The following is a 57,671-nucleotide window of genomic DNA, read 5'->3' as shown; positions in this document are numbered from 1 at the left end:
CTCAAAGAGTTCGGGAGACCAGGTAATTTTACCCGTAATCACGTCCCATTCCCAGTTACCGATGTGGGCAAGCCCCTGGGCTTCTGACAACCGGGTTTGACTCTTTTGCAGGGCTGTTTCTGTCTGCTGGCGGTCGGTAATGTCCTTTTCGTTCACGAGCAACATCGGGTTGCCTGTTACCGGATCGTTGGTACATCGCACGTCCATCCGGTGCCAGCGAATTCCCGCCAGAGTAATCACTTGAGCCTCCGTGCTAAATACCTCACCGGACTTAAGAACTGCCATTGCTCGCTCTCCTACCTGAGAGTCAACAAAGCGGCTCAGAAAAGCATTGTCTGTCGCAGAGTGAGGCGGCTGCATATCCCCATAACAGCACAAGGCCGCCGGGTTTTGCAGCAGCGGCACCCCTTCGAGGGTATATAGCGAAACTATGAACGTCGTGTGTCGGAGTGCCTCGATCGATCGCAGGGTTTCCGGTTCGATTTGATGAGCGGTTTCAACCTTACCCTCGACCAGGATTGCCAAACGCCCGCTATCAATCCTGATGCCAGAGCACCGACAGCCGACAGAAACACGCTCACCGCCCGGATAAAAAGTCCACTGCTCGGACAAGGTTTGACCTTGCTCAAACTGCTGCAGATAGCTCTGCAAGCGAATCCGAGTAAACTCTGACAACATATCCCTAAAGTTGTGGCTCGCGAGTTGCTGCCACGTCGAAGCATTCCACAGGTACAATGAGGCTTGATTAGCCCACCGGATTTGCCAATCCTCAATATCCAATATCCAGATCGGGTTTTGCAACAAGTCAAAGGCTTTGAGGTGCACAATATCCCCGCTCAGGGAACAGGCAAAGTCTGGTTGCAGGCAATTTTGATGATTGACTCTTGACGCGCTTTCTGTATTGGGATCAGTTTGATTCGGTTCTGTTTGGAGTTCCGGCGGTTGATTTGGCGACAGCACTGGGTGGTTAGATTCCAGATGCCGCATCCTTAAGCCGAGCTGCAATGCAACGTGTTGCACGATCTGAACGTCGAGAGGTTCCCACTGACGCGGACTTTGGCATTGATGAGCAATCAACAGCCCCCAAAGCTTTGGAGATGGCTGTTGTTTAATGCTGAGCAAAATTGGCACAACTAAATTTGCCTGAACTTGGATGCGATCGAGCAATTCGACATCACAAGCTTGAAGAGAACCGCTGTGAATATCAGAAATGCTGCTCGTTTGTCCCTGGCTGTAACGCTCTACCCAGGTAGCTTCACAGCAAGGATCGTAAATCTGTTTTCCTAGGATTTGCGGCCACTGGGCATCAACCGATTCAGAAAATACTACGCCATCTCTATGCGGTAGGAAGCGATAAATAATCACGCGATCGCTTTGCAGCAGCACCCTGGTTTCTTCTACCGCACATTGTAAAATTGTCTCTAGCTCCGCGAACTCGTTGAGTTGAAGTGCAATTTCTGAAATTTTTTCTAGAATTTTCTCTAACGACAAAGAGGAAGTCTGTTTTCTAAACATCTCCGTGTTCCTTTTTTTTAAAAGCTATTTTTTACTATTCTAACCCGCGCCAAATAAATATAAAAATTTGTTTCAACTCTTACCAACTGGTTGTTTGCTTGATAAAAAAACCAAAGTTTTATGTTTAAAATACAATTTTTATGCAATAATACAACTTTTAGTTTTTATGTGATTTAGCCAAAGATTTATCTTTTTCCCTCTCTATTTGGCTGATTGTACGGCGCTTTTTTATCCAAATGATCCCCAATCTCCTGCACCTACTCGGACAAACTGTGATTTATTTAGCGATTTTATAGAAAAATTTTAAAAAAATAAGCCTGTAAAATTCTTAAAGTTTAAAAATTATGTTTTTGAGATTAGTAAGCTCTATGAAATTAAATTTACTCCCAAACCAGGTGTTTTTTAGCAAAATAATTAGTTGCATTATTTTATAATAGTTATAACACGTTTTTTTGAGTGTATTTTTTTTGGAAATGGGTATAAAATTTATTACTCTTAGTCTGGGACGGAGCAAGGGGCTTTTTTAACCCCCTTACTTCGTTCAAACCCTTAATAAGAGTGAAAAACCCCCGTTGATGAGAGTTGGAGTGCGTGCAGGACGGATTGTCAAGTTGAGATTTTGCCCGGAATGAGAAAAAAACTCAGCAAAACCTGGTAGCAACGGGAGTCCAAACCCAAATATCGCATTCCCAGGCTGTTGCTGGAATCAAGACCGCATCTACAAACTTTAGAGTTAATGATCGTAAACTGGATTGTCTTTAGGACTAATTAAATTCAGCAATTTTTGCTTAATCTGAGCATCGAATACTTCCCATTTTAGCCTTGCATAATCGCTGTTCTCATTCCCGGCGGAAAGAAAGCCCACCGGAATTTCAAAACCTCCTGCTTGACTTCTGCCACCGCCAAAAAAGCGTCCTTGAGCATCTTGGCCGAAGGCTTCTTTAATAAATTCGTCGGGGTCAAGAGTAAGTTTATTAGTTCGCAGCGAGCCAATTACTACTTCAATTTCTTCGTCTTTGTCGTGAACAATTGCGTAGACAACTGCTGTGTGTACGTTCTCTTCTGTTACTAAAAAGTCCGCCGCTTGGGGAATAGAATCCCGATCGTCATAGCGGAGGTAGCCGATGCCGGCGATCGAAAAATTGTTCTGGACGGTGCGGTGTTTGAGCGATCGCTCGATCGCGTCCATCACCCATTTAGAACGAGACGACTGCAACACCGCATTCAGCAACTGCGGGTCGTAAAACCGGCTCAAATAAGCCGCAGCTAAAAAGTCCTCTTCCTGAGCTTGTCTGAGGGCGTTTGTATCCGATCGCAAACCGTGCATCAAAGCTGTAGCGCACTTGATGTGCAGACTGACGCTGCCGTCGAGAGTTAGGAGTCCAGCCTGTAAATACTCCGCAAAAATCGTGGCTGTAGCGCGGATTTGAGGACGCAAATCTGTAAATTCTGCGTTCATTTCTCCCTGCAAATTGTGATGATCGATGACGGCGGCGATCGGAACTCCAGCCGCTAAAATATACTCGGTTAAGTTACAAGTCGTCCCTTGATTGTCGATGAAAGCGCAGCCCTTAAACACCGACAAATCCTTAGTTTTTACTGTTTCCAGCGTCCACCGCTGCAACGGCAACCCTGTCAATTTAACTAAGGCAATATTTTCTTGGTGGCTGAGGGCGCCGGCGTAGATCATCTCGCATTGGATATCGTACTGTTCGGCGATTAATTTGTAAGTCCAAGCGCTTGAAAGTGCGTCGGGGTCGGGAAAATCTTGCAGTAATATTAATTGGCGAGTGCCTTTGTGTCGATCGAACATTTGGCGCAATTGCTCTACTTTGCGATCGTGCAATTCCTCGCGGAGACGGCCACGATTCTCTTGGGAAGCAAGTTCGGCTTTGGTGCGCCGTTTCCCAGGCGCACTCACTTCGGGTACAACCGGGCTGCTGGCCTCAAGTTCACCTTCGCGGTTGCCAGATGTTTCATCGGAATTGGTAGGGGAATGGTCTTTCATCGTTAAAGATTAACAATTTAACTCTTTCAGGATTTGCACGACATTCACTCTTAAACCCGGTTTCTTTGTAGATGCCTTGTTGTCAAAGCCCATACTTCTTACGAGAAACCTGATTTAAGAGTGTAAATTCTCTCTTTAACTGTTTAACTTTTTAACTCATGCAGAGAGTGTGCGTTCCCAGGAACGAAGCAATCTCAGGACTCAGAACTTCCGCAAAAAACCCCCGCGCTTGCGCTGACAGGGGTTTTAAAGGCCAATTACATATTTTTGCCATTCTTTGTGCATACCGCTCTTAACGTGTTTAGTCACTTCAAAATAAAGACCGCTGTGAGGTTTCCGAGGCGGATGGCGCAGCGGCATTCCCGCTTCTTTGGGCGTGCGGCTGCCTTTATTGACATTGCAGCGCACGCAGGCGGTGACGAGGTTTTCCCAAGTGTCGCCTCCTCCGCGCGATCGGGGAATCACATGATCGAGGGTTAAATCGTCCCCCGTATAACTACAGTATTGACAAGAGTGTGCGTCCCGGTGCAAGATGTTCCGGCGGGTCAGCGGAATATCCTTATAGGGAACTCGGACATAATGCCGCAGTCGGATCACAGTTGGTAGCGGGAAGTTTGGCGCAATAAATTTCCCGTTGTGTTCAACCTGTTCTGCTTTTCCTTTCAGCAACAAAACTACCGCCCTTCGCCAATTGGTGATGTTAAGGGGTTCGTAGGAGGCGTTCAGCACCAGAACATTGCCCATTGTTGATTATTAAAGAGAATATTTTTTTCGATGTTAACACAGGTTCCACTTTAGGTGGGACGGCATCAGGAACAGCGAGGCGAGCGCAAAAAACGGTGCAAAACCACTCCTTTACCCTATACCTTCGCGCCTGCGCCCCCTCTGGCTGCACGTATTTTCTGCCGTCCGTGTTTGTCAGCGAGCTTTTTCCCCGGAGTTTTAGCCCAGATGAGGCCAGTGTGTGCGATCGCAAAAATTGGCAGAATAAATTTTATTTTTTTCTCTAAATGCCTAATCTTCCCGGCACCAAACAGTTTAACTTTTTAGACTATTAGTAACCTTAAAATGAAAAAGCTTATTACTGCTCATGAAATTTCGGCTCTTAAAGTCAGCTTTTAGCGCGTCAATTATTGCCCTTGCTGCTCCGATTTTAGCAAACAGTCCAGCCTTTGCCCAAACGCCTTCATTCTTCTGCGGCGCTGCTGGCGGCCGCCCAGCTACAATTGCTGTCCAACAAGGCAAAAATATTCCCGTTATTTTGTGGCTAGCTGATAACTATTTCAATGAATCAGGAGAAGACGCGATTACTCGGTGCACTAGAGTATCGGGAATTCTCAACAACTCACAACCGCAAGGAACTTGGGAGAATATTGTCACAGCAGGTGCATCGCCCACCGGTCAACTAATTATTTGTGCAGCTAATCCTCAAGACGGTTCCTGTAGATTATTATATCAAGTACCCAAAGGCCAAAATCCAGAACAAGCCCGACAAGAACTCTTAAAAAGAGTCACAAATCCTAATTTAAGTGTTTCGCCTGTTAAAGTAAATTGATAGTAATCATTAGGGACATGGCACTGCCGTGTCCTACTTGCAGAGAGTTGAAACTCTTGTAAAATACTTCGGTTGAGTGGTGAAAAAATTGCAGCTTTGCTTGAGCAATTCTTCTAACCCTTCAACCTGCCTCAGCCAGACAGTGCCGTTGCTTCCAGCTACAGCAATTTGCTTTCCGTCTCGACTCCAACTGACACTAACAACATTTTCCTCAAACTCAAATTGAGCAACCTGCCGCCCCGCTAAATTCCACAGCCGTACAGTCTTGTCAATTCCCACGGTAGCAAGCCGTTCTCCGTCGGGACTAAAACTAATTGACTTCGCATCAAAATGCAACGTTTGAAATTCCTTAACTAATTCTTTTTCTGACAGATTCCACAGCCCAACTTTGCCATTCAATGTTACTGTAGCAAAGTGAGACTGGTGTGGAGCGGGAGTGAAACTGAGCCCAATTACCTGAAGGGGAAGTGTTTTTTTCAGTTTTCCCAACAAATTCCAAATTCGCACTGTAGAGTTGCCATCTAAAGTCGTTATAAAATCTCCGTTTGGGCTAAAATTTACGCTTCTCACTAAGCCGTTGTGACCGGGGAGTTTGACGGGAGACGATATTGATTTTGGCAGGTTTGACAATTTCCAAATTGCAGCATTGCTGTCTATTCCTGCGGCCGCCAACAACTTTCCTTCGGGACTAAAACTGATGCTAGTAACGGAGCCTTGAATCCCTTTGAAGTTAGAAATATTTTTTCCTGATAAATTCCATATTTTAACTGTGCTGTCCCTTCCTGCAGTCGCTAAAAAATTACCGTTTGGGCTAAAGCTTACCATATTAACTGACTGTTGTAAAGCTTTCCATTCAACAATTTTTTTCCCGGAAAAGTTCCAAATCCGAACTCTATCGTCTATTCCGGCGGTTGCTAAAATTTGCCTTTGGGGACTAAAACTGACGCTGGTAACTGCACCTTTATGAGCCGGCCATTTTATCTTTCGTTGCGGAAATAATGATGTTTTTATCTGCTGTGTTTCGCTAATTTTATCGAGAATTATTTGTAAAGCTAACAGGGGTCTAGTTGCCGGATATTCTTCTAGCTTATGTTTGTTTTCAACCAAGGCTTTTAATTTTTTGCCAGAGGCGATCGCCCTCAGTAAAGCTTCTGATAAAGCTTCGGTGTTTTCGGTCTTTTGAGAAACAGCCAACAATAAAGCATCGCTGCCATTTTGTTCGATTTCGATACTTGCTTGTGCGAGTTTAAAGCGCTGGTAAGCGAGAGTTGAAAAGCCGATCGCCGCCAGTAACGATGCTGCCAGTACCGCAGAACCGATGCCGATCCACTGTTTGGCTTTTTGTTTGGCAGAGTCAGCTTCACTCAGAGCTTTTTCGGCATCGCAGACAGCTTTTTTAGTTTCTAGTGTAGCTGAATGCAGCAGTTGATTTTGGTCGCTCAAAATAACTTTCTGGCTGGCGGTCAAAAACTGAAAATCTTCATTTCTCAAACTTTTTCCTGCCGCCCAAACTAATGCTGACTGCAACTCAGATCCTCGCAAGAGTTGGGAATCATCTTCACAGCTAGAATTTAGCCAGAGTTTGATCGCTTTCGAGTAAGGCGATAGTTTTTCTAATTTTTCTTCAATTAATTTTTGGTTAAATACAGATTCATAAATAGGATTAGAAATTGTTAATTTTTCCCCGCGCTTAACAATTAATCCGCTTAATCGCAACTCCATTTGTTCGGTACTACCATCGGGGACAATTTCAGTTTGTTCTAAAATTTGCTGATACAATCCCAGTCTCCTGACAATGCGCTGGTTTTCTTTGAAAAGCCGATCGCGAATTGTGGACAAATGTTCGGGCACATCTTGAGTTTCCCAATTCTCCACGATTTTCAAGCGCACTACTTTCTCCACCCACTCTTTAGAAGTGTTAATTTTATCTTTCTCCCCCCCTTGGCGAGGGGGGGGTAAATTCGGCATTAATTGTGGGTTTTCCAGCAGGAGTTTGCACAGCTTTTGAGTCAGGAACGGCTGCCCGCCCGTCCAATACAATACTTCTCTCAAAACTTCCTCAGAGGTGTCTGTCAGCTCTGCCAAACCCGCTGCGAGCGGTTGAGCTTCTGTTTCGTCAAAGCCAGTTAATTCGATAGCCTTGCCAATATTAAAAGGGGTATTGCTGCTGGCATTTTTCTCGCGGCACAAATCCGTCGGCGATGCTACGCCTAAGAGGGCCCAAGTTAGGCGATCGAACTCTGAATTGTTGGCGCGCTTGTTGTAGCACGAGCGAATTAAGGCTAAAAAATCGTCGGCGGGAAAATCTAGGGCGAGAATACTGTCGATTTCGTCAATAAAAATGACAAGATTGCTGGAAATGTTGGGTAAGAGTACGGTTTCGATGAATTCGCTCAATCTTTGAACCGGAGTTAAAAAATTGCGATCGCGCCACCAAGTCCGCACGTTGACCATATCCGACAGGTTAAAGTTATTTTCGAGAATGCGGAGTAAACCAGCATACCACTGTTCGGGAGTGACGCCGCGGTTGCCAATTTCCGAAATGTCGATCGCAGCACAAGCAATTCCTTCATTTCTCAGCCGTTGAATTGTCCGCACCTGCAAGCTAGATTTGCCCATTTGCCGGGAATTCAAAACATAGCAAAATTCCCCGGCTTTTAATCCGTTATAAAGGTCATCGTCGGCTTGCCGCTTCACATAATTTGGAGCGTTATTTGTCAAACTCCCACCGACTTGATAGTAACTGGGTTTTGTGGTAAAATTCATACAATAAAAAAGAACATTAGGCTGTTGAAACCGCGCCTTGCCAGAAGAAGTCCCCGCAATGCGAGACTAAAGAATCGAGGGCTTATTAGAATTTTGTATGACTCATTCTACCACATTTAATTAATTTCCTGAATTAAATGTAAGATAGCAAGGGCTAAAAAAAATGCTAGATGAGCATTATTACTTCTTCCTTCTTACTTCTTACTTCTTCCTTCTTTTTACAGTATGAAAACTGCTTGGACTGGATATAACGACGATAAAGACAAGTTAAGAGCTGAAATTTGGTCTTTGCTGAAGCACCAAGCCGCATCTATTGGCGATCCGTTCGGCCATATTCCCAACTTTGTCGGTGTTGAGTTGGCAGCCGAAAAATTGGCAAATTTACCCATATGGCAACAAGCAAAAACGATTAAGTGCAATCCAGATTCGGCGCAAATTCCGGTGCGGATGCAAGCTTTGCAAGATGGAAAACGTCTGTATATGGCAGTACCGCGCTTGACAAGCACGCGCTGTTTTGTTGAGTTAACTGCTGAGGATTTGCAGAGGCAAAATATATCAATTGCAGAAAGTGCGATCGCCCGTAAAGCACTCGCTTGCGGAAAATTGGTAAGTTTTGCAGAAATGGAGCCGATTGATTTAGTAATAGTCGGCTGCGTAGCCGCAGGCCCCAACGGTGGAAGAACCGGGAAAGGTGCAGGATTTGCCGATTTAGAATTGGCTATGTTGCAAGAATTTGGGTTAGTACAAATCGATACGCCAATTGTAACAACAGTGCATCCTTTGCAAATAGTCGCCGATTCGCGTTTACCAATGCAAGCTCACGATTGGGCGCTGAATTGGATTGTTACTGCTGAGGAGGTAATTGAGACTAATACAAGTTATCCGCGTCCTATTGGGTTAAACTGGGATAGTATACGGCAGGAACAGTTGCAACAAATTCCGATTTTGCAAAAGTTGAGAGCGCAAGACTAGATAACGAGTTTCTTTGCTAAACTTGTCTACAGTTTACTATTGTATAATATGAAAGTTATTTTGGGCGACATCACAAAACTCAAAGTTGATGCGATAGTGAATGCTGCAAATAGCAGCTTACTTGGTGGTGGTGGAGTAGATGGAGCAATACACAGAGCAGCAGGATCAGAACTTTTTGAAGAATGCCGATTACTTGGAGGATGTAAGACTGGAAATGCTAAACTAACTAAAAGATATAACTTGCCGGCGCGCTTCATCATCCATACAGTAGGGCCAGTATGGCGGGGAGGTAATCATGGAGAACCTGAACTCCTGGCCGAGTGTTACCGCAAGTGTATGCAAATCGCCGCAGATCAAGAGTTAGAGAGTTTGGCATTTCCTTGCATTAGTACCGGCATTTACAAATATCCTAAAGCTCTAGCAGGTGAGATTGCAGTGAAGATATGCTCAGAACAAATACAAAAGAATGGTGGTTCTCAAAGAGTAATTTTTTGCTGCTTCGATCGAGAGAATTATGAAATTTATGAGAGGATTCTATCTAACTACAGTCTGAGATAGTGAATGGAGTTAGGGTTTTACCCTAGTCTTAATGTCTACATTTTTTACTATTTATTTAACAAACCGCGAAGGCGCGTTAGCGCTAGGACGCGAGCAAGACAGAAGAATACTGTAAGTTGATGATATATCTACTTTGTGGTGAACACGCGCCATGCAATGAAAGCTGTAAAACCTAGATAACCAAACACGGTTATCCAATCTAGCCAATTATCTGATGTTATCAAAAAAATATCGTTCATGGGTATCATTCACCTGATTATTACTTACCGCAGTTACGCACCAAATTTTACACGATCGCGCTCAAGTGCGATCGAAAATATTGTCGATACAGTTCGCACCTCGGCACGCACTCGTTACCATGCAATTTTACCAACCCCAAACTATCTAATTTAAACGCCTGCATCGCCTTTAATTGCACCGGAGAATCCGCCGCCACAATCTCTCTCATCCCCTGCGCCAACTCTGGATATTCTTCTAAATTCCACAACTGCCGGCGCAAATGGTCGCTGTAAATTCCCGCATCTGCGATCGCAGTTTCTTTTAATTCATCGAGTGTCAAATCCGAGCGCGAAATGTGATATAATGCAACTCGCACTAAATACGGATGACCGCCGACAATGGCCATCAATTCCTCCACTTCTGCCTCCGACCAATTCAAGTTATGGCGCGCTGCTAAATCTTGTATTTGCTGAGAGTTGAATTCGGGCAAATCTACGGGCAGTCCGACGTTGAAAGGCGATTGATTGATGTTCATCGGGATGTAAACTTCGGTGGAGTGAACTACAATTAATCGCAGTTTTTTCCAGATGTCGCGCCGCTTTGATTCTTCATGCCACGCCCGCAGCAGTCCTAAAAAGTCTTCGGCAATGTCGGGATATTGGAAAACGCGATCGATCTCGTCTAATCCTAAAATTAGAGGACTGTCGATTTGCGGTAAAATGTATTTTTCAAAGTAATCTTTGCAGTTGACTTTGCTGCCAAAAATTTCGTCCCAATAATCTTCTAATTGATTTGGCAAGTGCAACTCGCGGCCGACGTAAGCGCAAAACCACTTTAAGAATTTATCTAAATTTGCGAATACGGCTTTATCTACTAACTGAAAAGTTAGTGGCACGGTGCAATAGCCTTGACGGGTTCCGTGATGCAAAATTCGGGCCATCAAGGAAGTTTTGCCCATTTGTCTCGGTGCTTTGATTCTAATTAACGCGCTGGGCTGCACAATAGTTTGATAGCAGCGTTCTTCGATGGGCGGGCGTTCTACATAAAATTGAGAAGCCACATCGACTTGTCCTCCCGGTAATTCCGGTTCAGCGGCGGGTAGAGGTATTTCGTCGCTGCTAATTTCTAATAGCTGTTTTTGTGTTAAATCTTCCGTTTCTTCTATGACGGGTGCGGGTTGTTCTGCTAGTAAATTCAGAACCTCTTCGATAATAATTGGAGTGTCGGCGGTGGTTTTCCATTCCCTCTGTTTGATGCGGTACAGATAGCCCCGCAAGTCGTGATTTAGAGGCGCGTTCAGGGGAAAACCGACGCGGATGGGGAGAATTATTGGTTTTCTATCAGGGCGGGAGTCTTGCAGTTCTTTGGCTTGCTGAACTTGATATGTTAGTAGTTCGCTTTGGTTTCCTGTTGGCGGCAAGAGTATTAGCAAATAATCGCATTCTTGGAGGAACAAATTAATGCGATCGAACCAATTATCTCCTAATCTAATGTTATTTTCTGCTGTGAAAACTGTATGACCGATCGCGCTTAAGGCTATTTCCAACTGTTTTCCCAACTCTCGATCTGGTTCGGCGCTGCGATAACTGACAAATACTTTAACAATTCTGCTGCTAGTGGCTGTTTCCCCCGCCAAATTGTGCAGATCGTCTAAATTTTCCGGTTCCTCAAGTTTAGCCGATCGATGGTCGCCATTTGCCAGAGTCATTTCAAAAGCCGCGAACAACTGGCGAATTTTACTCAAATCCGCACCTTCTCTACCCTGCTTAATTTTGCTGACTGTATCGGCACCGACGCCAGACTCGGCCTCGATTTCAGTCAGAGTACCTCTAATGTTATGTCGGTCAGACCATTCTTGGAGCGCCTCGTTAAGTTTCTTTAAGCCAGAGGCAGTGAGAATGCGACCGCGATCGCGTGTTGACTTGAGCACTTCGCTTGCAGTGAAAGGGGAACGAATCTAGAAAGTTTAACGCCTTAAGTACCCATTTTAGGCGATTTTAAGGAAGATAATCAGCCAGCCGGAATTTAAGGGATTTTACTTGGGGAGGTTTTTTTGGCGATCGACTCCTCAAACTCTGTCCTGATAACGGCTTCAACAGTTGAATCTATTTTAGAATCAAAAGTTTTTCTTAACTCCCCAATCTCCGCCGCTAATGACCACTGAACTTTTTAGAGTAGATACACCAAGCAAAAAAGGAGCAGCCAAATGAGCAAAATCTTACACAGACTGGCAATGGCCGCTTTGGGAACCGCCGCCATTTTCACCATTAATACACTTAATAATTTAACAGAAGCATCAGCCGCTGGTAAATTTGACCAACCAGAAATTTATCAAAACACAGTTTTTCCACTTGGCGTACCGGGTCAGTTCCATAAATAGGGCAATTCATTGATTGATTGATTTAATTGAATTAAGGAGAAATTATGAAGTCTACACTGTGCTCACCACAACCTATAGCTACCAAATCTGACTCCGTTGACGCTGAGGCTATCGATGCCTGCACTGCACTTGCATGGGTGGAATTGGTAGCATTAGATGCCAGCGCTCTCACGGGGGATGATTGGCTGGCTTTGTGCGATGATATAGATAGCGGAGAAATCTACCGCTGCTGGTTTTTGTGGCGTGATCGCGAAGTTAGCGGTAATTGGGAAGCTTACGATCCTTTGAGCGATCGCCGATTTGTTGCTAAAGGAAAAGTTTTTCTCAAAGCCGCGATTGACTCGCTAGAAGATGCTAGAAATCGAGAAGTCGCCTAACTTGAATTCATCTCAGGTGAATAAAATTTGTGCCTACAAAACAAGAATTCTGCCAAGAGAATCCGCCCGTGTACAAAGTTTTGTCGGCCTGCGCGAGACTGGAAGAAAAAGGGGTAATAGAACCGGATTTGATAGCAGTCCCGGAAACGGAATACTCTCAAAGAAAATAAAAAAATTACGGCTGCGGGCAAGAGTTGACTGTATGATGCTAGGTGCTTCGTCTCGAAAGCGGTTGCAAACGTTTTTCCAGCCGCTTTCTCGTTGCAGCCCTTAAACTCTTTCTCTTCAAACATGACTCCTAAACTGCGATGGCTGTTGCCGGCCGCCCTTAGTCTTTTCTCGATCGCCCTGCCCGCAAAAGCTGATACACTAACATCTTGGCACTTTGATGCCCGCGAAAACCAACTCAATTTAACCACGGATTCAGGAGTTCAGCCGGAAGTCAAACTAATCGCCAATCCCACCCGCTTAGTAATTGACTTACCGGGAATAGTCTTGGAGTATCCCGAAAGTCCTCAAAGCTACAACTCAGCTATTCAACAAATTAGAGTCGGGCAGTTTGACACCGAAACTACCAGGTTAGTGATACAATTAACTCCCGGTTATAAGTTAGACCCGCAAAAAGTTCGAGTCATTAGAGAATCTGCCACGCGCTGGTCATTTCAGTTGCCAAATCCCGAGCAAATAGCCGGCAACGAGTCTTTTATACCCACAGCTATTACCAGCGTAGAACAAGCACCAGGTCAAGTTACTCCCACTGTTTCGCTGGGAAATCAGAGAAACTATTCCACTGATTTGGCGGTGTCAACAGGCTCGGAAATGACAGCCATCAAGCCTCAAATCGAAAGTGCGATCGAACAGTATAGATCCCTGAGCGCCGGAATGTTTTTTCTGGATTTAGATACAGGAAACTATTTGGATATCAAGGGCGATCGAGTATTTCCGGCCGCGAGTACCATCAAATTACCAATTCTGATTGCTTTTTATCAAGATGTAGACGCAGGCAAAGTTAGCCTCGACGAAACATTAGTTATGAAGTCCGACTTAGTTGCCAGCGGCTCCGGAACTATGCAAGACGAACCTGATGGAACTCGGTTTAGCATCAGAGAAACCGTAGATAAAATGATTACCATCAGCGACAATACAGCCACCAACATGATTATTGAACGTTTGGGGGGAATTGCTAAACTCAACGAGCGTTTTCGCAGTTGGGGATTAACTGATACCAGAATTCGCAATTGGCTCGGCGATTTTCAAGGAACAAATACCACAAGTTCTGTGGATATGGTAAAGTTGCTGGCGATGCTGTCTCGCGATAAATTAGTTTCTGAATCGAGTCGAGAACAGGCTTTAGAATTACTGCGACATACAACAACTAGAACGCTGCTTCCTTCGGGTTTAGGGGCGGGAGCCGTGATTGCTGACAAAACCGGAGATATCGGCTTTGTGGTTGGCGATGCAGGAATTATAGATATGCCGAATGGGAAGCGTTATTTAGCGGCAATTTTTGTCAAACGTCCTTACAACGACCCGATTGTGAGAGATTTTGTCCGTCGAATTTCGCGGATTGTTTACAATTATTTAGAGCAACCTGCGGCGAAAGTACCGGAGAATTTGCGTTGATCAGACCATTCGGTGATTGAAATCGCTACTAAACAAACAAAGTCCGCCTTCGCGGACTTGAAGAGAAGATTTTTAATTACTAATGACTATTCTTTGCGCTCGATGGCTACAGTCAAATGAGCCGCAACTGCCCCAACTGTAGCAAGTACAGCAGCAATTGGAAAGACTACTGATCCTGCAACGCCACCTACCAATCCCGCCATCAGCGGAATGTCTGCCAAAGTCCGCCCTTGCGAGTTTTTGATGACGAGGCGGCGGAGTTTTCCTTGCTGAATTAGTTCTTTGACTTTAGCAATTAAACTGTCGGCGCTAATCTTAAATTCTTCCACTCTGACTTTTTCCTCTGTTACAAATTCTGAGGCGAATACATGAGTTTCAACTGTTGGGTTGGCTGAATTCCCGGCCGCTGCTGTTTCGTCTTGTAGAATTGTTACTTGTTGTTCTAGTTGTGAGTTCATTTTGTGTAAGGGCGGGTGAAAACCAACCGTTTAATTTCTATACTCTTATCTTCGGCGATCGCACTTGAGAACGACAGGCAAGGAAACCCTACAATCTCCATTCGTACTTTCCACCCCCCCCTTTTTACTCAAAACATTATTTTTGTGGCGTTAAATCAGGGCGGGTTTATGTATTTCTAAAGATAGAGAAGGTATTGTTGAAACAACCCGTCTATAGATATAAGTAAGGTGCGTACTGCTAGCCCGGGTCTTGGTGGCTGCTGTCTGTTGAATTTTTAAGTGGGACACCAAGTTAACTAAAGTCAGGGAAAATTATTAAAATTAAAACTTTATATTTCTAGAATGACTTCAAAAGTGATTGCTATCTAGGCACAATCGACCTATGTCTTGCAATGCCAGTTCCCAAAAGCATCCCAGAGATAGCGATCGCATTGGCGAAGCACAATATAATCAGAAACGCAAACCGAGTACATCAACTCACATCTGAATCAAGATATTAAGCTTGCAGATTTAGCTCAATTGCTGGGCATGAGCCAATTTCATTTCAACCATCTGTTGAAGCATTTGATAGACACATCTCGCTAACAATATTCGATCGCCCAACGGGTAAAACGGGCAAAGCAATTGTTGAAACTTTCGAGCTTGAACATAAAATGATTCATTTTCTCGGTGGTGCCGATGGGTCGGCGTACCGCCACCAGGTGTAACAATTACCTCACCAAGCGCATAGGTTTCCCCTGTTTCTTCACCAACTGCCTTGAAGGTATAGAGGTCTTGACCAAAGTAGTAAGAACGACCTTGACCGGGTTCAACAAAAAGTCCGTCTTGATGAATTGTAATTTGTTAATTGGTAAAGCGAAGTGTTAGCTGGCTGGGATGGCTTTTTGTGGAATCTTCTTCACGAATTCAGAGTTTTCTCAATACGCCGATCGGGGATCAGCCACATTATCGCAACTAAAACATACAGCATGAAAGCCAACCATGAGTTCACAAAGGAAAGCAGGATTGCTACGGCATAAATCACCACTGATACTTTACCCTTAAAGTCTCGCCCAAGTGCGATTGCCAGAGTGGAATCTTTACCGTGGTGAGAAATAAGAACACGAGTAAGAATGAAGTAAGCGATCGCAGCCAACAACAGCACTGTGCCATAAAGCGCAACTGGCCAGGCGGCGAAGTAGTTCTCGCCTGTCCAGCCAGTGACAAAGGGAATGAGTGACAACCAGAACAGCAGATGCAGATTAGCCCACAACACATTACCATTGACCTGCCGAGCCGCCTGTAACAAGTGATGGTGGTTGTTCCAGTAGATACCCAGATAAATAAAACTGAGTACATAGCTCAGAAATACTGGGATTAGCGGACGCAGCGCAGCTAAATCAGCTTCATGGGGCACTTTCAATTCCAGCACCATTATGGTGATGAGAATGGCGATTACACCATCGCTGAATGCTTCTAACCTGCCTTTACCCATTTTTGTAGATCCTCCTTTTTTGCTAGCGCGGGCGATCGCTTCTAATTCCAAAAATAACTTAGCATAAGGTCGGTTGCAGTGAGGTGTGATGCCCCGATTGCACTTACCAACAAAGCCAACCATTTTGCGTGCCTAATCTCGGCTGAAAACAAACAACCTTTGCTAATGCTGAATGATTTCACCAAGTGCCTCTTGAATGATTTCATCACTCACACCGTGACGCTTCAAACTGGCAATAAGTGCAGAGATCGTATCCTCTTCTAGGCGATCGAGATCGGATCGAAGTCCTTGTCCAATGTAGGCACGCACTAATGGCTGATAACCGGACAACCCAAGTAATGGCGAAACTCGCTTCAAATCTTTGATCGCATCTTCGGGAATACGAATGGCGATCGATGTCATGGTACGATTTCTATTCAACCGCTTTTTCAATGTCTCAACTTTCATAGTATTCACGTTCCTTGCGTGTCGCTCGTGCGTGCAGAAATAATTTTTAAATGGGAAAGAAATTCTTGAATAATTGGTACTAGGAGTGTCTCAAAATGAATAAAGTCCTTTGGCTCTTTTCGTTCTTGACAAATCCATTCACACAATTCTTTTTTCTGCAATTCAGGAATGATTTTATCTCTTCCAATGCCTGTATTATCTCTGCGTTCTGTATAAAATCTATCCTCGAACAACTCCAATGGCAGAAGATTCTCAATACCTTTAGTCACAGAAGTGTTTTCAGTATTCTGAGGCACACAACGAATTAAGAGAGAGCCGACACTTTCAGGATTTTTCTTGGTATCACAGTCATAAAGAAACAACACTGGTCGATCAAATCGGCTTTGATTATTCTCTAGAAATTTTCGTGCAGCGTCCAAGTTGGTGTGTCCGCCACCTTTTGCACCGTCCTTTCCTGCCTTGCCAACCTCATCTATTTCTAATTGCTCTAGAATATCTGTATACCCTAACAATTCCAAGGCTGTTTTGATATAATCAACATCTGTCTGTCCCTCGGTTAAAACTAGAGGTTTAGATCTTGCTAACACTTGCTCTTCAACTGCATCCTCGAAAATCTGCGTCTGACGGTAGAACTCGAATGATTTCAAAAACTCCTCAAATCTTTCGGTACTAATTTGCTTACCTGTAGGCATTTCCAAAATCTGAATACCATCAGCACCAAACTCGCGCTCCATACCAAGTAGGAAAAGGGGTGCGTGCGAAGTAATGATAAATTGTACTTTTGGAAATAGCTTAACTAGCTTAGGAAGAATTTCGTACTGTAAATCTGTGTGCAGATGAGCATCAATTTCATCGATCAAGACAATCCCCTTAATTTCATTCAAATTAATACTATTTTTAATATTTGCTCTATCTGCGTAACGGATAATCGTAGCAAAAAGATTAAAAAGTAAAGCCTGCCCCGCTGAAAGGTGCATCAATGATGGGACAATAACACCATTTCCAAAGCGAATAGCAACCCGTCCATATGCTGCGTTTCGGTAATTAAGAATCATTTGAGCGTTTTCGTCTTCAAGAACTGCCCGAAGCAATTGCTCAACATTCTGCCGTCCTACTTTGAGCCACCACTTGTCCTGAATATTGGGCTGCGCTTGAAAGTATATTGGTGCAGATTGTTGGGTAGTAGAGACTCCTACAACAAAATCTCCATCTACAAGCGAGTCGAGTAAAACATCCATTAACCACTGTTGATTATCTTCGGCAGCCCGTTCAACAATTAACGGTTTTTCAAGCAATCCTGATATCCGTTGATTGTTGCTAAACAGAGGTCGCTCCTCTACAGCACTAACATTCAACCAATGGGGGCGCTCATGGCGAGAGGATGGAAAAAAACAGACTGTTCCGGTTTGGAAAAAAGTTTCAATCCGGTTCTCATCCCCTGTAACTACCTTATGAAATGGTTCATTTTCTGGCCAGTATTGTACTGGCTTAAATCGCTCTTTGATCTTCAGGGCGTAGCCCTGTGGATCAATTTGTCCAACTTTTTCTATATAACAGAAATTACTGTCTGCATCGGAGAATTCTAGGAGACTAAGACTGCTTCCAGATAGAGAGCGGATATCTCCACGGCTAGTTACTTTGAAAAATGGACTTTGCCCCATCTGCTGTCCTATAGCTATATCACTAAACTTCCGCTTCGCTAACTCTGCTAGCGCATCAAGAATATAGGCTAAGACAATGGTTTTTCCTGTTCCATTCTTACCTACCAAAATTAACGGCTTAGGATTTCCTGCATGGTCTAGACTCAAGGAAACATCGAGTTCAGTAATCGGTCCAACATTTTCAATCAGGCATTCACGAAGATACATTTCAGATATTTAAGCTTTAGGCAGTTATGTACAAAACAATTTTATACCTAAACCTTTGTACATTTTTACTACAATTTAATAAAATATTCTGTAGACCATATCCCTGCAACCCGAAAGGATCGAACTAAGTTAAACTAAGTCAGGTGAATGATTTTATATACTCATGACTATTTTTACTCTGCGATCGATCAAAAAAGACTTCGGCATCAAGGAACTCTTGACAGATGCCAGTTTCAGCCTGGATGAAGGCGATAAAGTCGGACTCATCGGCACAAACGGTTCCGGCAAATCAACCCTGCTGAAAATGATTGCGGGTATGGAGTCGATCGACTCTGGCGATCGCTGGGTCAATCCAGGGTCTACAATTGTCTATCTCCCCCAACAGCCGGATTTAGACGAAAATCACACTGTCTTAGAGCAAGTATTTGCCGACAGTGGCGAACAAATGGCTTTAGTGCGCGAATACGAGGAAATTTCCGATCAACTGTCCCACGGCAAAGGCGATACAGACAAGTTGATGGCGCGTCTGTCTGCGGTGTCTGAACGCATTGATGAGGTGGATGCGTGGGACTTGGAAACCAAGGCGAAATTGATTTTGACCAAGTTGGGGATTGAGGATTTTGATGCGAAAATTGCCGATTTGTCCGGCGGCTACCGCAAGCGAATTGCCTTAGCAACGGCTTTGTTGTCCGAGCCCGATGTGTTGCTGATGGATGAACCGACAAACCACTTGGATGCGCTGTCTGTGGAGTGGTTGCAGAACTATTTGAACGGCTATCGCGGTGCTTTGCTGCTGATTACGCACGATCGCTATTTTCTTGATCGCGTTACCAATCGCATCCTGGAGATCGATCGCGGCGACCTTTACAATTATGCTGGCAATTATGCTTATTACTTGGAGAAAAAAGCCTTAGCTGAAGAATCGGCTGCCAGCACAGTTCGCAAACACGCGGGTGTCTTGCGGCGCGAATTGGAATGGCTCAAACGCGGGCCGAAGGCGCGGAGTACCAAGCAAAAAGCTCGGATTGATCGCATTAAAGATATGCGAGCCCAGGAGTTCAAAACAGCCAACGGCAAAGTCGAAATTGCGACAGCCGGCCGCCGGATTGGTAAGAAGGTGATTGAGTTACTGAATATCAGTAAAGCTTACGGCGATCGCACTTTAATTAAAGATTTTACCTACAATTTCACACCCGAAGACCGGATTGGAATTATTGGCTGCAACGGTGCGGGAAAATCGACGCTGATGGATATCATCACCGGACGCATTCAGCCGGATTCGGGTACTGTCGAAATTGGCACAACCATTCATATCGGTTATTTTGACCAGCATTCAGAGGATTTGACGCCGAACGAAGACCAGCGAGTTATTGAATACTTGAAAAGTGTGGCCGAGTTGGTGCAAACGGCGGATGGGGAAATCATTACCGCCTCTCAAATGTTGGAAAAGTTTCTGTTTCCACCGAACCAACAGTATGCACCGATTAACAAACTTTCGGGCGGGGAAAAGCGTCGGTTATTTCTGTTGAAAGTGCTGATGAGTGCGCCGAACGTGCTGATTTTGGATGAACCGACAAACGACCTGGACGTGCAGACTTTGGCGGTTTTGGAGGATTATCTCGAAGATTTTAACGGCTGCGTGATTGTTGTGTCCCACGATCGCTATTTTCTTGATCGCACGATCGACATGGTTTTCGCCTTGGAACCGGGCGGCAATTTGCGCTTGTATCCCGGCAATTATTCGGTGTATTTAGACTACAAGAAAGCCGAAGAAGCTAAGGAAATCAAAGGACAAAAAGACAAAGAAAAACTTACACGCACCGCTGAATCTAATAATTCAAAATCCCAAAGCTCCACTCAAAAATCTACCAAAGTTTCCTTCAATGATAAGCGGGAGTACGAACAACTAGAAAGCCAAATTCCGCAGATGGAAGCTGAGAAACAAGAGATTGAGAAGAGGTTGTCTCACAATGCTCCGAGCGGGTTTACAGAGGTGAAAAAGTTATCGGATCGCTTGGCTCAGTTGACGCAGCAGATCGATCGGGCGACTGAGCGCTGGTTGGAATTGGCCGAACGGGTGGGTTAATTTGGGTTGTCCGAGTGTTGTGTTTAGCTCCTGCTCACAATGACAGGAGCTAGGCAAATTATGAGTGAAAAAATTCCATGTTGAAACCAATATATGTTGACACAACTTAATATTTTTTATATTCCTAATAGTGTTGAAAAACTATTAGGAATAATGCTTATTTAGCCGACGATTTAGCAACCTTTGACAATTTATTACCTAAGTGTGATGAAGCTAGGTACTATTAAAGTTATAAAATGGCTCGCCTGTGACTACTCTCAAGCAAACAGACCAACAAACTTAAGAAGAGTAAAAGTCTGAAATCATTGTTAAAGCTGCAAGGCGATCGGAAACAGCGGCAAAAAACCCGCTTTTTTTGTGATCGCCTCAAGTAAAGCTGTATGTCAAAAACTGTGAAGGCCCGGAGGGAGGGGTTGACAAAAGCAGTAAAATATGCAGGGAAAGTCAGCGTAAGCAAATAAGACTGGCAGCAGAAAACAAGGGCGAAAAGGCCCAAAACAGGTAAAAAAAAGTCGATCGGGCAAAGTAAGTTGGCCGAGGACTAAAAATAGGGTGATGAGTGAGATACAATTGACCTGTTCGGAGCCAAGAATTGGTAAACATCACAAGTATCCTGTAGAAGTCTGAAGTTGAGAATCTCAGGGTTGTCGAGGAGCGGGAGCAAACAGAAAACTATGCCTCAAAAAGTAATCGCCAAACAGATGTCTTTGGAATCAGGGTCAGAGCCGATCGCCGTGAGGGCGACGGTGGAAACAGTGCCAGCCGAAGCAGTGGCAGTAGAGTCCTACGCCGATCAGTTGATGGACGAACTGTTTGAAGGAGTCGATCGAGCATTCGACGGTAGCGGCGGACTGCCATCCGAGCCCGTGCAGCCAGAATTCGTGGCGCTCAAGTCGATCTCAGTACCTCAAATAGTTTTGTCGCAGTTGGCACCCCCCCAGCCGCAGCGGGACGAAAAAGACGTAGAAGCGATCGCCCGCCAAGTCGCCCTAGAAACAGCCAAAAAACAGCAGTCCAAACAATCATTCGACAGAATCCTGCTGGGAGCAGCATTTGGGTCGCTGCTGCTAGTCATGGGGTTGTGGCTCGCAAGCAGGTCGGGACTCGTGCGCTTGCCCGCTGCCCCCGCACCAGAGACACCAGCAGCAAGTGGCAAAACAGCACCAGACACCCCGTTTGTGGAATACGTGCAGCGCTCCCTAGAAGCGATCGAACAAAAAAAAGCACCCAAAGCTAACCCCCAACTTGCAGGAGTTCCCGGAGCCCCCACCCCAGGGACGCTGCCGAGCATTCCAATTTCCGGCGCGCCGCCGGCAACCGCAGGTCTTTCGACCGCAGTCAACCGCATTGCTAATGCCCTGGAACAAGCTGCCTCGCAACCGGGAGCACCAACACCTCAAGTCGTAGTCATCCCTCCCCCCGCTCAGGTGACTGTGGCTCCGGCTGCTCCGGCTGCTCCTCAAACGGCTGCTGTTTCCCCCTCGCCTGCTGCTCCAGCCTCGGGTCGTGCGATCGCCGCTGCGGGCACTCGCTCTCCCCTCGCTGCTTCCCCTTCCCCCTCGGAGTCTCCCCAGCCAAAGATTTTGGCTCGCGAAACCGAACCGGCACCAGCGCCCCCAGCCCAGCAATCGGCGCCCGCGCCCCAGCAATCCGCACCCGCCCTCAGCAGCGTCCCGACTTCCGCGCACACGTTGGTAGGGATTTTGGAGTTGGGCGATCGATCGGCTGCTTTGTTTGAAGTAGACGGCGTAGCCCGCAGAATTTATGTAGGCGAAAGCATCGGCGCTAGCGGTTGGACGCTGGCAGAAATCAAAAATCAAGAAGCTGTGATTCGCAAGGGAGGAGATGTGCGATCGGTTTTTGTCGGCCAGAAATTTTAATTAGTCAGTTGTCAGTTGTTAGTTGTCAGTTGTCAGTTGTCAGTTGGTAGTAGCTAATAAATTAATCACTGGGGAATCTCAACTGCGAAAAACTAACAACTAACAACAAATAACCAATAACTAATAACATAGGACTAATAACAAATGGGCTTATTTGATGATTTCAGCCGCTTTCTAGAAACCAGATTAGAAGAATTTTTGCGTAGCAATCCCCATCTGGAATTGCAGGCAATAGAAGAACAACTGAAGGAACAAGAAGAAGACACTCTGCGGCTGATTCTCGATATCCAAAAACAAGAGAAAAAACTGCAAGCCGAAATTCTCTCCGCTGCTCAAGAAATTCAGCGCTGGAACGATCGCATCAACAAAGCTAAAGCTGCTCAAAGGCTCGATTTAGCTCAAGCAGCCCAAGAGCGGCAAGCAGCTTTGCTGCGTCAGGGAAATCAGCGCTGGGGTCAAATGCAAGGCTGCAAAGAACGGATTGAAAAAGCAAAAGAACTGTACCGCCAAATTCAAGTACGGCGAAAAGAAGTCCGAGCAAAAGCTGCAGAAGCTGCAACTCGCACTACCACTAAAACAGAGCAGAATTGGGATACAAAGGGTTGGAATCAGAGTTCAAATTATAATAGTTTTAATGCGGCCGATCCTTTAGAAGAAAAGTTTCAACGCTGGGAAGCAGACGAAGAACTAGATCAAATGAAGCGGAATATAGGCCGATAGTTACGAAAGCATCCCAATCCTCTAGGGACGGATTCACCCCGCACTCGGATTTCTAATGCACATATTCGTCAACCCCCCATACGCTGCGGTATGGCGATCGCTCGCTCAGACTTGATATAATTACCATTTTAAAATTGTAGGGACAATTAATCAATCATCCTTACAATATTCTCACCTACTTAATTAGCGTTGCATATTTATGGTATAAACAAAAGCTCTAATCAAGTAAAAAAATTTATGATTTGTCCCGGCTGTCAATCCACCAATCTGACGGGGTGACAACCCCGTCAGGTAAAAAAGACGAATTCTGAATCAAAAAACTGTTTTTTAATTTAAATCGCTGCGGTTATTCACAACGCTTGCTCTGCTTGAGAAGGTGGCTCTTCTGGCAACGGAATAAACTCGGTCTCTTGAGGAACCTGAGCAAACCGTCCCTCTCTCCAATCTAGTTTAGCTTGCTCAATGCGCGAGTGGCTACTCGAAACAAAATTCCACCACTTATAGCGCTCACCAACAGGTTCACCGCCAATCACAATACAACGAGCGTTGCCAGAAGCCGAAATGTTTACTTCAGTGCCGGAAGTGAGAACTGCCAACCGATGTTGTTCCAGAGGCACTCCATCGATAACAAGCCCCTCTGTTACGCTGTAAACCGCCTGTTCACTGTAATGGCCCGGTAAGGTAAATTCTCTTCCAGCAGTTAGTTGCACGTCCAGATAAATCATGGGTGAAAATATTTGAACTGGGGAAGTGCGACCATAGGCCTCACCCGCAATTAGGGTGAACGAAACTCCTGCATCCTCCCAAACAGGCAGCTCAGAAGCCGGATGATGCCGAAACCAGGGGTCGGTTTCTTCGTATTCATCGGGAAGGGCTATCCAGGTTTGGATGCCATGCAGGATGGCTTCTTTGCTGCGATCGTCCTCGGGCGTGCGTTCAGAGTGGACAATGCCTCGCCCTGCCGTCATCCAGTTCACCGCACCAGGACGGATTTCTTGAACGCTGCCCACACTATCACGATGCAGCAAAACCCCTTCAAACAGGTAGGTGACGGTGGCTAAGTTGATGTGCGGATGCGGCCTGACATCCACGCCCCGGCCGGGTGGAAACACCGCAGGGCCCAGATGGTCAAAAAAGATGAACGGGCCTACCAGTGCTAAAACGTCGGAGGGAAGCAGGCGGCGGGCTTGGAATCCACCCAAATCTTGAATGTGGGGCTCAATGAGATGCTGGATGGTATCCGTCATAATGTTTATGAAGTTGGGAACGCTAATCGTCTATGTCAAAAGTGCATTATACAAAAAGCTATCCTGGTAGAGGGCGATCGCAATATCAGTGACTGGTCTAAACTTTCCCAATCGAAAGCTGTTGTAGAGTGTCGAGTTCTCAACGAGCTTTCTGCTTACGAGACGATGGAGAGTTCATCACTGACTTGAACCCGACCTTTGACCAGGGAGCGAATCAGACGATCGAGTGAGCCACGTTCTTCTTCACTGATGGACTCATCGAGGATAGCGGCCATCATGCCGTAGCGGTCAGCTTTGGTAACGCGGTGAGTATCGGTGACAGTGGCAATTAATTCGTTGATAGCGCCGGGGAGAAGATTAACTGGAGACATGAGATTGTTTTGAACTCGACACCTTAATCATCTCGTGGTTTCTCTTAAGAGCAAGTGATGGTGCTGGTTTTTTTCCGTGATAATACTGAAAATATTCGGTGAACCAAGTCCGTGTTACCAGTGATCGAAGTCACAACATTGAAACCAAGGCAGCGGTGGAACAATTACAACCCACCTTCCGCCCTTTGACCCTCACACCGTGATAATTTTCGTCTTTCACGAGTCTGAACTTCCTGCTGTGCAAAAGTTTCAGACCTTCATAGGAAGAACTACCTCGTGACGACAGGAAATCAGCTTTTCCGGGTTAACGTTTCTCTGCTTCGCCAATGAGGGTAAAAGCGGCCCAATCTACAGGATTAGGATGTTTGACCAATGTCACCAGCATGGCCTTCCGCAGCGCTTGGGCAATATCAGGCGTTAGCTGCATCTGTCGATAAAATTCCGCCATCAACTCGGCTGTTGATTCGTCAGATACTGACCACAGAGAAACTACAACACTCGGAACGCCTGCTGCAATAAACGAGCGCGATAAACCAATGACGCCATCACCTGTAATACGACCGCGACCCGTATTGCAAGCACTCAAAACGACGAGTTCGGCATTCAACCTCAAATTGAAAATTTCGCTAGCAGTGAGTAAACCACTGTCATCCTTGCTTGGGGCAAGTGCGATGACTCCAGGTACCCCCAATCCCTCCACGTCATCCAGGATGCCGTGAGTTGCTAAATGCACGATGCCCGATCGCTCTATTTGCTGTAAAACTGCTACTTTTGTCGCTTTGTCGCCTGTGAGCGGTTCAGCATTCAAAATCTGAGCGATCGCGATCGCTTCGGCTTCAGAGTGTGGGAGTGATGACAGTTGTTGAGGAGGTTGGTTCGTCGTAAAGGCAACACTTGGCATGGTAGGATTCCCAACGACTAGCGCACCTTCTCCTGAAGCAAGCTGTTGCTGTTTCTTGGTTAAAGACAGCACTTGAATTGAAGGTGCTGTTAAAATAGTATGTTTTTCTATCAAGTAGTTTCCCGAAGTATCTTGCAACGCGGCAAAGGGAACTAAGAACAAAGATTCATGAGGAATAAAGGTAATTCGCGACGCTGGATCTTGAGGTAGAAGGTCAGCAATTGGTTCGATCAGTAGTTGATAAAGCTCTTGCAATGACGGGTTTAAAAATCGTTGCTCGACAATAGGCCGGGTTGGGGTGGGATCTGTAGCTGGTTGCGAGCGCTGCTTGTTTCGCAGGCAACTGGGGATGAAGCAACGACCTTCAGTAATCAAGGCTTTTAATGAAGTTTTTTCCTCAACCAAACCTTTCAAAGTGATGCGACGAAAGTCAATTTTTCCGGTCGGCTGTATTACCCAGATATAAAGTTCTGAATCTTGCAGCTTTCTTTGACCATCAGCTTCTACAACTTCTTTGATAATCGAGTAAGAAACTAAAGTGGAATTTTGTTGTTTAGCGATTTGCTGAATTTCCTGGATGTTGAGCGGTTTTATTTGACTTTCGGATGACTTTAGGGTAGCCTGTGCTGACTGGGTAGAAAAACGGTTGGTCAATAATCTAACAAAAGCTTGCGCCCGTCCTCGCTCTGTTATTTCTAGCGCTTTAGTATGCTGATTTTGGTTGGCAAGCACTTCTTGCAACGTACTATAAGTTGTTTCTTGAGTCTCAAAAATTGAAACTAAATTGAGGTCGTTATTTCCTAAATTTGACCGCAGAGACTCCCAGATTTCAATGGCTGAAGTTAAAGCTTTGATAGCTTCGGCTGGTTGTTTTGCTTTATATAAAGCATCACCTAAATTTGTGAGTGCGCGGGCTTCAGCGTGGCGATCGCTCAGTTCTCTGGCAATGGCTAAACTTTGTTGGTGAGACTCAATCGCTTGACGATAATTTTTGACAGCATAGTAAGCAATTCCTAAATTCTCTAGAGCACGACCTTGAACGAAGCGATCGCCCAGTGCTGAGGCGATCGCTAAACTTTGTTTCTGCTCATCAATTGCTTTGGCATAATCGGTTAGGGAATAGTGTACTAATCCCAAATTGCTCAAAGCAAGAGCTTCGCCTCGGCGATCGCGCTGCTGTTTAGCGATCGCTAAACTTTGCTCTTGATATTCAACTGCCTTTTGATACTCTTTTTGGGCATAGTAAACTAATCCCAAATTTCTCAGAACACTCGCTTCTAAATCAGCCGATTTTAGGGAATGCGCTACTTCCAAACTTTGCTCGTAGTATTCGATTGCTTTTTTATAATTGCCAATCGCGCCGTAAGCAGCTCCCAAACCAATAAAAGCTTGTCCCTTTCCCAATAAATCGGCCCTGGATTCAGCTTGTGCTAAGCGCTGCTGGTGGTAAGAAATTGCTTTTTCATAATCTCCGATCGCGTAGTAAGTCGCGCCTAGATTGTTGAGCGCGTAGCCTTCCCTAGCGCGATCGCGGGAGAGTCTCGCCAGCTCTAAATTCTGCTGGTAGCAGGCGATAGCTTTGCTGTAGTCTTTTGGGGCAGTCTGGAGAGGCAATCCTGCTTGTTGCCCCAGTAATTGTTCCTCAGTTAAGCATTGAGCAGCACTAGGTGTCAGGCTTGCTAAGTTTTGCGGTTCGCGATTTCGATCCCCATTAAGCTGGCTCAATTGTTGAGCGGCAAGGGTATTAGGATTTCCTGGCTGTGTATTAGAGACTTGCACTGAGACAGGTACAGTGGCTGCTGCAGTTGGTATTGCATCTGAGTTTGCAAGCGTTGGTACGAGTGTTGTGGTGGTTGGGAGACGTAATGGTTCTGGCACGCCCATTTCTGGCGGCAGCGTGGGACCTAACCCAGCGGAAGGAAATTCTAATGGTTGTAGCACGCCCCTTTCTGGTGGCAGCGGGGGAGCTAAGGCAGGCGAAGGATTTGGTTGTGATACACCTAAGCCTAGAGGTGCGATCGCAGGGAATTGAATCGCAGGTGGTGCGAGTGTAGCGAGTGCAGGTGGTTCTGGCGGCACTAACGGCGCTAACCCACCACCCCCAAAGCCGGGGCCTCGCCAAAGGGTTAACGGGGAACTTCCCAGAAAAAGGGTAGGTTCTGTCAGAGATATTAACCGACTGGCACTGGTATCGATGCTGTTTGGGTCATTGCTGCTAGTCGCGAGGCGAATCCTACCCTCATTGGCAAGGACAGTACCGAGAGCGATCGCCCTTAAGGCTTGCAAATTGATGTTTCCGTCTGGTATGCCCGTTTGGGCAACAGAGTTAAGGACGCTATTTTTGGCGTTAATACTGCCACCAGCACTGAGCAGGTTAATGTCGCCTCCTCCAGAGAGGATGAAACCGGGTATAGTAATGTCGTGGTTAGAGCGTAGTAGAATATTACCGCCAACGCCTGTCCTGGTGCTAGAATCTATTCTCTGTCCGGTGAGATTAATGCTCGATGAACCGTGAAGGAAAATCTGGCTCCCGCCAGAAGTAATGTTCCCCACAGTTAAATTGCCCGCATCAACCTTAATATTGCCTATATCCCTAAACAACCACTCTTGCAAAAACTCTTTTGGAAAAGGGATCGTGCTTGCCTTTAATTGACTTATCTGGAGATGTCTAGTGCCAATGTTAAGCGTAATTCCGTCTAGGGGCTGATTCCTAAAATCAATCCCGCTATCGCCAGAAATAATATCTCTGACACTAACATTGGAACCTTCAATCTGAATTGCGCCACCTTTACCCGTGCTAGAACTAGAATTTATTACCCCGCTGACGTTGAGGTTGCCTGGGATAAATAAGTTAATCGAGCCACCTCCAGAAACGACATTTCCAAGAGTCACAGGTCCTGCGCTGACTTCGATCTCGCCACCAATTCCACCGCTATAGCTGGAATTTAAGGTACTATTCCCTGCGTTAAAGTAACCTTCGCTGGACACATAAATACGACCGCCACCGGAGGTTATATTTCCAGTTAGGATATCACCGGCAGTATCAATCCCAGCAGCTTTGAGTTCGATCGCACCTCCCACTCCTCTGTTAGAACTCGAATCAAAATTCCTAGCGCTGATGCTGCTAATATCTTGACCGATGCTATTGAGGCTGATATTGCCACCGTTTGAGGCAATGTTTCCGGCTGCAATGCTACCAAATGCCAAAAGCCCGACATCACCACCTGTACTGCCGCTGCCAGAGTTGAGATCGCCGACGCCGATCGCACCTGCTTGACTGATGAGGGTAATGTTGCCACCGCTAGAGACAATATTTCCCGTTGCTATATTGCCGTAAGCATTGAGAGAGATGTTACCACCTCCGCTGCTAGCGAGCGCGCTCAGAGTGCTGGCGCTGGTGTCGATCGCACCTCGATTGCTAAGCAAGCTGATCTCGCCTGCCGCGATTCCGCCAGTGTCGATGTTGCCTGCACTGATGTTGCCTTCTCCATAAAGGGTGACGTTGCCTCCGTTTCCAAGGAAGCTAGAGGTTGTAATTCCACCGGTGGCGATCGCGTTTGTCCCATATAGGAAAATTGACCCACCGTTACCGGCTATCGAGGAAGCGTTCAAGGTGCTGGCGCTCGTATTGATGCTTCCCCCCCTGCTGTAGAGGGTAATATTGCCGGAATTGCTCGTTGTTAAAGTTGAAGTATCCAGGTTTTCCGCTGCGATGTCCCCGGACGCTACCAAGGCGATATCTCCGCCATTTGAAGTAATCGATGCTGCTTGAATGCTGTTTGCAGCGCCTAAAAAAACTGAACCTGCGATCGCGATGTTGCCAACTTGAATGCTGGCAGGTGAAGAACTGGCGGGTGCTAGAGTGCTGTTTCCAGTGAGGGGAGTGGGTAGGTTGCCAGCCGTTAAAACCAACTGCGGTCGATCGCTAGATGCGGAACTGATAGCGATATCACCGGATGCGATCGCGCCTTTGGCTTGCACTCCCAGAGAAGCGCCTGTGTAATTACCAAAAGAGACGTTTCCGCCTGAGACGATCGTAGAACCGCCTGAACTTGCGAAGTTGCCGGGGCTACCTTGAAGTGTGGCAATTGAGAAATCGCTGCCAGCTCTAAAGAGGGCATCACCGGATACAGTACCGTTACTGGTAAGTGTGATGCGGCCGCCAGCGCTCAGTAAGCTTTGGGAGTGATTGTGAGCCTGGATGTTTATTTGGCGATCGCCCTGCACAGTTAGGTTTCCACCCACATCAGTAACAAAAGAATTAGCCGCGCTGTCGCGAATGCGGACAGCTTCCCCCGCTTGCAATTTCAAGTCACCGGCTATCTGTAATTGCCTGTTTACTAGGGTCAGGTTACGCGCGGCTGACACAGTAGCCGTTTGAGCAGACACTGCTAAATTTTGGTTCGCACCTGTTGCCTCAGTGTCGCCGATGGCCACATCGCCAGCTTCTACCCGCAAGTCTGAATTCGTTAGCTGTACGCTTCCGTCGCTATTAACTGTAACGCCTGTAGCATTGCTGCTACCCCCTGTCAGCAGTTGGGACAGGGTGAGGGGACTCAACGGCACATAAGCAGAATTTAGATTAGAAGAGGGGGAAATTTCTAAACTCAGCAGATGGCCTGCTTGAGAAATGCGGACTAAGTTTTCTCCGGGCACCGATGCGATCGCAATTTGCCCGGAAGGTGCTGACAAAGTACCGGGGCTGAAAACTGTTCCGCCTATTAAAGCTAGCGTTTGCCCGTTAGGTACGCGCAGTTGACCGAAATTTGCGATCGCCCCTGGCTGAGCTTTACTAAAATTTAAAGTGCTTGGCGTTCCTATCAGCATCGCATATTCATTAACGCCAACTGCCTGAAACCAATTGTTGCCCAATCCGATTCCGGTTGCTGTCGTTGCCCAGAATGAACCAGGCACGTTCAGTTGAGCGTTGGAACCAAAAACAATCCCCGCCGGATTCATCAAAAATAAGTTAGAATTACCGCCTATTACTTGAATTAAACCGTTAATATAAGAAGCATCGCCACCCACAACTCGCCCTAAAATATTGCGGATATTCTGATTAGAAATAAAGTTAACAATTTGACCGTCTTTGAGTCCAAACTGCTGAAAGCTATGAAAGAGATTAGTGCCGTCTTTTGAGAGCTGTCCCCCGTTGATGTTAAATTGATTGCCGGAGGCATTAACTGCAGTTCCTGTGCCATCGGGAGCCGGAGTAATTGCCTGTCCTATAGCAGCAGGTGAGAACTGTAAAAAACCTAAAGATACTACCCAACTACAAGTCAACAGTTGCCGTTGATATCTTTGAGTTATTCTTGTTCTAATCATTAGACTTCTCTCTAAAAAATGTTTGCTGAGTACGCTTAAATTATAATAAAACTTTTTCCTCGAAAAACATGAGTGGAGTTTAAGCTAAGCACGTTAAAAAGTGCTATCGTAACTCAACTGGCGAACGTTTATAGAACCCATTTGAGATATAAGCGGCTGCAAGCCTTATCAGCAGCAGCCTAATAACAATAGTCCGGAGAGTTTTTAGTTCCTAGTCTGAAACCCTTGATTTTTCATTGGTATTTCTATTGCCTAATCGCCTTGAAAGCCATATTCTAGGGTTGGTTATCCAAAACTGTCCGAAGTCTTGTAATAAAAAAAAAATTAACCTTGGCACTCACATCAACCAGAGGTATCTAAAAATTACTGACGAGGATTTTGCAGGTCTCTATCCAAGCATTTGCCCGTTCTATTCCCCTACCTTACCACCACCGGAAAAAACCCACAATTCCCTAATTCTTTCTTGTCTTTTTTGATGTTTTTGCGTAAAGCTCCAACCTGATTTTCGTCATAATCGGGGAATAAACCTTTTCTAATCCTTCCCTCACAAGTTCAGGGTGATACCACTGGTCTAGCAGAATGGTGATGCAAGGGAATATTGACGGGTTTCGACTTGAAATAATCACTGTTTTTAGTCAACATCAATTGACCAACCGCTATCATCCGATACATTCGATGAACGTACAATGAGTAAAGAAGGGAAAGCCCCGGGTATCAACGGTATTATGGCTTTTAATGCCATTAGCCGAGAAAGTAAAACAATATTCCTTCTCTTCAGCGCTGCCATTACAGGTGTTTTTTACCCATGAGTGAGTTGATGATCAGCAACGTTGTCCACTTGGCTTTTTTTAACCTGTTCCCCCATTCTTTGCGTGTAAGATACTCATCAGTTTATCGATCGCTCATAAAAGCCAGCCACTGTTTGTAATACCAATATACCGTCGAGTACGGGGGCAGGTATGCAGGGCAAATCTTCCCCATTGCAGCGATTCTTGACTTGATAGAAGATACCATCCAAAATTTCTCGCTGTGCCCAGTTAGGCGGTCTTGTCTGCTTCTTAGTTGGTAATATCTGAGGCCGTAAGGATTCGAGGATGATCCACTCTTCGTCTGTGAGGCTGGTAGAGTATGGCATAACTGCTGGATACGAATTTTGCAGTCACTTTACTTCAAGACAGTAAAATATGTCAAATGGGCTCTATAAAAGCGATCGCCCTTCCCACTTCCCCATCCCCTGAAGCCGGTGAAGCGTAGCTATCCCCTAGGGAATCGCCATTTTATCCAAAATCAAAATAAGTAGACAGACAAAAAAATTAGTCCGCCTACTTAATCGCTAACTACAAATCACTCCCACTCGATCGTTCCCGGTGGCTTAGAAGTAATATCGTAAACCACCCGGTTCACCCCCTTTACCTCATTCACAATCCGATTCGAGATCAGTTCCAACAAATCGTAAGGAACCCGCGCCCAATCAGCCGTCATCCCGTCTTCACTCTTAATAAACCGCAAGACGACCGGGTAAGCATAAGTGCGCTGATCGCCCATCACCCCTACACTGCGAATCGGCAGCAAAACTGCAAAAGCTTGCCAAAGTTCACCGTACAATCCGTGCCGGTTAATTTCTTGGCGAACAATGAAGTCAGCATCCCGCAAAATATTTAGTCTCTCTGCGGTAACTTCTCCTATAATCCGAATCGCCAATCCCGGGCCAGGGAAAGGTTGTCGGTTCACGATTTCTTCGGGAAGCCCGATCGACCGGCCGACTTTTCGCACCTCATCCTTAAACAGTTTTCGCAGCGGTTCAATCAACTTAAATCGCAAATCTTTCGGCAAACCGCCGACGTTGTGGTGGCTTTTAATTTTAACAGCAACTCGCTCGCCACTTTTCGGGTCTACATTAGTGTCAGCCGACTCAATCACATCAGGATAAAGAGTACCTTGTGCCAGGTAGTCGAAGGGGCCCAGACGCTTCGATTCTTCTTCAAATACGTTGATAAATTCGTGACCAATCCGCTTGCGTTTTACTTCAGGATCGGTAATCCCTTCAAGTTGAGCTAAAAAGCGTTCGCGAGCATTAACATACTCAACATCAATGTGGAATTGCTCTTTAAATAATTTTACCAACCGTTCTGGTTCATACTTCCGCATAAACCCTTGGTCGATAAACATACAGGTAAGTTGGTCGCCGATCGCCTTGTGCAGCAAGAAAGCCAAAGTAGAAGAATCTACACCGCCCGATAGAGCCAGCAAAACTCGTTTCTCTCCGACTTGCTCTCGGATTTCGCGAATCGATTGCTCCACAAAAGTAGCTGTCGTCCAAGTCGGTTCGCACTCGCAAATGTGGTAAACAAAATTGCGAATTAAAGCTATTCCCCCGATCGAGTGAACTACTTCTGGGTGAAACTGAACCCCGTACAAATTTTTCTCGTGGTTAGCAACAGCAGCAGACGGAGTATTGTCCGTGTGAGCGAGGATCTCAAAACCAGGCGGCAGTTGAGTACAGGAGTCTCCGTGGCTCATCCACATCGTGCTGCCCTCTTCGACATTTGTCAGCAAATCCGTAGGATCGTCAATAAATAGCGATGCCTTGCCGTATTCCGCTAATTTAGAGCGCTCAACCGTGCCTCCGAGCTGCTTTACCATCAACTGCATCCCGTAACACACTCCCAACACCGGTATTCCCAAATTCCAAATTTCTGGGTCGCAGTGGGGTGCTTTTTCATCGTATACAGAACTCGGGCCTCCTGAAAGAATAATTCCTTTAGGATTGATAGCTTTTAACTGTTCTGCCGTAGTCCGGTAAGAAATAACTTCGGAATATACTTGAGTTTCGCGAATGCGACGAGCAATCAGTTCGGAATATTGCGAACCGAAGTCGAGAATCACGATCATCTGGCGATTGCTCTGCCCCAGAGAAGAGTTTGTGAGGTCTGATTCAGTTTTTATTTGAGTAGTCACGGTTATTGCGTAATTGCTAATTGCTAATTGGGTCGAAAGTAGGGGAGGTATTTGTCGCGGCTTCACTACAAGACTGAGGAAGGCGAGGAACCATTAGTCGCTAGGAATAAATCTTATTTATACTAGATTGCAGTCAGCGCTCGTAGTCCATTAATAGGGTCGAAGGCAAGCATAGATTTACTTCAATCCTTACCCTAATTAATTGAACTCTGGCGTCAAAAACTGCGTCCCCAAGCAACCTAGTATAATTAAGGTCTAGGGACAAAGAATTATTACTTGTTAAATATTATCCCTGAGCGATGTTTTAAACAGAATTCAGGGATATTCACACTACATTAACAAATTTGGGTCAAAAATGTATCTCCTATATCACTTTTAACAATAATTTTGCGATCGCGCCCGAACATCACCGATCCCACGGGGATGTGCAAGTTAGTGTGAGTAAAAATGCAATCCGATGACCGCAAGTCTATTTGTCGGGCGATGTCGCTGTAAATTCGATCGACCCAATTGCTGCCAGTTTGGGCGTCTAAAGCCCGCAGTTGCCCGAGAGCCTCTTCGGCTGTCGCTGCGGCAAAAATTGCGGAACACGCATCAGCAGGCATTCCAGCTTTAGCACAGTAAGCTGTGAGAATTTCCCTGCGCCCGTCAGCGAGGTGGTGGTGAGTGTGAAAAATTCCCGCCGCCAATTTCATCAGTTTCCCGTGATAGCCAAACAGCAAAATTGACTGCACGCCCTGATATCCTGCTTCTACCAGTAGCGGGCCGAGCCAGTTAGCGGTTTTGACTAGCCTCTCAGGATTAATCCCCAGTTGTCGCGCCAAATCCAAACCGTTTTCGCCGATGCAGAAAACTAAACAGTCAAACAGTTCGGCTTTTTGTTGCAGTTGTTCGCGGTAAACTTCCAACTGTCCAGGGGCACTCAGCGGTTGAGAAATGCCAGTTGTACCCAGCAGCGAAAGTCCTTCTACCACGCCGAAAGCTTCGTTAGAAGTGCGGGTGGCTAGTTGTCGCCCAGACGGCAGAATCAGGGTGACAGTAATTTTTTCGGACGGTGAGTGTTCTCGGCTCAGATTCGATCGCAATAGTCGCATTGCGTAATCATAGATCGCCGCCCCTCCACCGACTGTGTGACGCCCTATACCTTCACCGCCGAGAATCACAATCTGCTCTCCCTCTTCCCAATTCCCCAATTCCACCATTGCCCAAACGGGGGTATTGCGAGTCAGATCGAGATTGTCCCCCGGATCGGAGCGAGTCACTCCTAAAGCGGTACCAGTTTTGAGTACAGACGCCTGTTCGATCGGAATTTCTGCCGTTATTTGCGGTTCCAGTAAATTTATTGATACGCTCTCTAGAGACTGAATACCCTCACGCAAGCACCGCAAAGCTGCAAGTGCTGCCGCACAGGCAAATACTGGCAATGTATACCCGGATACAGGTTGAGTTTTGGTCACGCTCAAATGCAGAAATACGTAAAGTTGCCGGCGATCAACATCACGCCTTAGCACTGATACCCCTCAAACACTTAAGTTTAATTCTAGGGTTTGCTATTATCAGCATTTAGCGTAAATTTTGTCAAGTGATAATTTTGTCCTGCCAATTGCCGATCGCAGCCACACTTTTGTTGAGGTGCGTTAGCGAAGCCCTCGTAGAGGATCGCCAACAACCCACTCAGAACCCTTACGGGCACGTGCGGGGGATTTCCATAAACAACCCGGAATCTCGATCGCCAGCGCTGGGACTGAACAAACGGCTTCCAGGAATTAGGTACAAATAGTTAGCAGCCGGTCTACTCGGCAAGTCGATCGTCCTTCATTCTATAGATTTAGCTAGCCGTAAAGATGTGAGAGCCGAGTCGAGGAGCTCGCGCGAAATTTGTTTTGGCCCTTGGGGCCGCTTGTTTGAGGCGGAATTTGAGCAATTTTTGGCAGGCGAAATGCTGCGATCGCTTCCTTGTTAAGCGCTAAAACCTACTTTTTGACAATTAGCGAATTTATATCTCCCAAGCGGTTGATGTCCTAGCGATTGCAAGTCATTTATATTGATATGAATTACCCGGACGTGCCAGTCCTACTTTCGAGCTAACCTCTTGAAGGTGGGGCTGGTTTTATCTAACCCTGTTACTTCAATTCTACAATTTAAAATCTAAAATCTAAAATCTAAAATCTATTGACTATGTTTGAACCAGTTGCACAGTTAAATGAACCTCTATCTGTTCAGACTCCAGAAATACTAGACAAGAAAATATCTCAGCTCGTTCTATATCCAAAAACAGATATCAAAATTTCTAAACAAGAGGTTCGATCGACCCTGAAAGCCTCAACTCTAGACGGCGTTTTTGCCAGTGTCTTCGAGTCTGCGACCACCGGCGTGCTGCTGAGCAACTTCTTGCTGCAACTCGGCGCAAGCAGCGTGGAAATAGGTATATTCTGTGCTATTCCGATGGTGGTCAATCTCCTGCAACCATTAGGAGCCTACATCGCAGACCGTACAACCAGCCGCCACTGGTACAACCTAGGGATTTTCGGGGTGTCGCGGCTGTTGTGGCTGGTGCTGGCGGTGGCAATTGTTTGGGGTTCCCAGCACCAAGACTCACACCAACTGCTGCAATGGACGCTGCTAACAGTTGTAGCAGCTAGTGTGCTGGCAGCTTTTGCCAATTCTAGCTGGTTCAGTTGGATGGCTGCTGTGGTTCCTCAGCGCTTGCGGGGACGCTATTTTGGCTTTCGCAACAGTGCTGTTAGCTTCATCACTTTGCTGGGAGTGCCGTTGATGGGATGGGGCGTGTCAACTTGGGGCGCCGATCCAATTTTTGGCTACGGTATTGTTTTATTGGTGGGTGTTTTGGCGGGAATGATTAGTTTGGGGTGTCAATTCTTCATGGTTGATGTGAATCCCCAGGTATACAAAAAAGATGCAAAGAACGATCAACTTACAGAGAAAAAAGAAAAGCAACTAACAGATTTTGTGCCTTCTGTGCTGAAAGATTCTAATTTCTTAATGTTTATTCTTTACTTCAGCGTGTGGACATTTGCAGTGAATCTCAGCGCTCCTTTTTTTAATATCTACCTGCTGAAAGAATTAAGTTTGGATGTGAGTTTGGTTACGATTTACACCAGCTTAAGTTCCGGCGCAAATCTACTGCTGCTGATGTTTTGGGGCAAGTTGGCCGATCGCTGGGGAAATCGCCCGCTGCTAATTGCGGTGGGGCTGGTGGTGGCGATAACGCCTTTGCTGTGGTTGGGTACGGGCAATTACCCGTTTTCGGTGTGGGTGTGGCTGCCGCTGCTGCACTTGCTAGGGGGAACGACTTTAGGGGCGATCGCGCTGTGTAGTAACAATATTCAAATGGAGATAGCGTCGATCGAGCAACCTTCGACTTATTTTGCGATCGCCGCAGCGGTTTCTGGATTAGCTGGGGCTTTGGGAACTACCGCCGGCGGCTTTCTTGCCGAACTTCCCGGTATGAGTTTGGGTTCACTGTTTACCCTCTCGGCTGCTGTGCGGCTATTCGGCTTGCTGCCTTTGATTTTGGTGCGAGAACCCCGCAGCTTGTCGCTGCGGTCGATCGTCCCCACTTTTGGACTTTCCAAATTTAACGACGGCTAGGAAATTTTCGCACAAATTTACCGATCGAGAAACCAGAAAAGCCCACAGATTGTTAAAAACTTCAAGCAGAGCGCAGAAAATCTGAGAGTGACTGAAACAAATTTTAACCCCAAACATCGCCCAAATCTGCTATCTGTGCGGCAAATACCTCACTATTATCTTGCAGCCAACTGACAAATCGATCAAATATAGCTGTTTTAAAAGCTGACAAGGCAGAGCAGAAATGTGTTTAAAGGTTTGTTAGCTAGGGCGTCGGATCACTACTCCCGTTAGGAGAATCGAGCATTTTCCCAGAACCAAACCTACGATTTCACGCTCTGAATTTTTTACGTTTTAGGAGAATCGAGCATTTTCCCAGAACCAAACCTAGGAACTCACGCTCAACTTTTTTGCTTTAAGAAATATAAATAAAATTCACATTTTAATACAACAAACTCAACTAGGTGGTGTTTTGGGACTAATATCCTGAGAAGCGAAATAGCTAAAGATTGCCCAGCCACATAACAATTTCGAGCAAAAAATTAGCAGCGATCGCCTGACGCGATACAAAAAGGGGAATTGGCAATCTCAAGTAACCGATTACCAAAGACAGCTCGCTCTCAAATTTCCGATTCAAAGAGAGAATTAAAAAATGAAACGTCTGATCGTTTGCTGTGATGGCACTTGGCAACAACTAAATAGTAGTTACCCAAGTAATGTGATTAAACTTGCCCAGGCAGTGAAATCGACCGCCAGTGACGGGGTTCCGCAAATCGTGTTTTATGACGAGGGAGTCGGATCGGATAGTAACAAGATTTTGGGCGGAGCCACTGGACTGGGAATCGATAGAAATATACAAGATGCCTATCGTTTTCTTTCTCTCAACTATGAGAAGGGTGACGAAATCTATCTCTTCGGGTTCAGTCGCGGTGCTTACACAGTCAGGAGTCTAGCAGGGATGATCCATTGCTCGGGCCTCCTAGCCCGCCCTCATATTACCAGGGCATCAGAAGCTTACGAGCTTTACCGTAACCGAGACATAAAACCAAAGGATCGGGTAGCAGCCAATTACCGCCAAGATTATGGCGATCGCGTCCCGATTACCTTGCTTGGTTGTTTCGACACCGTTGGAGCCCTTGGTATTCCTGTTCTACCCGCCTTCAAGAAGTATGACGAACAGCTCAAGAAAAGGTACAGATTCCACGACACCGCTTTAAATAAATCGATTCAGAATGCGTTGCATGCCGTGGCGATCGACGAAGTTCGCGAAATCTTTGATGTTACGCCTATGAAAAAAAATCCTGATGTTGAGAACCAGCGGGTTATTCAAGTTTGGTTTCCCGGCTCGCATATCTGCATCGGCGGTGGAACAGAAGAATACAGTGGGTTATCAGATGCAGCCTTGCAGTGGATGTTGGATTCAACCCGTAACCTTGGATTGGGGCTTGAATTTGATCCAAGTGCCATCCCCACAGGTATCAATCCTAATTATGAGATTGATTTTAAAAATGATCCAGGGATCTTCAAATTGGCAGGAATTAAGTTCCGCGAGGTGGGCGATGCCATTGAGGATCTTCATGAAAGCGCAATCAAGCGTTTGGAACGCCGCAAAGACTATCGCCCCAAGAATCTAAAAAGCTTTTACTCAAACTTAAATCCCAGTGAAGAGGAGAAAGAAAAATCCATCAAGCTCCCGGAAGAGAGGGTTAGCAATCAATCGCATCTACAAGAAGGAAAAGGAAAAACAATTATGTCTTCAAACAGAGACACATCTATATCTTCAAAAAGAGACACGTCTATGTCTTCAAAAAGAGACACATCAAGAGACGGATTGAAAAACAAAGTCGAGACTTTCCTTTTAACTAACTTAAAACCGTTTTGGAACTTCATTCAAAGCAACGAGGGGCTAAGCAAAAAAGTTAACAAAACTCTGATTAACAATGCCATTCTAAAAATTCCAACTCGCCCCTATCCGTTTAGTGCCATGTCTCCCTACACCTCTTGGGATTCATTAAACGATCGCACTTATTCCGGACTCCAACTACCGCCTACGGATTGGAAGCCCTTAACGAAGAAAAACTACATAGGGGTTAATTTAGCCCCCACAGAAAATTTTGTAAAGAATCTTCCCGATGTCAAGGAACTGGAGGTCTTGTATCGGAAAAGAGGAGAGACTAAATACTCGCCCAAATCCTCTCTGATTTTCCCCTATTTCGTGCAATGGTTTACCGACAGTTTCCTGCGAACCGATCGGCTTGATCCCCGCAAAAATAGCTCCAACCACCAAATAGATCTGTGTAACGTCTATGGGTTGAACGCAAATATTACTCGCCTGCTGAGGTCTCATCAAGGAGGAAAGCTAAAAAGCCAAATTATTAATGGCGAAGAATATCCACCTTTTTACTATGATGAAAACGGACAGCCTAAAGAAGAATTCACCGGAATTCCCCATCTAATAGTCGGTGAAAACGAAAAAAAATCTGACAAAATCCCCTATGAAAAGAGACAAAAACTCTTTGTAATGGGGATAGAGTTAGAGCGCGTCAATGTGCAAGTGGGCTATGTAATGCTCAACGTTCTTAGCTTAAGAGAACATAATCGCGTGTGCGACCTCTTGGCAAGGAACTATCCAACTTGGGATGATGAACGCCTTTTCCAAACCGCCAGAAATATCGTGATGGCAGAGTTTCTGAAAATTGTGCTAGAGGATTATATCAACCACATTACTCCCTATAACTTCCAATTCTTCACAGATCCCCCAGCATTTAATAATGAAAAATGGTATCGCACCAATTGGATGTCGGTAGAATTTACTTTGGTTTATCGTTGGCATAGTATGCTGCCCGATAAGCTCATCCACGACGGCAAAGAAATGTCTATGCCGGAGACGATGTGGAACAATGATATGATTATCAACAAGGGTTTGGGAGCTATGTTTGAAGAAACTTGTTCCCAACCAGCAGCGCAATTGAGTTTATTCAATACGCCTGAGTTCCTAATTCCAACGGAGACAGCCAGCATTCGTGTAGGTCGTGAGGCGAAATTAAGAAGCTACAACGATTACCGCGAACTGTGTAAGTATCCACGGGTTACTGAATTCACTCAAATTACTAGCAATGAAGAAGTCCAAAAAGAATTGAAACGATTGTACGGTCACGTAGACAACATTGAGTTGTATGTTGGACTTTACGCAGAAGATTTGCGGGCAAATTCAGCCTTACCTCCTTTAGTAGGACGACTGATAGGAATTGATGCCTTTTCTCAAGCTTTCACCAATCCTTTATTAGCAGAAAATGTCTTTAATCCAGAAACTTTTTCACCAGTAGGTTGGGAAGAGATTATGAATACCAAGACCCTCTCCCAGGTGCTGAACCGTAATGTTCCTCTTCCTCGCGGTAAAAAAGAGTACAGAGTTTCTTTTTATAATGAGGGTTGGAAACGAGCTTAAGGCTCTGACTGAACACGAGTGGGGTTACAAATTGTAAAGTGTACGCCTTTCTTTCAAATGTATAACTCCCGTTCAATAATAGCCAACAGTCGCAGTGGTGAGTTGTTCGCGGTTTATATGATTACGCAATTAACCCCGAACAACTTACACCTGAGTTCCCTCGACATCCCGTTAAAAATCCGGTAAATTTAAACGGGAAAATGCCAACCATTATCGCCAAAATCAGCTTTTAAAAGGTTATTTATGAGCAAGAAGTTATTTACCGAATATCCCGAACAGGACGAACGCAAATACTACGATCTTTTGGTTGAGCAAGCCAAGCTTCGGATGGATAATCTTTACGGGAATAAGGAGCGGGCGCTGCGAGATACTCACGCCAAAACTCATGCGTGCGTTAAAGGAACTCTGGAAATTTTTGACTTTGATGAGGAAGCGATTAAACGGGAATTGGGCAAACGCGCTTCGTTAACTTCTTCACAACTGAATGCGATTTCCCTTAAGCAAGGTTTGCTAGCAAAACCCAAAGAATATCCTGTTTGGTTGCGATTTGCTAACGGGGCTACCAAAGTATACCCTGATTACCAAAAAGATTCGCGCTCAATATCAGTGAAAGTGATGGGGGTGGAAGGGGAACGACTGGCGCAAAGCCACGAGTCAAAAACCCAGGACATCATTGTTCACAATTCAGAAATATTTGTGAGCCAAACCATCAAAGATTACTACGGCTTTTTTTCGGCTCTGGTTGAATCACCAGAGGCATTGAAAAAGTGGCTAATTCGACATCCCAGACACTTTCTAGCGGTCTCGACGCTTACGGGTAGCCGGACTCCGAAGAGTTTGCTAACAGCCAAATATTGGAGCGGTTCACCCTCTGCTTTGGGCCTCAATCCCGATTTCGATCCTTCCCAGCCTGGTGTAGTTCCTGTCGAATATCCTGCTGTAATTAAGTATGGGTTTACTCCGGTTTCATGCAAACCACCGCACGAGATAATTCCAGAAGAATCTCGACCGGGAATTCCTAAATTTCCCTTTCCCTCTCGCGAAAAAGCCTTGGGTTTCGCTCCCAAACAACCAGACAATTATTACCGGGAGAATCTAATTCAAGCCTTGGCGGAACCTGATGCCGAATACTGGTGGGATTTTGGCATTCAGTTCCAAACGAGCCTAAAAATGCCGATCGACGATGGCATCAATGTCTGGAAAGAACAGGACTCACCATTCTTGAGAGTAGGTCGTCTCACCGTGAAGCATCAGATTATTGATTATGAAAAACAATCTGATTTCAACGAAAACCTGAGATATTCTCCTTGGAACGGCTTAGCAGTCCATCGTCCAGTAGGTGCGATCAATCGGATACGCGGTGTTGTTTACCCCGTTGTAGCGAATTATCGCCTTCAAAAGCGAGGTCTTGTCCACCAAGAACCAACAGGAGAAGAAACTTTTTAAGGGAATAATTTGAGGCTGGGACATCATTTAATGCCATCAGCCAGGTGTCGTCTGAGTACATAGCCACTCAAAGAAGTTAACCAGCGAAACCTTCAAAAAATCCCATCCCTTTTTAGGGGGTGGGATTGTTGAAAATTATTAATTTTTAGTGATCAGTCCTTAGTCCTCATTATTCAGTAGCAATTAATCAATAACTGGGTTCGTACCCAATTATTAATTATTCTGCTAGCAACCAACTGATGACTAATGACCAACGACTGATGACTAATAAATTAGGCTTGCCGTGAGTAGTATTCCACCACTAGCAATTCGTTAATCTGAAGAGCAATCCACTCGCGTTCGATAACGCCGTTAACTTTGCCAATTAGTTTTTGCTTATCAAATTCCAAGTGATTCGGCAAGTGAGCCAAGCCTGGGTCTTTGAGATTAGCTTCTACCATTGTGCGCGAGCGCTCTCTATTTTTGACCGCAACTACATCACCAGGCTTGCACTGATAGCTGGCGATATTGACTTCACGGTCATTGACAGTTATGTGACCGTGATTTACCAATTGTCTAGCGGACGGAATGGTTGGAGCCATTCCCATCCGAAACACAGTATTGTCCAAGCGCATTTCCAAAAATTGCAGTAACACTTGACCTGTGGAGCCCGTGACACGGCGGGCTTTGCGGACGTAACGGAGCAGTTGGCGTTCCGTCACACCGTAATTGAAACGGAGTTTTTGCTTTTCTTGCAAGCGAACCGCGTACTCAGAGAGCTTTTTGCGGTTTTGACCATGCTGTCCGGGCGGATAATCTCGTCTGGGGGTTTTGCGGGTTAGACCCGGCAACTCTTTCAGGCGACGGACGATTCTCAATCGGGGGCCTCGATATCGAGACATTTATTTTCCTCTCTAATATCTGTATGCAATTTTATGCAGACTCTATATTATAGGTTGGTAACGGTCAAAATTCCAACAAAGATCGATAAAAAACGATCGACCGCAGGGCGATCCATACTGTGCGGTAAATTCTGAAGGAAAAGCCGATCGATCGATCGCCCCAATCAGCCAAAAAAACTCACTACTCGATCTGCCATGCACAACCCCAATTTTTCCCGCACTTCTTCCCCAAAGCCAACACCGACAGGCTCCAGCCATACCGGGCGCTGGATATTGGCTCTCGGCACGCAGCTAGCAGCACTTGGTTTGTTAGCCACAGCACTACCCATCTCACCAGCATCAGCCATCACTATTAGAATCCCTCGCTCTAGGAATCCCTATCGCGTCTGCGCCTTGGAACTAATCGACGCCGGAGTGGGAGCAGAGGCCGCCGCCGCCGCTTGTGCTGATGCCCTCCACCCCCGCGACATATCTAAATGCGCTCTCCAAATCAACCGCAAAACCAATATTTCGGGTGTCGAAGCGCTCTCTAGCTGTCGGCAGGTGAGGCGTCCCAACGAATTGGCTACTTGCGTAGTGAATATTAACAGCAAAAGTCGAACTCAACCTGCGGCTCCCCTGCTAGTTCTCGATGGATGTCGCCGCAGTTTATTGCCACAACAGTTTGCTGAATGCGTAGTCGGTTTGAGCGGCAGGCTCGAATTTCCCACTGATCGGTTAATCGCCACTTGTCTTGACCCCAGGGACAGCGTGAGCCAGTTGGACGGGCGTCCTGCACCTACCCCTCCTGTGGAGCTAATTCCACCGCCTTCGCCCGTCAATTAATCACTGTTAACAGTTGACTGTTGACTGTTGACTGTTGACTGTTGACTGTTAAGTGATTCATAACTAATGACAGATGACTAATGACTAATGACTTCTTTTTTATAATCAAATGTCAGAAATTTTTGCTCAAATTACAGTCGAAGAATTAGGTAGCCAATTAGCCACAACCAATGCTGAGAAATTGCAGCTTGTAGACGTGCGGGAACCTTACGAAATTGAGCTGGCTGCGCTGCCGGGATTTGTAGCTTTTCCCCTGAGCGAGTTTGCAGAATGGTCGGGTGAAATTGACGCTCGACTCGATCGCGACACAGAAACCCTAGTTCTGTGCCATCACGGAGTGCGATCGGCTCAAATGTGCCATTGGTTAACCGAGCGAGGATTTACCAATGTTAAAAATATCGTTGGTGGCATCGATGCTTACTCAATGATGGTCGATCGAACCGTCCCCCGCTATTAAATATTGTTGAGTCCCTCGCTCGCTAGGACTTGGTTTGACAAGAAGCGGTTTTCAACCGCCGCTTCGGATCTTTGACCAGCCCAAAAACGGATACAAGCCCCCGACTTAAGTCGTGGAAAGATAAAAATTTTAGACCCTAGTTCAAGCTCCCAGATTTATCTGTGGGGTAAATCTAAAATCTAAAATCTAAAATCGACTGACCTTCGAGAGTTTTAAAAGTAAAAAAAGCAGCTTACCTTGCTGCTCATATCTTCATCTCATAATTCATCTAGATTTGGTTCGAGTTTGAGTGGGCGAGCGACATTGACACAAAGCCAGCGCAAAAATTGATCTAAACTAGCAAAAAACGGTGCGTCGGCTTGCTGAAAGTCTACAGTTACTGTGCGGTATCCACGATCAACCACCGCGTGAATTATCCGCAGCATCAGAGAACTTTTGCCCATTATTCTAGGAGCTTTCATGGGAATTAGGCTCCCGGCTTTGCTAGTTTCTTCGCCAGATCAGGCTTCGGCCCCTGATCGATCGATATAAAATGGAGAGTCAAGCGGTATGGGGCCGCCGGGAAAATCTAGCTCGGCAACTGTTTGGATCGAGTTTGGTGATTTTTGGAGTCCTGCCATAGTCATTGCACCAGGCAATACCCTGACTGTATCTTACCTTTGTCAGGTTAGGAGCTAGACGAGCGGTGTCCAAGATCGATCGACAATCCTACAAAATCTAAGTTTTTAGGGACTTCCCGGAACTGACTTTGCTATAGTAGTGTCACTTTACCCAATCTCAAATCCTGCTTCAACACGGCTCTGCAGATCGACAAAAATTCGACGGTAGCCCAGAGGCGCTCATTCTTGGCCTTTACCGGAAAAATAACTCGTCGGTCGTCGAGGTCGCGCAGGAAGAGCCCCTATCTAAGGAGAAATAATCATTGTCACGTCGCTACCTGTTTACCTCTGAATCGGTCACTGAAGGCCACCCCGATAAAATCTGCGATCAAATTTCAGATACGATTTTAGATGCCTTACTGACTGAAGACCCCAAAAGCCGCGTCGCAGCCGAAGTTGTCGTCAACACGGGCTTGATGCTGCTGACGGGCGAAATTACCACTAAAGCTCAGGTAAATTACATAGAATTAGCCCGGAAAAAAATAGCCGATATTGGCTACATCCACGCTGACAACGGGTTTTCTGCCAATAGTTGCTCAGTGTTGGTGGCTCTTGATTCTCAGTCTCCCGATATTGCTCAAGGGGTGAATACAGCCCACGAAAGCCGGGAACAATCGAGTGAAGAGGAATTGGACGCCATCGGCGCTGGCGACCAAGGCTTGATGTTTGGTTTTGCTTGCAACGAAACGCCGGAATTGATGCCTCTGCCGATCAGTTTAGCGCACCGGATTTGCCGTCAACTGGCCGCAGTCCGCAAAACCGGTCAGTTATCTTACCTGCGTCCCGACGGCAAAAGCCAAGTTACAGTCATCTATGAGGACGGCAAACCTGTTGGCATAGATACGATTTTAATTTCTACGCAGCACACCGAAACGATCGGCGACCTCACAGAAACGGCCGCAGTTCAAGCCAAGATCAAACAAGACCTTTGGACTGCTGTCGTCCAACCAGTGTTTGCCGATATTAGCGTGAAGCCGGATGCAGAAACTCGCTTCCTTGTCAACCCCACAGGCAAATTTGTGGTCGGCGGGCCTCAAGGAGATTCGGGTTTGACGGGCCGCAAAATTATTGTGGATACCTACGGCGGCTATTCCCGTCACGGCGGCGGTGCTTTTTCTGGGAAAGACCCCACCAAGGTAGACCGCAGCGCGGCTTATGCTTGTCGCTACGTGGCTAAAAATATCGTGGCGGCTGGTTTGGCCCAAAAGTGCGAAGTGCAGTTGAGTTATGCGATCGGCGTTGCGCGGCCTGTTAGCATGATGATCGAAACTTTTGGCACTGGAAAAGTGGATGACGATCGCCTTTTGGAAGTTGTGAAGCAGCATTTTGAACTGCGTCCTGCGGGCATCATTCAGGCATTTAACTTGCAGAATTTGCCTGCTGAAAGAGGCGGCCGTTTCTATCAAGATGTGGCGGCTTACGGTCACTTCGGACGCACTGATTTAGATTTGCCTTGGGAGGAAACTGATAAGGCGGAACTTTTGAAAGAAGCTTTGAGCCAGAAGTTGTCGGGAGTAGCTGGGTAGTACAATTTGGGGGTGCGCGTAGCGCACCTTATCCATAAATACTATTGGGTGCTACCAATGAATGTAGGGTGCGTACTCCGCACCTTATCCATAAATAATATAGGCGGTTCTTCGGTACATCTTATCCAGAAATAATATCGGGTGCTACCAATCAATAATAACGTAGCGGGTTCAGTACCCACCTTCAAAGGAAAAAAGAATAAATAAATGGGATTTTTCACACCTTTCCAATCAGCAATTCGCAGTTTTGCCTCTTCCTTCCAACAGCAGTTGGCGACTGGATTTTCGGCACCAAATCCAGCAACGCTGCCAAGTTCGTTTGCGACTAACAATCCTGGTGGAATTCGTGGCGTTTGGATACCCACCACTGACTGCAAAGTTCTCACATCAAAAGAGCGAATTGCTGAGGCAATGGACTTTCTCGCCGATACGGGATTTAATACCGTTTTTCCTCTAATTTGGGGCCAGGGTTATACGGCTTATCCTTCTAAAATTATGCGAGAAAAATTTGGGGTGGAAATTGACTCGCGCTATCAAGGTCGCGACCCCTTAGCAGAAATATGTGTTGAGGCAAAGAGAGTTGGTTTAAAAGTTATTCCTTGTTTTGAATACGGATTTGTGAGTTCTTACAATCGCAATGGCGGTTATTTGCTGGCGAAAAAACCTGAGTGGACCGCCCGTGATGCTAGCGGCAGTTTACTTAAGAAAAATAACTTTGACTGGATGAATTCTCTTGACCCGGAAGTGCAAGACTTTGTGCTGGGGTTGATGCTGGAAGTTGCTAAGAATTATCCGGTAAACGGGGTTCAAGGAGACGATCGCATTGCGTTTCCGGTAGAAGGCGGTTACGACGAAAAAACGGTTAAACGCTATCGAGAAGAATGCGGTAGAGCAGCACCATCGGATTGTAAAGAGCAACATTGGGTGCAGTGGCGTGCTAATATTATTACTGAGTTTGTAGCTCGTTTACACCGAGAAGTGAAAGCTATTAATCCTGATTTGTTGCTATCGATGTCGCCGAGTCCTTATGACTGGGGACTGGTAGAATATTTGCAAGATTCTAAAGCTTGGGTTGACAAAAACTTGGTCGATCTGTTTCACCCGCAGTTTTATCGCCGCGATTTTAATGCTTACAAACAATTGGTCGATAAACTGATCGGGGGACAGCTTAGCGGGCAGCAAGTAAAGTGCGTGTCGCCCGGTATTTTGTTGACGAATCGAGCTAGCAAATATAGCATCACTCCCGAGCTGTTGTTGCAAGTAATTGCTTACAACCGCTCTTGCGGGATTCAAGGAGAAGTGATGTTTTTTTACGAAGGTTTGCGAGAGAACGATAACGCTTTGGCTAAGGTTTTGAAAAAAGGGCCCTATGCTCGTTGAGAGATTGTCCCGCAATCAAGCTGTTTCCGGTTGGCTGCGGTCAACCGTGCCGATCGCTATTTCAAACCAAGTTGGTATAAAATAAGATGTTACACCATTCTCAATAAGCTTTTATTAACAGGCAAGATGCCTGTTCCACAAAGGGGGAATTTTCTTGTGGAACAGGCATCTTGCCTGTTGCTGACAATGGTGCACGATGTGAGCATAAAATGATATAGCAGAGCTAGGCCAGTTAAAAGCGCAGCGATGCCAAGCAGCAAGCGCTACTAATTGTCAAGGTGATTGCCCAAACAAACCCAATAATTAATAATTGGGGAGTTGCAAAAATAGTGGAATAAGACATATTTTAGAAGTGGGTGCAAGCTTTTTTTTAGAAGTAGCGTTTTGTAGACGCCATATTTTTTAAAGACAGTTTAAAAGAGCAATCTCAACCGCTCGCCAAAATATTAGGATAAATCAGTGAACTCAGCAGCAAGCCTCATCCAACAGCTACCCGAGCTCAGCGATGCTCAATTCCATCAAAAATATTTGAAACAAAAACAAGGGATGCGAACCTTGGCGACTATATTGCCGCAAGTAGAACAGCAAAGTCTGGCTTTGCGGGCAGTAAAATTAGCTCTCAAAGTCAATTTAAAACTCGGCTCGAAGCTAGCAGGAACGGTAAAGCCAGAATTTCAAATAGCCACCATAAAATTAATCGAAAAAATCCCCACTTCGCCACTGCTCAAAATTCAACTGCTGGCCCTAACAAGTTCCGATATGGCAATTCCGATGCTGGTGGCCGCATTGAACCACAAAGAAAGTGCAGTGCGCGTTGATGGGATTCGAGCGATCGGAAAAATAGGCTCCGAAGCAGCAGTAATTGAATTAGCCCGATCGCTCGAATCCCAAGATTCCCAAATCCAAGCTTGGGCCGCTTGGGCTTTAGGAGAAATTGACTCGAAACCAGCCGCCGTAGCACTGCTCAAAGCCATCAAACACCCAGAGTCTAGGGTGCGCGCCTGGGCTGTTTGGGCCTTGGGCAAAATTAACCCGAAAACAGCCGTCCCCGCGCTGCTGAAAGCCCTCAAACACCAAGATTCGGAGGTGCGCTGGCGGGCTGCCGTCAACTGCGGGAAAATCGGCGTCTCTGAGGTAGTTTCCGGGCTGCTGAATGCCCTCAGAGATGAAAATCACATCGTCCGCGCTAGGGCCGCGGCGGCTTTGGGGAAAATCGGCGATTGTGAGGCAGTACCCGGCTTAATAGAATTGCTTCACGATGATCCCGACTCCTATGCAGTTTCTTTGAGGGCCGCCGAGGCTTTGGGACAAATTGGCACGGAAACGGCTGTGGCGGGGCTGGTGCAAGCCCTCAACCATGACGACTCAGACGTGCGCGGCAGTGCAGTTTCTGCCTTGGGAGAAATCAGCAGCGAGGTGGCTATGGTGGCGGTAATTCGATCGCTCTCGGATCGAGATATTTTCGTGCGCGGCAGGGCGGCGGTTGCCCTCGGGAACATCAATACAGAGGGAGATGCGAAATTGCCAAAAATGGTGGTCGCGGGACTGGCGAGCGCAATTGGCGACAGCGAATCTTATGTGCGGTGGAGAGTTGCTGCTGCTTTGGGGGAAATAGGGACAGAGGAAGCTGTGGCAGGTTTGGTGCGGCTGCTGGGGGACGAAAATTCTGGAGTGCGCCAAAAGGCTGTTAAATCCCTCGGTCAAATTGGCTCAACGGCTGCTATTTTGGCTCTGGAAACAGCTTTAAATCGCGAATTTGCTGACGTTCGTGCCCTGGCAGCCCAATACTTGGCGGATGTCAGGACTGAGGCAGAAACAGTTGATTTTGAGCCCTCAGTCTCTGCAGATTTCTCGGATGAAAAACTGCCGGAAATCCTGATTGCTTCGCAAGTAGAAGCCAGCCAATACATTGTTGAGCGCCCTGCGCGACGCGAGATTAAATACCTGATCTCGATCGGCAGTCCGGGTGTGCCCGAACCCAAAACTTTTGATCAAATCCCGAACCGGATGTGCCTGGAGTTTAACGACCTCGACACCCCCGTTGACGACCCCGATCAAATCTTGCCTACCCTTGAGGATGTACTGAAAATTATTGACTTCGCCCTCAAAATGTCGTCGCAGGGAGGCAGTTTGCTGATCTGCTGCCAAAGTGGGATCAGCCGTTCAACGGCCACAGCTTTGACTGTGTGTGCTGCGCTGTTGGGTCGTGGCAAAGAACGGGAAGCTTGGGCCTTGGTACTCGCCGCCAGACCCCAAGCCAAGCCGAATCGCTGGATGGTACAGTTGGCCGATGAAGCTTTGGGTAGAGACGGTAAGCTAGCACTGGCGATCGAATTGACCACCACAACTCCAGAACTCGCAATCGCCAACAGTTGACTGGCAGAAACCGGGTTTCTTTTCGCAAGCCCTACAGTTATACTCAACTAACAACACTTCACGTCAGACAAGTCTGTGCGGGGCAACGATGCCAAAAGTCGATCGCCAGGGTGCAAAAGTTCGATCGGCTGCTGTGTTTATGACATTCTGTGCTAGAAAGTCGTCGGATGCTCAACAAAAACCGTCAAGCAATCGTCGCATTGCTGACAGCAAAACTCCAAAGCTGAGGAATCGGGTGCATTGTCAACAGACAATATCAGCTTGGGGGAACTCACAGGCAAAACATATCAGCCAGAATTTTCTGGCTGTAACATTCCAGGCGGGGATAATTAACTGCCCGGATAAATTTTTCTTTTTTTGCCTGCTGCAGGCTTTTACGAGTCGAAAAAGTAATGTGGCAACAGCCATCAACAGCCTAATTATCTATTAGACATCAACCGAATTTAAGTTTCTCCTCTGACTCGACAAGAGTTTTAGATACTTTTTCGCCGATGTCTACTAGAAAATAGACAAGCTTTTCCGTTTGGAGAACTTAAGAGCGTGGTAGATTTTAACAGAATACAGCGGTTGCATATGTCAAAAATTAACTTGCTCAAAAAAACAGGGGACGAAGCAAGTCTATCGGTTGCCGTTTGGGAAGGCAAAGGGGAATTGAATCCCGACTTAGAACCATTTAACCAGCAGGAAAAGCCTGTATTAACGCGAAAGGTTAACAAAAAAAATAGCAATGTAGGTAAACTGATGCCGCTCTTTTTTTCCGAACAAGTGGCTTCTGTAGAAACCGCGAACCAAAAAACATCCAGCCAGGATTTCGTAGAAAAATCTTCCTTCAAACTTAGCAAAAGTTGGCCATCTAAAATTGGTCGTTGGCCCATCCATCAAAAAATTGGTGGCGGGTATTTGCTGGCAATAGGAATCGGCTTTCTTGGCTCCCTGAGTGGACTGCTAATCGCCGACTACTACCAAGGACAAGGAGTAAACCAACTCAATGATGCTCACCTGCAAGCGCAATTGCTGGGCAATTTTAAAGATGCAGCGCTGGCGGCGCAATTGCAGGGAGCACAGCTCGATTCTTTTGTAGACAATTCAGCCAAACTACAATTGCAAAAAGAGCAGTTGGTCGCGAGTATTACTAAGGCGAAAAACCTGCGCTTGCAAATAGAAAACTTTGCCGACAGCCAACCTGCATGGCTGGCCGCAGAACCTGCGACTCTCAAAGCTTTACTGCAAGATTGCACAGAAAATTTAGAATCCTACGCCGATACTCTCCAGTCAAGCTTGCAGCAAATCCAGCGATCCTCTTCGAGGGCTTCGCTAACGCCATTATCGCCACCGGAGATAGAGTCGGCCCGAAAATTGTTGGGGACAAAAAGCGGAGAAGGTGCAAAACAGCTCGACAACCGCCTTCAGGAATTGAACAAAATCATTAACATTGCCCAGCAGCAAGAGGGGCAAGGCGGTGTAGTGATGGAGGAGGCTCAAGGAATCGAAAAGGGGATAATTATCATTAGTATGCTACTGTCGGTAGCAGTGGCTGGAGTTGTGGCTGACCGCACCAGTCGGGCGATCGCCAAACCTGTTATCAGCGTCACGAAGGTCGCCGAACAAGTAGCCGCCGAGTCTAATTTTGACTTGCGAGCCCCCCTCACGGCACAAGGCGAAATAGGCTCTCTGGCTGTCTCTCTCAATCACTTAATCGAGCGAGTTTCCGAACATACAAAAGAGTTGAAACAAGCTAAGGAAGCGGCAGTCACCGCTAACACTGCTAAAAGCCAGTTTTTAGCAAATATGAGCCATGAATTGCGAACGCCTTTAAATGCGATTATCGGCTACAGTCAACTACTTTCAGAAGATGCCCAGGATGCGGGATTTGATGAGTTTGTACCCGACTTGCACAAGATTCAGAAGGCGGGTACGCACCTGCTATCTTTGATTAACGATATCCTCGATTTGTCAAAAATTGAAGCGGGGGGGATGAAACTCGAAATCCAGGAATTTGACATCGAATCCCTGGTTGACAATGTTGCGAGTGCCGCGAAACCCTTGGTAGAGAAAAATGGCAATGTTTTGGAGATTGAGTGCGATCGAACTGCGGGTATCATTCACGCAGATTTCAAAAAAGTGCGGCAGGTTTTGATGCACCTGCTGAGTAATGCTGCTAAGTTTACCAAAAACGGCAGGGTGAAACTGAGTGTCAGGCGCCTTGAAGGAAGTGGCAAATTGAATGCAGTAGATCGATCGGCGATTGACGATTCAAGCCCCGCCGATGAAACTCATTCTGCGGCGATCGCTTGTCCCCTGCTGAATGTTCAAGAGTCGGATTGGATTTGCTTCTCTGTTAAGGATACCGGAATTGGAATGTCGGAAGAACAACAGCACAAATTGTTTGAAGCTTTTGTGCAAGCTGACTGTTCAGCAACGCGACAGTACGACGGCGCGGGATTGGGGCTGACACTCAGCCGCTACTACTGTCAGATGATGGGTGGGGAGATTTTGGTGGAAAGCGAGGAGGGGAAGGGGTCTATTTTCACTGTCCGCATACCTGCAGGAAACGGGTGATGTGATGTTTGGGCCAGAGATTTAGGGGGTAAATAGAGGGGCGAAAATTTATGTTTCAAACCTCTGGTTTTGTGTCCAAATGCTTTAATCTGGCTAGTGGGGCGATCGCACTCTATTAATTCTAATTGGTTATTTGGCCAATTCAAACAGCACAAGCCGCTTGCTCCTGAACTCCAACCTAAATCGATTCCGATAAATTTCATTTAGTATTATTGAACCGCGAAGACGCGAAGGACACGAAGGAAGAAGAGGGAAGAAGAAGGAAGAAGTAGATAAGGTTCTACCGGGAACGGAGTAAAAGATCGATCCTACAAACTGCACTCAACTTTTATCTTGTTTCTCATCGGATGGTGGGGACTGTTTTTGCATTTGTTTTTGGCGTTCTCTCACTGCTTGTTCCAAAATGAATGCTGACAAGCCACTGATTGAACGGCGTTCCTCATTTGCCCACTCTTGAAGTAGGTCATAGATTCCTTCTCCTATCGAGGTTGATATGCGTTTAGACATTAGAGGTTAATTGTTTCTTATTTAAGCCGATCGTCATTGTCCAGTATTTTAGACAAGATTGTCGACAATGCAGCATAGTGTTGCATTATGCTGCATTGTGCGCTATATTCTTAGAGAGTCAAAAGCCAGCGCTGAACTTTTGCAGGGCCCGCGCTGGCTGATGGTTCCCCAAATACAAGGAGACAATCCACATAAAAGGAGACTATTACTATGGTAAAGCCTGTGAGCGACGGCAGCGAATATAACCGCGGCTATCAACAAGCTTTGAATGATTTTGGCATCACGCAACTGCTGTCGGGTATCGGCAGTTACTCGGATGAGGATTTTGAGGCCGATCGCGCGCGCATGACTGGGCCAGAGATCGAAAGCTGTGCGGTGTTTCTGATTCTGCGCGTCGGGGCGAATCTCAAAGGTAGTACGATCGCCCGCTACCTCAACACTCTCAGAAAAGCCAATTCTCCGACCATCGCCGATCGCCCCGCGATCGAACTCAATTCAAATTCGCGAGGGAAAACACCTGAAAAGTCAAAGCAGGGCGATCGCACTTCTTGGGCGATCGTCCGAATTTTACCGAATGCTGAGCACTATACAATTGCGCGTTTTGTCAATCGCCAAGATGCCGACGATCGGCGGAGGGCTTTGTGTCGGTTTATTCCAGAGGGTGTGTTTGAGGTTGTGTGCGATCGGGCTTAATCAATAAACACAAATCCCGTAGGGTTCACTAAATCCAGATCCCCCTAAATCCCCCTTAAGAAGGGGGACTTTGAGCGCTATTGTCCCCCCCTTCTTAAGGGGGGTTAGGGGGGATCTCGACTATTTTGGCATCCAATCAACCAGCCCCAAATTTATTTAGAAGGTTGAGAAGGTTCGGGACTTACAATTAACAATTGATCGCCGGATTGACTTTGTTGAATGGCAATCACTGGCGGGCGAGCTTTAGGGTTTGTTTGCTGTTCTTTTGTTAAAGCCGGAAACAGATAAATCCAGTTTCCTCTTTCCAAAAGCAACCGCCAAACTCTAGGTTCTTTGGGGTTAGAAGTATCCGTGTCTGCCTTGCCTAGCCAGTCGTCAAATAAACCTTTATCGCCAATGAATTTATACTTTTCTAGAGTAAGTTTGTCATCAAAGACATTATTGAGCTTTCTGCCTAAAGCAATATTATCTTCCTTGGCGACTAAAGTAACTACAGGTAAAGTCGAAGTTTCGCCCGCGTCGCGTCGGGCATCGGCAATACCTTGGTGGTATGCTGACCAAAACAACACTAGCAATACCCAACCGACGATGATAATTTCGTCAACGAGCGATCGCAATAATTTGATTGAGTTATATCTATTGACATTAAATTGTTGCCAAGAGTTCAGGATGCGGTAAAGCCACCTGAATCTTCTGCCGTAAGGATAGGAAAGCCACCGTGTAATTGTGCCATTAATTTTAGCAGCAACTGTCTTGTTTATACTATTAACCAGCCACAAACTGAGGTAAATCGCCAGGGCTGTCAGCAGAAGGGCGATCGCACTTCTGAGTATTGTCCAGCCATCACCTAAAAACACCTGAAGCGGTACTAGGAAAAACGATTCTACTGGTAAATCGAGGGTAATTACATTTAGCTGAAAGCAGTAAAAATAAGACCAGCGATAAATCCAGCCGGTGAAAAACAAAGCGGCACCGAGTAAGCCAACAACACTGGCAAAGTTGCCTAAAATATTCGATTCGGGAGTAGGTTGGGGAGAAGCGGTCACGGAATCACCTTCAAGGGATGTGGAGTACAATTTTAGGACAGTAGCACGGGTAACGCTTATCCTTGAAGGGGGTCTAGGGGACGATGAAACGCAAAACACTTTCATTTCTAGTTGTAGCACTTTTTACGGTAACAGCGGGTATGGCTGCACAAGTTAATGCGGCCAGTCAGGAAGTCCAGAAACAGAATTTGCCATCGGTACAAGCAGAGGCTAACGCTAGTGGGCCGATACCCGTAGCGTTGCCGACGGATGCAAAAATTTCTATGAAAAAGGGCACACCACAAAGCGGTAGAGTTGTAGAGATTGACGAGAAAACGCAAAAAATATCGATTCAGCGAGGACGGGACAAGGTATCAATCCCCTTGAGTCAAATTGATAAAATTGTGTTTTCCAAAACTGCGGTGGTTTATTACAGTAATGGGGGGCCAATTGTTCGGGGCGATGGCACTCCAGCGAAAGGCCGTCCAGAGACTTGGCGGGGTATTCCCATGAACGCTTTTCGTTTGCTAGATCCGAATCAAGGTCAAGCGGAGGTGAAGCTAGAGTCTGTTCTTTCTCTTGACAAGTTGGACAGTCTCAGGTCAGTTATGGTTGGAGATGGGAAAAATAAACGACAATTTGTCGTGGAAGAAATGCAATTTGATGTGCAGAAAAAGACGATGACAATTGCAGCGACTCCCTCTTGAGTCCGTCGGGAGGTCAGAAACCGGGTTTTTTTAGGAAAATATTACGTGCAGCCTGCAGATTCCATAAAAAACCCGGTTTCGAGGAGTCGGAGTGCGTAATTCCTGTCTATTTCACTTCAAATCTTGCATCATTCTCGATCTTGCAGTCCTCGGTCGAGGACTTAAGCTTTGAGGCAGGGGTTTTAACCGTTGCCGGACTGTTGCAACAAATGTAAAATATGAGTGGCACTAGAATTAAAATCCCAACTCTCTTTACTAAAACCAATGGAAACCATAAATCTTAAAGAAGAAGTCCGCAGCTTAATCGATAAATTACCTGAAAACTTTACTTGGTCTGACCTGATATCTGCAATTTATCTCAGGAAAAGGATGCCATCTCAATCAATTCAAGTTAAAGGTATCACAGAAACAGTTGAAGCAGAAACTTTGCAGGAAGCTGAAGCATCTTCGCCTACACCTAGCCGGTTTGGGACCGAGCGAGGAATAATTACAACTTCTGATGACTTTGATGAACCGCTGGAGTTATTGCCATCACCGTTAGTCGATCGCTTGCTTGAAAAAGCTAAAGAATTGACTAAAGTATCTGCTGAATTAACTGAAATCATTGCTAAGATTGAGAAAGAACGCCAGATTGAGCAACCTCAAAATTTTTGGGAAGCAATCCAAAAGTTTCGTCAAGAAAACAATCTAGAAGAAGCAGGAATTGAGGCAGAAGTTTTTGAGGGACTCAGAGATTCATCACCAGGGCGCGAGGTTGTTTTGTGAGTTTGCGATTTTTATTAGATACTAACGTACTTTCGGAACCAACTCGACAAATTCCGAATGCAAATGTGGTCAAAATGTTAGAGCGACATAAAGAAGAAGTTGCGACGGCAACAGTTGTATTTCACGAACTTTTATTTGGGTGTAAGCGACTTCCTGAATCAAGGAAACGTCGAATTCTAGAAAGTTATCTCTATGAGACAGTTCGAGTTCAAATTCCTCTGTTGCCTTATGATGCTAATGCTGCCATCTGGCACGCGACAGAAAGAGCGCGTCTCTCCAGTATTGGAAAAACCCCATCATTTGCAGACGGTCAAATTGCGGCGATCGCTAAAGTAAACGAATTGATAATTGTGACGAACAATGTTTCAGACTTTGCAGATTTTCTCGACTTGAAAATAGACAATTGGTATGTGTAAACATCGCCTTATTATTGCACAAGCAATGGTAGAAGGGATACCAATATTAAGTAAATATTCTGCGTTTGATGCCTATTATATTAATCGAATTTGGTAAACCATGAAAAAGATGAAACGAATTATTAGTAGTGTTTTGGTTTTGGTTTTGGGTGTGTGTCTGACTCCTCTGAATGTGCCGCTGATGGTGCAACCGAGTTGGGGGCAAAGTCGAGATTCACAGGTTGAAGAAATAAACAGACTTATACAAGAAGCAAGGCAACAGCAACAGGCAGGAAAACATCTATCGGCAATAGAAACATGGCAACAGGTTCTAGCCATTGCACGAGCATTTAAAGATAGAAAAAAAGAAGCCTTAGTACTCAATGAGATTGGTTTTAACTATCAGAGCATCTCCCAACCGCAAGAAGCATTGAAATACTATAACCAAGCTTTACCAATTAGGCGGGAAGTGGGTGATCGCGCAGGAGAAGCTATTACTTTACATAATATTGGTGCAGTCTATAACAGTATCGGACAACCGAAAGAAGCTTTGAAATACTTTAACCAAGCTTTACCGATTCTGCAGGAAGTGGGTGATCGCGCGGGGAAAGCTACTACTTTGAGTAATATCGGTTTAGTGTACAACAGCATCTCCCAACCGCAAGAAGCATTGAAATACTATAACCAAGCTTTACCAATTAGGCGGGAAGTGGGTGATCGCGC

At 46.0% G+C, this 57,671-nt stretch carries 45 protein-coding genes and 1 pseudogene (1 of these 46 only partly in view); 27 read left to right on the top strand and 19 right to left on the bottom strand.

Annotated features, from left to right (window positions below; translation table 11 throughout):
- The 3 genes from QT994_RS00385 to QT994_RS00375 form a co-directional block, all read right to left on the bottom strand.
- On the bottom strand, nucleotides 1-1,515 hold the start of the coding sequence (locus QT994_RS00385; protein ID WP_333170779.1) for a diguanylate cyclase domain-containing protein. 2,127 nt of this gene lie to the left of the window's left edge; only the first 1,515 of its 3,642 coding nucleotides appear in the window; it begins with the start codon at nucleotides 1,513-1,515; its stop codon lies off the left edge, out of view.
- Between the two features lie 733 nt (nucleotides 1,516-2,248).
- On the bottom strand, nucleotides 2,249-3,523 hold the full coding sequence (locus QT994_RS00380) for a bifunctional oligoribonuclease/PAP phosphatase NrnA (RefSeq protein WP_333049691.1): 1,275 nt from the start codon (nucleotides 3,521-3,523) through the stop codon (nucleotides 2,249-2,251).
- A 246-nt stretch (nucleotides 3,524-3,769) separates the two neighbouring features.
- Nucleotides 3,770-4,267, bottom strand: a complete 498-nt coding sequence (locus QT994_RS00375; protein WP_333049693.1) for an HNH endonuclease — start codon at nucleotides 4,265-4,267, stop codon at nucleotides 3,770-3,772.
- 346 nt (nucleotides 4,268-4,613) lie between these two features.
- On the opposite strand from QT994_RS00375, the gene QT994_RS00370 reads away from it, so the two are divergent.
- The gene (locus QT994_RS00370) at nucleotides 4,614-5,078 is read left to right on the top strand and encodes a COP23 domain-containing protein (protein ID WP_333170777.1); all 465 of its coding nucleotides are present in this window, start codon (nucleotides 4,614-4,616) and stop codon (nucleotides 5,076-5,078) included.
- A gap of 33 nt (nucleotides 5,079-5,111) precedes the next feature.
- Here QT994_RS00370 and QT994_RS00365 read toward each other — a convergent pair whose 3' ends face one another.
- Nucleotides 5,112-7,844 (bottom strand): AAA-like domain-containing protein, encoded by a 2,733-nt coding sequence (locus tag QT994_RS00365; RefSeq protein WP_333170773.1) that lies wholly within the window; start codon nucleotides 7,842-7,844, stop codon nucleotides 5,112-5,114.
- A gap of 225 nt (nucleotides 7,845-8,069) precedes the next feature.
- Here QT994_RS00365 and QT994_RS00360 point away from each other — a divergent pair, with 225 nt between their 5' ends.
- Together QT994_RS00360 and QT994_RS00355 are read left to right on the top strand one after the other, a co-directional pair.
- Nucleotides 8,070-8,816, top strand: coding sequence for a 5-formyltetrahydrofolate cyclo-ligase (locus tag QT994_RS00360; RefSeq protein ID WP_333170771.1), 747 nt, complete (start codon nucleotides 8,070-8,072; stop codon nucleotides 8,814-8,816).
- 48 nt (nucleotides 8,817-8,864) lie between these two features.
- A complete protein-coding gene (locus QT994_RS00355) occupies nucleotides 8,865-9,374 on the top strand; it encodes an O-acetyl-ADP-ribose deacetylase (RefSeq protein WP_333170767.1) in 510 nt (169 codons plus the stop codon).
- A gap of 286 nt (nucleotides 9,375-9,660) precedes the next feature.
- On the opposite strand, the gene QT994_RS00350 is transcribed toward QT994_RS00355, so the two are convergent.
- The gene (locus QT994_RS00350) at nucleotides 9,661-11,523 is read right to left on the bottom strand and encodes an AAA-like domain-containing protein (protein WP_333170765.1); all 1,863 of its coding nucleotides are present in this window, start codon (nucleotides 11,521-11,523) and stop codon (nucleotides 9,661-9,663) included.
- Nucleotides 11,524-11,799: 276 nt separating this feature from the next.
- Here QT994_RS00350 and QT994_RS00345 point away from each other — a divergent pair, with 276 nt between their 5' ends.
- The 4 genes from QT994_RS00345 to QT994_RS00330 all read left to right on the top strand — a co-directional run bounded on the left by QT994_RS00345 (nucleotide 11,800) and on the right by QT994_RS00330 (nucleotide 13,973).
- Nucleotides 11,800-11,973 carry a hypothetical protein gene (locus tag QT994_RS00345; RefSeq protein ID WP_006633667.1) on the top strand — a complete coding sequence of 58 codons (174 nt, stop codon included), beginning with the start codon at nucleotides 11,800-11,802 and terminating at the stop codon, nucleotides 11,971-11,973.
- Nucleotides 11,974-12,017: 44 nt separating this feature from the next.
- A complete protein-coding gene (locus QT994_RS00340) occupies nucleotides 12,018-12,350 on the top strand; it encodes a hypothetical protein (RefSeq protein WP_006633666.1) in 333 nt (110 codons plus the stop codon).
- A gap of 29 nt (nucleotides 12,351-12,379) precedes the next feature.
- A complete protein-coding gene (locus QT994_RS00335; protein WP_333049703.1) occupies nucleotides 12,380-12,520 on the top strand; it encodes a hypothetical protein in 141 nt (46 codons plus the stop codon).
- 121 nt (nucleotides 12,521-12,641) lie between these two features.
- The gene (locus QT994_RS00330; protein ID WP_333170763.1) at nucleotides 12,642-13,973 is read left to right on the top strand and encodes a serine hydrolase; all 1,332 of its coding nucleotides are present in this window, start codon (nucleotides 12,642-12,644) and stop codon (nucleotides 13,971-13,973) included.
- Nucleotides 13,974-14,059: 86 nt separating this feature from the next.
- Here the strand turns inward: QT994_RS00330 and QT994_RS00325 are convergent, their stop codons facing one another.
- Nucleotides 14,060-14,431: a DUF4342 domain-containing protein gene (locus QT994_RS00325; RefSeq protein ID WP_333170760.1), complete on the bottom strand. Its 372-nt coding sequence runs from the start codon at nucleotides 14,429-14,431 to the stop codon at nucleotides 14,060-14,062.
- Nucleotides 14,432-14,950: 519 nt separating this feature from the next.
- On the opposite strand from QT994_RS00325, the gene QT994_RS27725 reads away from it, so the two are divergent.
- Nucleotides 14,951-15,016 (top strand): hypothetical protein, encoded by a 66-nt coding sequence (locus QT994_RS27725; protein ID WP_445243857.1) that lies wholly within the window; start codon nucleotides 14,951-14,953, stop codon nucleotides 15,014-15,016.
- A gap of 313 nt (nucleotides 15,017-15,329) precedes the next feature.
- Here the strand turns inward: QT994_RS27725 and QT994_RS00320 are convergent, their stop codons facing one another.
- From QT994_RS00320 to QT994_RS00310, 3 genes are read right to left on the bottom strand one after another with little or no spacing between them, the layout of a single operon-like run.
- Nucleotides 15,330-16,028 (bottom strand): TMEM175 family protein, encoded by a 699-nt coding sequence (locus tag QT994_RS00320; RefSeq protein WP_333170758.1) that lies wholly within the window; start codon nucleotides 16,026-16,028, stop codon nucleotides 15,330-15,332.
- 39 nt (nucleotides 16,029-16,067) lie between these two features.
- Nucleotides 16,068-16,352, bottom strand: coding sequence for a hypothetical protein (locus QT994_RS00315; RefSeq protein ID WP_333170756.1), 285 nt, complete (start codon nucleotides 16,350-16,352; stop codon nucleotides 16,068-16,070).
- 5 nt (nucleotides 16,353-16,357) lie between these two features.
- Nucleotides 16,358-18,220 (bottom strand): AAA family ATPase, encoded by a 1,863-nt coding sequence (locus tag QT994_RS00310; RefSeq protein ID WP_333170753.1) that lies wholly within the window; start codon nucleotides 18,218-18,220, stop codon nucleotides 16,358-16,360.
- 163 nt (nucleotides 18,221-18,383) lie between these two features.
- Here QT994_RS00310 and QT994_RS00305 point away from each other — a divergent pair, with 163 nt between their 5' ends.
- The 3 genes from QT994_RS00305 to QT994_RS00295 all read left to right on the top strand — a co-directional run bounded on the left by QT994_RS00305 (nucleotide 18,384) and on the right by QT994_RS00295 (nucleotide 22,906).
- Entirely contained in the window at nucleotides 18,384-20,306 is a 1,923-nt protein-coding gene (locus QT994_RS00305) for an ABC-F family ATP-binding cassette domain-containing protein (protein WP_333170750.1), read from the top strand.
- Between the two features lie 674 nt (nucleotides 20,307-20,980).
- The gene (locus QT994_RS00300; RefSeq protein ID WP_333170748.1) at nucleotides 20,981-22,186 is read left to right on the top strand and encodes a hypothetical protein; all 1,206 of its coding nucleotides are present in this window, start codon (nucleotides 20,981-20,983) and stop codon (nucleotides 22,184-22,186) included.
- A gap of 144 nt (nucleotides 22,187-22,330) precedes the next feature.
- Entirely contained in the window at nucleotides 22,331-22,906 is a 576-nt protein-coding gene (locus QT994_RS00295) for a TIGR04376 family protein (RefSeq protein WP_333048333.1), read from the top strand.
- Between the two features lie 350 nt (nucleotides 22,907-23,256).
- On the opposite strand, the gene QT994_RS00290 is transcribed toward QT994_RS00295, so the two are convergent.
- The 6 genes from QT994_RS00290 to cbiD form a co-directional block, all read right to left on the bottom strand.
- Entirely contained in the window at nucleotides 23,257-24,153 is an 897-nt protein-coding gene (locus tag QT994_RS00290; RefSeq protein ID WP_333170745.1) for a pirin family protein, read from the bottom strand.
- A 155-nt stretch (nucleotides 24,154-24,308) separates the two neighbouring features.
- A complete protein-coding gene (locus QT994_RS00285; RefSeq protein WP_333170743.1) occupies nucleotides 24,309-24,524 on the bottom strand; it encodes a hypothetical protein in 216 nt (71 codons plus the stop codon).
- 304 nt (nucleotides 24,525-24,828) lie between these two features.
- A complete protein-coding gene (locus QT994_RS00280) occupies nucleotides 24,829-30,750 on the bottom strand; it encodes a CHAT domain-containing protein (protein ID WP_333170740.1) in 5,922 nt (1,973 codons plus the stop codon).
- Nucleotides 30,751-31,636: 886 nt separating this feature from the next.
- Nucleotides 31,637-31,885 (bottom strand): transposase, encoded by a 249-nt coding sequence (locus QT994_RS00275; RefSeq protein WP_333170738.1) that lies wholly within the window; start codon nucleotides 31,883-31,885, stop codon nucleotides 31,637-31,639.
- Between the two features lie 209 nt (nucleotides 31,886-32,094).
- Nucleotides 32,095-33,708, bottom strand: a complete 1,614-nt coding sequence (guaA, locus tag QT994_RS00270; protein WP_333170736.1) for a glutamine-hydrolyzing GMP synthase — start codon at nucleotides 33,706-33,708, stop codon at nucleotides 32,095-32,097.
- Between the two features lie 335 nt (nucleotides 33,709-34,043).
- Nucleotides 34,044-35,165 carry a cobalt-precorrin-5B (C(1))-methyltransferase CbiD gene (gene cbiD / locus QT994_RS00265; protein ID WP_333171243.1) on the bottom strand — a complete coding sequence of 374 codons (1,122 nt, stop codon included), beginning with the start codon at nucleotides 35,163-35,165 and terminating at the stop codon, nucleotides 34,044-34,046.
- Nucleotides 35,166-35,290: 125 nt separating this feature from the next.
- On the opposite strand from cbiD, the gene QT994_RS00260 reads away from it, so the two are divergent.
- The 4 genes from QT994_RS00260 to QT994_RS00245 all read left to right on the top strand — a co-directional run bounded on the left by QT994_RS00260 (nucleotide 35,291) and on the right by QT994_RS00245 (nucleotide 42,193).
- Nucleotides 35,291-35,488 carry a hypothetical protein gene (locus QT994_RS00260; RefSeq protein WP_333170734.1) on the top strand — a complete coding sequence of 66 codons (198 nt, stop codon included), beginning with the start codon at nucleotides 35,291-35,293 and terminating at the stop codon, nucleotides 35,486-35,488.
- Between the two features lie 398 nt (nucleotides 35,489-35,886).
- A complete protein-coding gene (locus QT994_RS00255; protein ID WP_333170733.1) occupies nucleotides 35,887-37,320 on the top strand; it encodes an MFS transporter in 1,434 nt (477 codons plus the stop codon).
- Between the two features lie 631 nt (nucleotides 37,321-37,951).
- Nucleotides 37,952-40,747 carry a phospholipase effector Tle1 domain-containing protein gene (locus tag QT994_RS00250; RefSeq protein WP_333170731.1) on the top strand — a complete coding sequence of 932 codons (2,796 nt, stop codon included), beginning with the start codon at nucleotides 37,952-37,954 and terminating at the stop codon, nucleotides 40,745-40,747.
- Nucleotides 40,748-40,990: 243 nt separating this feature from the next.
- Entirely contained in the window at nucleotides 40,991-42,193 is a 1,203-nt protein-coding gene (locus tag QT994_RS00245) for a catalase (protein ID WP_333170729.1), read from the top strand.
- 272 nt (nucleotides 42,194-42,465) lie between these two features.
- On the opposite strand, the gene rpsD is transcribed toward QT994_RS00245, so the two are convergent.
- Nucleotides 42,466-43,074, bottom strand: coding sequence for a 30S ribosomal protein S4 (gene rpsD / locus QT994_RS00240; protein WP_193975783.1), 609 nt, complete (start codon nucleotides 43,072-43,074; stop codon nucleotides 42,466-42,468).
- A gap of 195 nt (nucleotides 43,075-43,269) precedes the next feature.
- Here rpsD and QT994_RS00235 point away from each other — a divergent pair, with 195 nt between their 5' ends.
- Nucleotides 43,270-43,899 (top strand): hypothetical protein, encoded by a 630-nt coding sequence (locus QT994_RS00235; protein ID WP_333170726.1) that lies wholly within the window; start codon nucleotides 43,270-43,272, stop codon nucleotides 43,897-43,899.
- A gap of 109 nt (nucleotides 43,900-44,008) precedes the next feature.
- Nucleotides 44,009-44,356, top strand: coding sequence for a rhodanese-like domain-containing protein (locus QT994_RS00230; protein ID WP_333048344.1), 348 nt, complete (start codon nucleotides 44,009-44,011; stop codon nucleotides 44,354-44,356).
- A 257-nt stretch (nucleotides 44,357-44,613) separates the two neighbouring features.
- On the opposite strand, the pseudogene QT994_RS00225 reads toward QT994_RS00230, so the two are convergent.
- Nucleotides 44,614-44,838, bottom strand: a pseudogene (locus QT994_RS00225) (AAA-like domain-containing protein); the annotation flags it as partial.
- Nucleotides 44,839-45,278: 440 nt separating this feature from the next.
- Between QT994_RS00225 and metK the strand changes: the two are divergent.
- The 5 genes from metK to QT994_RS00200 all read left to right on the top strand — a co-directional run bounded on the left by metK (nucleotide 45,279) and on the right by QT994_RS00200 (nucleotide 52,856).
- Nucleotides 45,279-46,541 (top strand): methionine adenosyltransferase, encoded by a 1,263-nt coding sequence (metK, locus tag QT994_RS00220; protein ID WP_333048345.1) that lies wholly within the window; start codon nucleotides 45,279-45,281, stop codon nucleotides 46,539-46,541.
- Nucleotides 46,542-46,748: 207 nt separating this feature from the next.
- Nucleotides 46,749-47,921: a family 10 glycosylhydrolase gene (locus QT994_RS00215; RefSeq protein WP_333170725.1), complete on the top strand. Its 1,173-nt coding sequence runs from the start codon at nucleotides 46,749-46,751 to the stop codon at nucleotides 47,919-47,921.
- A 459-nt stretch (nucleotides 47,922-48,380) separates the two neighbouring features.
- Nucleotides 48,381-50,297: a HEAT repeat domain-containing protein gene (locus QT994_RS00210; RefSeq protein ID WP_333170722.1), complete on the top strand. Its 1,917-nt coding sequence runs from the start codon at nucleotides 48,381-48,383 to the stop codon at nucleotides 50,295-50,297.
- Nucleotides 50,298-50,385: 88 nt separating this feature from the next.
- Nucleotides 50,386-50,727, top strand: coding sequence for a hypothetical protein (locus QT994_RS00205; protein WP_333170720.1), 342 nt, complete (start codon nucleotides 50,386-50,388; stop codon nucleotides 50,725-50,727).
- 110 nt (nucleotides 50,728-50,837) lie between these two features.
- The gene (locus QT994_RS00200; RefSeq protein ID WP_333170717.1) at nucleotides 50,838-52,856 is read left to right on the top strand and encodes an ATP-binding protein; all 2,019 of its coding nucleotides are present in this window, start codon (nucleotides 50,838-50,840) and stop codon (nucleotides 52,854-52,856) included.
- A gap of 321 nt (nucleotides 52,857-53,177) precedes the next feature.
- Here the strand turns inward: QT994_RS00200 and QT994_RS00195 are convergent, their stop codons facing one another.
- Nucleotides 53,178-53,363, bottom strand: coding sequence for a ribbon-helix-helix domain-containing protein (locus QT994_RS00195; protein WP_332952640.1), 186 nt, complete (start codon nucleotides 53,361-53,363; stop codon nucleotides 53,178-53,180).
- A gap of 210 nt (nucleotides 53,364-53,573) precedes the next feature.
- On the opposite strand from QT994_RS00195, the gene QT994_RS00190 reads away from it, so the two are divergent.
- Nucleotides 53,574-54,056: a hypothetical protein gene (locus QT994_RS00190; protein WP_333170715.1), complete on the top strand. Its 483-nt coding sequence runs from the start codon at nucleotides 53,574-53,576 to the stop codon at nucleotides 54,054-54,056.
- Between the two features lie 152 nt (nucleotides 54,057-54,208).
- On the opposite strand, the gene QT994_RS00185 is transcribed toward QT994_RS00190, so the two are convergent.
- Nucleotides 54,209-55,102, bottom strand: coding sequence for a hypothetical protein (locus QT994_RS00185; protein WP_333170712.1), 894 nt, complete (start codon nucleotides 55,100-55,102; stop codon nucleotides 54,209-54,211).
- 83 nt (nucleotides 55,103-55,185) lie between these two features.
- Here QT994_RS00185 and QT994_RS00180 point away from each other — a divergent pair, with 83 nt between their 5' ends.
- The 4 genes from QT994_RS00180 to QT994_RS00165 form a co-directional block, all read left to right on the top strand.
- Nucleotides 55,186-55,788 carry a hypothetical protein gene (locus tag QT994_RS00180; RefSeq protein WP_333170710.1) on the top strand — a complete coding sequence of 201 codons (603 nt, stop codon included), beginning with the start codon at nucleotides 55,186-55,188 and terminating at the stop codon, nucleotides 55,786-55,788.
- A 264-nt stretch (nucleotides 55,789-56,052) separates the two neighbouring features.
- Nucleotides 56,053-56,553, top strand: a complete 501-nt coding sequence (locus QT994_RS00175) for a hypothetical protein (RefSeq protein ID WP_333170709.1) — start codon at nucleotides 56,053-56,055, stop codon at nucleotides 56,551-56,553.
- A complete protein-coding gene (locus QT994_RS00170; RefSeq protein WP_333170704.1) occupies nucleotides 56,550-56,969 on the top strand; it encodes a type II toxin-antitoxin system VapC family toxin in 420 nt (139 codons plus the stop codon). The genes QT994_RS00175 and QT994_RS00170 overlap by 4 nt, the downstream gene beginning before the upstream one ends.
- Nucleotides 56,970-57,078: 109 nt before the next feature.
- A partial coding sequence (locus tag QT994_RS00165) for a tetratricopeptide repeat protein (RefSeq protein WP_333170702.1) occupies nucleotides 57,079-57,671 on the top strand: 593 nt, incomplete at its 3' end.

The sequence above is a fragment of the Microcoleus sp. S13_B4 genome, from assembly GCF_036700885.1.
Classification (GTDB): Bacteria; Cyanobacteriota; Cyanobacteriia; order Cyanobacteriales; family Microcoleaceae; genus Microcoleus.
Note: the sequence above shows the minus strand (reverse complement) of the source record. Positions and strands in the feature narration are given on the sequence as shown.

What these genes read in the sequence shown, in the direction of transcription:
- QT994_RS00380 (WP_333049691.1), bottom strand. Translation starts at nt 3,523, where the DNA reads ATGAAAGACCATTCCCCTACCAATTCCGATGAAACATCTGGCAACCGC.
- QT994_RS00375 (WP_333049693.1), bottom strand. Translation starts at nt 4,267, where the DNA reads ATGGGCAATGTTCTGGTGCTGAACGCCTCCTACGAACCCCTTAACATC.
- QT994_RS00370 (WP_333170777.1), top strand. Translation starts at nt 4,614, where the DNA reads ATGAAATTTCGGCTCTTAAAGTCAGCTTTTAGCGCGTCAATTATTGCC.
- QT994_RS00365 (WP_333170773.1), bottom strand. Translation starts at nt 7,844, where the DNA reads ATGAATTTTACCACAAAACCCAGTTACTATCAAGTCGGTGGGAGTTTG.
- QT994_RS00360 (WP_333170771.1), top strand. Translation starts at nt 8,070, where the DNA reads ATGAAAACTGCTTGGACTGGATATAACGACGATAAAGACAAGTTAAGA.
- QT994_RS00355 (WP_333170767.1), top strand. Translation starts at nt 8,865, where the DNA reads ATGAAAGTTATTTTGGGCGACATCACAAAACTCAAAGTTGATGCGATA.
- QT994_RS00345 (WP_006633667.1), top strand. Translation starts at nt 11,800, where the DNA reads ATGAGCAAAATCTTACACAGACTGGCAATGGCCGCTTTGGGAACCGCC.
- QT994_RS00340 (WP_006633666.1), top strand. Translation starts at nt 12,018, where the DNA reads ATGAAGTCTACACTGTGCTCACCACAACCTATAGCTACCAAATCTGAC.
- QT994_RS00330 (WP_333170763.1), top strand. Translation starts at nt 12,642, where the DNA reads ATGACTCCTAAACTGCGATGGCTGTTGCCGGCCGCCCTTAGTCTTTTC.
- QT994_RS00325 (WP_333170760.1), bottom strand. Translation starts at nt 14,431, where the DNA reads ATGAACTCACAACTAGAACAACAAGTAACAATTCTACAAGACGAAACA.
- QT994_RS00320 (WP_333170758.1), bottom strand. Translation starts at nt 16,028, where the DNA reads ATGGTTGGCTTTGTTGGTAAGTGCAATCGGGGCATCACACCTCACTGC.
- QT994_RS00315 (WP_333170756.1), bottom strand. Translation starts at nt 16,352, where the DNA reads ATGAAAGTTGAGACATTGAAAAAGCGGTTGAATAGAAATCGTACCATG.
- QT994_RS00310 (WP_333170753.1), bottom strand. Translation starts at nt 18,220, where the DNA reads ATGTATCTTCGTGAATGCCTGATTGAAAATGTTGGACCGATTACTGAA.
- QT994_RS00305 (WP_333170750.1), top strand. Translation starts at nt 18,384, where the DNA reads ATGACTATTTTTACTCTGCGATCGATCAAAAAAGACTTCGGCATCAAG.
- QT994_RS00300 (WP_333170748.1), top strand. Translation starts at nt 20,981, where the DNA reads ATGCCTCAAAAAGTAATCGCCAAACAGATGTCTTTGGAATCAGGGTCA.
- QT994_RS00295 (WP_333048333.1), top strand. Translation starts at nt 22,331, where the DNA reads ATGGGCTTATTTGATGATTTCAGCCGCTTTCTAGAAACCAGATTAGAA.
- QT994_RS00290 (WP_333170745.1), bottom strand. Translation starts at nt 24,153, where the DNA reads ATGACGGATACCATCCAGCATCTCATTGAGCCCCACATTCAAGATTTG.
- QT994_RS00285 (WP_333170743.1), bottom strand. Translation starts at nt 24,524, where the DNA reads ATGTCTCCAGTTAATCTTCTCCCCGGCGCTATCAACGAATTAATTGCC.
- QT994_RS00280 (WP_333170740.1), bottom strand. Translation starts at nt 30,750, where the DNA reads ATGATTAGAACAAGAATAACTCAAAGATATCAACGGCAACTGTTGACT.
- QT994_RS00275 (WP_333170738.1), bottom strand. Translation starts at nt 31,885, where the DNA reads ATGCCATACTCTACCAGCCTCACAGACGAAGAGTGGATCATCCTCGAA.
- QT994_RS00255 (WP_333170733.1), top strand. Translation starts at nt 35,887, where the DNA reads ATGTTTGAACCAGTTGCACAGTTAAATGAACCTCTATCTGTTCAGACT.
- QT994_RS00250 (WP_333170731.1), top strand. Translation starts at nt 37,952, where the DNA reads ATGAAACGTCTGATCGTTTGCTGTGATGGCACTTGGCAACAACTAAAT.
- QT994_RS00245 (WP_333170729.1), top strand. Translation starts at nt 40,991, where the DNA reads ATGAGCAAGAAGTTATTTACCGAATATCCCGAACAGGACGAACGCAAA.
- rpsD (WP_193975783.1), bottom strand. Translation starts at nt 43,074, where the DNA reads ATGTCTCGATATCGAGGCCCCCGATTGAGAATCGTCCGTCGCCTGAAA.
- QT994_RS00235 (WP_333170726.1), top strand. Translation starts at nt 43,270, where the DNA reads ATGCACAACCCCAATTTTTCCCGCACTTCTTCCCCAAAGCCAACACCG.
- QT994_RS00230 (WP_333048344.1), top strand. Translation starts at nt 44,009, where the DNA reads ATGTCAGAAATTTTTGCTCAAATTACAGTCGAAGAATTAGGTAGCCAA.
- QT994_RS00215 (WP_333170725.1), top strand. Translation starts at nt 46,749, where the DNA reads ATGGGATTTTTCACACCTTTCCAATCAGCAATTCGCAGTTTTGCCTCT.
- QT994_RS00205 (WP_333170720.1), top strand. Translation starts at nt 50,386, where the DNA reads ATGCCAAAAGTCGATCGCCAGGGTGCAAAAGTTCGATCGGCTGCTGTG.
- QT994_RS00195 (WP_332952640.1), bottom strand. Translation starts at nt 53,363, where the DNA reads ATGTCTAAACGCATATCAACCTCGATAGGAGAAGGAATCTATGACCTA.
- QT994_RS00190 (WP_333170715.1), top strand. Translation starts at nt 53,574, where the DNA reads ATGGTAAAGCCTGTGAGCGACGGCAGCGAATATAACCGCGGCTATCAA.
- QT994_RS00180 (WP_333170710.1), top strand. Translation starts at nt 55,186, where the DNA reads ATGAAACGCAAAACACTTTCATTTCTAGTTGTAGCACTTTTTACGGTA.
- QT994_RS00175 (WP_333170709.1), top strand. Translation starts at nt 56,053, where the DNA reads ATGGAAACCATAAATCTTAAAGAAGAAGTCCGCAGCTTAATCGATAAA.